General features: G+C 67.6%; 61 protein-coding genes, 3 tRNA genes and 1 riboswitch (1 of these 65 running past the window's edge). Of the genes, 35 read left to right on the top strand and 29 right to left on the bottom strand.

Annotation, left to right across the window (positions count from 1 at the left end):
* A protein-coding gene (locus tag EV652_RS42320; RefSeq protein WP_132216687.1) for a hypothetical protein crosses the window boundary here: on the bottom strand, positions 1-826 show its 5' portion. Its footprint begins 359 nt before the window's first position; only the first 826 of its 1,185 coding nucleotides appear in the window; the start codon lies at positions 824-826; its stop codon lies beyond the left edge, outside the window.
* A 207-nt stretch (positions 827-1,033) separates the two neighbouring features.
* Between EV652_RS42320 and EV652_RS42315 the strand changes: the two genes are divergently transcribed.
* The gene (locus EV652_RS42315; RefSeq protein WP_132216684.1) at positions 1,034-2,473 is read left to right on the top strand and encodes a serine/threonine-protein kinase; all 1,440 of its coding nucleotides are present in this window, start codon (positions 1,034-1,036) and stop codon (positions 2,471-2,473) included.
* Here the strand turns inward: EV652_RS42315 and EV652_RS42310 are convergent.
* The gene (locus tag EV652_RS42310) at positions 2,470-3,411 is read right to left on the bottom strand and encodes a hypothetical protein (protein WP_132216681.1); all 942 of its coding nucleotides are present in this window, start codon (positions 3,409-3,411) and stop codon (positions 2,470-2,472) included. The genes EV652_RS42315 and EV652_RS42310 overlap by 4 nt on opposite strands.
* A 121-nt stretch (positions 3,412-3,532) precedes the next feature.
* Between EV652_RS42310 and EV652_RS42305 the strand changes: the two genes are divergently transcribed.
* From EV652_RS42305 to EV652_RS42290, 4 genes are all read left to right on the top strand, one after another.
* Positions 3,533-4,867, top strand: a complete 1,335-nt coding sequence (locus EV652_RS42305; protein ID WP_132216678.1) for a dipeptidase — start codon at positions 3,533-3,535, stop codon at positions 4,865-4,867.
* Between the two features lie 43 nt (positions 4,868-4,910).
* Positions 4,911-6,035, top strand: coding sequence for an NAD(P) transhydrogenase subunit alpha (locus tag EV652_RS42300; protein WP_132216675.1), 1,125 nt, complete (start codon positions 4,911-4,913; stop codon positions 6,033-6,035).
* Positions 6,036-6,150: 115 nt separating this feature from the next.
* Positions 6,151-6,456 carry an NAD(P) transhydrogenase subunit alpha part 2 gene (locus EV652_RS42295; protein ID WP_132216672.1) on the top strand — a complete coding sequence of 102 codons (306 nt, stop codon included), beginning with the start codon at positions 6,151-6,153 and terminating at the stop codon, positions 6,454-6,456.
* Positions 6,453-7,823, top strand: coding sequence for an NAD(P)(+) transhydrogenase (Re/Si-specific) subunit beta (locus EV652_RS42290; protein WP_132216669.1), 1,371 nt, complete (start codon positions 6,453-6,455; stop codon positions 7,821-7,823). Before EV652_RS42295 ends, EV652_RS42290 begins: the two co-directional genes overlap by 4 nt.
* A 217-nt stretch (positions 7,824-8,040) precedes the next feature.
* Here the strand turns inward: EV652_RS42290 and EV652_RS42285 are convergent, their stop codons facing one another.
* Positions 8,041-9,024 (bottom strand): helix-turn-helix transcriptional regulator, encoded by a 984-nt coding sequence (locus EV652_RS42285; RefSeq protein ID WP_242002333.1) that lies wholly within the window; start codon positions 9,022-9,024, stop codon positions 8,041-8,043.
* 278 nt (positions 9,025-9,302) lie between these two features.
* Between EV652_RS42285 and purF the strand changes: the two genes are divergently transcribed.
* Together purF and purM are read left to right on the top strand one after the other, a co-directional pair.
* Positions 9,303-10,865, top strand: coding sequence for an amidophosphoribosyltransferase (gene purF, locus EV652_RS42280; RefSeq protein ID WP_132216666.1), 1,563 nt, complete (start codon positions 9,303-9,305; stop codon positions 10,863-10,865).
* Between the two features lie 42 nt (positions 10,866-10,907).
* Positions 10,908-11,990 (top strand): phosphoribosylformylglycinamidine cyclo-ligase, encoded by a 1,083-nt coding sequence (purM, locus tag EV652_RS42275; RefSeq protein ID WP_132216663.1) that lies wholly within the window; start codon positions 10,908-10,910, stop codon positions 11,988-11,990.
* A gap of 188 nt (positions 11,991-12,178) precedes the next feature.
* On the opposite strand, the gene EV652_RS42270 is transcribed toward purM, so the two are convergent.
* From EV652_RS42270 to EV652_RS42260, 3 genes are all read right to left on the bottom strand, one after another.
* Positions 12,179-12,364 (bottom strand): DUF3073 domain-containing protein, encoded by a 186-nt coding sequence (locus EV652_RS42270; RefSeq protein ID WP_132216660.1) that lies wholly within the window; start codon positions 12,362-12,364, stop codon positions 12,179-12,181.
* Between the two features lie 206 nt (positions 12,365-12,570).
* On the bottom strand, positions 12,571-13,377 hold the full coding sequence (locus EV652_RS42265) for an ABC transporter permease (RefSeq protein ID WP_132216657.1): 807 nt from the start codon (positions 13,375-13,377) through the stop codon (positions 12,571-12,573).
* A gap of 29 nt (positions 13,378-13,406) precedes the next feature.
* Entirely contained in the window at positions 13,407-14,294 is an 888-nt protein-coding gene (locus tag EV652_RS42260) for an ABC transporter ATP-binding protein (protein WP_132216654.1), read from the bottom strand.
* Between the two features lie 143 nt (positions 14,295-14,437).
* On the opposite strand from EV652_RS42260, the gene EV652_RS42255 reads away from it, so the two are divergent.
* Positions 14,438-15,631 (top strand): sensor histidine kinase, encoded by a 1,194-nt coding sequence (locus EV652_RS42255; protein WP_132216651.1) that lies wholly within the window; start codon positions 14,438-14,440, stop codon positions 15,629-15,631.
* A complete protein-coding gene (locus tag EV652_RS42250; protein ID WP_132216648.1) occupies positions 15,628-16,284 on the top strand; it encodes a response regulator in 657 nt (218 codons plus the stop codon). Before EV652_RS42255 ends, EV652_RS42250 begins: the two co-directional genes overlap by 4 nt.
* A 233-nt stretch (positions 16,285-16,517) precedes the next feature.
* On the opposite strand, the gene EV652_RS42245 is transcribed toward EV652_RS42250, so the two are convergent.
* Both EV652_RS42245 and EV652_RS42240 read right to left on the bottom strand, forming a co-directional pair.
* On the bottom strand, positions 16,518-17,375 hold the full coding sequence (locus EV652_RS42245; RefSeq protein ID WP_132216645.1) for a C40 family peptidase: 858 nt from the start codon (positions 17,373-17,375) through the stop codon (positions 16,518-16,520).
* A riboswitch (cyclic di-AMP (ydaO/yuaA leader) is annotated at positions 17,375-17,542 on the bottom strand. Its footprint overlaps the gene before it by 1 nt.
* A gap of 298 nt (positions 17,543-17,840) precedes the next feature.
* On the bottom strand, positions 17,841-18,800 hold the full coding sequence (locus EV652_RS42240) for a threo-3-hydroxy-L-aspartate ammonia-lyase (RefSeq protein ID WP_132216642.1): 960 nt from the start codon (positions 18,798-18,800) through the stop codon (positions 17,841-17,843).
* 103 nt (positions 18,801-18,903) lie between these two features.
* Here EV652_RS42240 and EV652_RS42235 point away from each other — a divergent pair, with 103 nt between their 5' ends.
* On the top strand, positions 18,904-19,266 hold the full coding sequence (locus EV652_RS42235; RefSeq protein ID WP_132216639.1) for a YciI family protein: 363 nt from the start codon (positions 18,904-18,906) through the stop codon (positions 19,264-19,266).
* A gap of 51 nt (positions 19,267-19,317) precedes the next feature.
* Here the strand turns inward: EV652_RS42235 and EV652_RS42230 are convergent, their stop codons facing one another.
* From EV652_RS42230 to EV652_RS42220, 3 genes are read right to left on the bottom strand one after another with little or no spacing between them, the layout of a single operon-like run.
* Positions 19,318-19,503 carry a YegP family protein gene (locus EV652_RS42230; RefSeq protein ID WP_132216636.1) on the bottom strand — a complete coding sequence of 62 codons (186 nt, stop codon included), beginning with the start codon at positions 19,501-19,503 and terminating at the stop codon, positions 19,318-19,320.
* Between the two features lie 52 nt (positions 19,504-19,555).
* Positions 19,556-20,149 carry a GNAT family N-acetyltransferase gene (locus EV652_RS42225; protein ID WP_132216633.1) on the bottom strand — a complete coding sequence of 198 codons (594 nt, stop codon included), beginning with the start codon at positions 20,147-20,149 and terminating at the stop codon, positions 19,556-19,558.
* A 1-nt stretch (position 20,150) separates the two neighbouring features.
* Entirely contained in the window at positions 20,151-20,822 is a 672-nt protein-coding gene (locus tag EV652_RS42220) for a TetR/AcrR family transcriptional regulator (RefSeq protein WP_242002332.1), read from the bottom strand.
* 90 nt (positions 20,823-20,912) lie between these two features.
* On the opposite strand from EV652_RS42220, the gene EV652_RS42215 reads away from it, so the two are divergent.
* From EV652_RS42215 to EV652_RS42190, 6 genes are all read left to right on the top strand, one after another.
* Positions 20,913-22,337: an MFS transporter gene (locus EV652_RS42215; protein WP_132216627.1), complete on the top strand. Its 1,425-nt coding sequence runs from the start codon at positions 20,913-20,915 to the stop codon at positions 22,335-22,337.
* Positions 22,338-22,347: 10 nt separating this feature from the next.
* Positions 22,348-23,106 carry a phosphotransferase enzyme family protein gene (locus EV652_RS42210; RefSeq protein ID WP_132216624.1) on the top strand — a complete coding sequence of 253 codons (759 nt, stop codon included), beginning with the start codon at positions 22,348-22,350 and terminating at the stop codon, positions 23,104-23,106.
* A 46-nt stretch (positions 23,107-23,152) separates the two neighbouring features.
* Positions 23,153-23,758: a TetR/AcrR family transcriptional regulator gene (locus EV652_RS42205; RefSeq protein WP_132216621.1), complete on the top strand. Its 606-nt coding sequence runs from the start codon at positions 23,153-23,155 to the stop codon at positions 23,756-23,758.
* On the top strand, positions 23,755-25,128 hold the full coding sequence (locus EV652_RS42200; RefSeq protein ID WP_132216618.1) for a phenylacetate--CoA ligase family protein: 1,374 nt from the start codon (positions 23,755-23,757) through the stop codon (positions 25,126-25,128). The genes EV652_RS42205 and EV652_RS42200 overlap by 4 nt, the downstream gene beginning before the upstream one ends.
* Positions 25,125-25,649 carry a nitroreductase/quinone reductase family protein gene (locus EV652_RS42195; RefSeq protein WP_132216615.1) on the top strand — a complete coding sequence of 175 codons (525 nt, stop codon included), beginning with the start codon at positions 25,125-25,127 and terminating at the stop codon, positions 25,647-25,649. The genes EV652_RS42200 and EV652_RS42195 overlap by 4 nt, the downstream gene beginning before the upstream one ends.
* Before the next feature lie 220 nt (positions 25,650-25,869).
* Positions 25,870-26,364 carry a GNAT family N-acetyltransferase gene (locus EV652_RS42190; protein WP_158441546.1) on the top strand — a complete coding sequence of 165 codons (495 nt, stop codon included), beginning with the start codon at positions 25,870-25,872 and terminating at the stop codon, positions 26,362-26,364.
* On the opposite strand, the gene EV652_RS42185 is transcribed toward EV652_RS42190, so the two are convergent.
* Both EV652_RS42185 and EV652_RS42180 read right to left on the bottom strand, forming a co-directional pair.
* The gene (locus tag EV652_RS42185; protein WP_132216609.1) at positions 26,250-27,476 is read right to left on the bottom strand and encodes a hypothetical protein; all 1,227 of its coding nucleotides are present in this window, start codon (positions 27,474-27,476) and stop codon (positions 26,250-26,252) included. The genes EV652_RS42190 and EV652_RS42185 overlap by 115 nt on opposite strands.
* A gap of 47 nt (positions 27,477-27,523) precedes the next feature.
* Positions 27,524-28,486 carry an XRE family transcriptional regulator gene (locus EV652_RS42180; RefSeq protein WP_132216606.1) on the bottom strand — a complete coding sequence of 321 codons (963 nt, stop codon included), beginning with the start codon at positions 28,484-28,486 and terminating at the stop codon, positions 27,524-27,526.
* 501 nt (positions 28,487-28,987) lie between these two features.
* On the opposite strand from EV652_RS42180, the gene EV652_RS42175 reads away from it, so the two are divergent.
* From EV652_RS42175 to EV652_RS42160, 4 genes are all read left to right on the top strand, one after another.
* A complete protein-coding gene (locus EV652_RS42175; RefSeq protein ID WP_132216603.1) occupies positions 28,988-29,557 on the top strand; it encodes a hypothetical protein in 570 nt (189 codons plus the stop codon).
* A gap of 24 nt (positions 29,558-29,581) precedes the next feature.
* The gene (locus EV652_RS42170) at positions 29,582-30,142 is read left to right on the top strand and encodes a hypothetical protein (RefSeq protein WP_132216600.1); all 561 of its coding nucleotides are present in this window, start codon (positions 29,582-29,584) and stop codon (positions 30,140-30,142) included.
* A gap of 35 nt (positions 30,143-30,177) precedes the next feature.
* Entirely contained in the window at positions 30,178-30,528 is a 351-nt protein-coding gene (locus EV652_RS42165; protein ID WP_132216597.1) for a hypothetical protein, read from the top strand.
* 166 nt (positions 30,529-30,694) lie between these two features.
* Positions 30,695-31,777 (top strand): serine hydrolase domain-containing protein, encoded by a 1,083-nt coding sequence (locus EV652_RS42160; RefSeq protein WP_242002331.1) that lies wholly within the window; start codon positions 30,695-30,697, stop codon positions 31,775-31,777.
* Positions 31,778-31,808: 31 nt separating this feature from the next.
* On the opposite strand, the gene EV652_RS42155 is transcribed toward EV652_RS42160, so the two are convergent.
* On the bottom strand, positions 31,809-32,279 hold the full coding sequence (locus EV652_RS42155; RefSeq protein WP_132216594.1) for an NUDIX hydrolase: 471 nt from the start codon (positions 32,277-32,279) through the stop codon (positions 31,809-31,811).
* Positions 32,280-32,708: 429 nt separating this feature from the next.
* Here EV652_RS42155 and EV652_RS42150 point away from each other — a divergent pair, with 429 nt between their 5' ends.
* The gene (locus tag EV652_RS42150; RefSeq protein ID WP_132216591.1) at positions 32,709-33,215 is read left to right on the top strand and encodes a hypothetical protein; all 507 of its coding nucleotides are present in this window, start codon (positions 32,709-32,711) and stop codon (positions 33,213-33,215) included.
* 121 nt (positions 33,216-33,336) lie between these two features.
* On the opposite strand, the gene EV652_RS42145 is transcribed toward EV652_RS42150, so the two are convergent.
* A complete protein-coding gene (locus EV652_RS42145; RefSeq protein ID WP_132216589.1) occupies positions 33,337-34,608 on the bottom strand; it encodes an RNA polymerase sigma factor in 1,272 nt (423 codons plus the stop codon).
* Positions 34,608-34,964, bottom strand: coding sequence for a YciI family protein (locus tag EV652_RS42140; protein ID WP_132216587.1), 357 nt, complete (start codon positions 34,962-34,964; stop codon positions 34,608-34,610). The genes EV652_RS42145 and EV652_RS42140 overlap by 1 nt, the downstream gene beginning before the upstream one ends.
* A 420-nt stretch (positions 34,965-35,384) precedes the next feature.
* Here EV652_RS42140 and EV652_RS42135 point away from each other — a divergent pair, with 420 nt between their 5' ends.
* Positions 35,385-36,323, top strand: coding sequence for an acyl-CoA desaturase (locus EV652_RS42135; protein WP_132216585.1), 939 nt, complete (start codon positions 35,385-35,387; stop codon positions 36,321-36,323).
* Between the two features lie 116 nt (positions 36,324-36,439).
* On the opposite strand, the gene EV652_RS44375 is transcribed toward EV652_RS42135, so the two are convergent.
* The 6 genes from EV652_RS44375 to EV652_RS42110 form a co-directional block, all read right to left on the bottom strand.
* Positions 36,440-36,913 (bottom strand): GNAT family N-acetyltransferase, encoded by a 474-nt coding sequence (locus EV652_RS44375; RefSeq protein WP_158441544.1) that lies wholly within the window; start codon positions 36,911-36,913, stop codon positions 36,440-36,442.
* A gap of 176 nt (positions 36,914-37,089) precedes the next feature.
* Positions 37,090-37,809: a hypothetical protein gene (locus tag EV652_RS44370; RefSeq protein WP_158441542.1), complete on the bottom strand. Its 720-nt coding sequence runs from the start codon at positions 37,807-37,809 to the stop codon at positions 37,090-37,092.
* Between the two features lie 356 nt (positions 37,810-38,165).
* A tRNA-Phe gene (locus tag EV652_RS42125) sits at positions 38,166-38,238 on the bottom strand.
* Positions 38,239-38,283: 45 nt separating this feature from the next.
* Positions 38,284-38,360, bottom strand: a tRNA-Asp gene (locus EV652_RS42120).
* 59 nt (positions 38,361-38,419) lie between these two features.
* Positions 38,420-38,492 (bottom strand) — tRNA-Glu (locus EV652_RS42115).
* A gap of 167 nt (positions 38,493-38,659) precedes the next feature.
* Complete coding sequence (locus EV652_RS42110; protein WP_132216579.1) at positions 38,660-39,829, bottom strand: hypothetical protein; 1,170 nt, start codon at positions 39,827-39,829, stop codon at positions 38,660-38,662.
* A 134-nt stretch (positions 39,830-39,963) separates the two neighbouring features.
* Here EV652_RS42110 and EV652_RS42105 point away from each other — a divergent pair, with 134 nt between their 5' ends.
* Both EV652_RS42105 and EV652_RS42100 read left to right on the top strand, forming a co-directional pair.
* Positions 39,964-40,914 carry a LuxR family transcriptional regulator gene (locus EV652_RS42105; protein ID WP_132216576.1) on the top strand — a complete coding sequence of 317 codons (951 nt, stop codon included), beginning with the start codon at positions 39,964-39,966 and terminating at the stop codon, positions 40,912-40,914.
* Positions 40,915-40,931: 17 nt separating this feature from the next.
* Positions 40,932-41,282, top strand: coding sequence for a metallopeptidase family protein (locus EV652_RS42100; RefSeq protein ID WP_132216573.1), 351 nt, complete (start codon positions 40,932-40,934; stop codon positions 41,280-41,282).
* Between the two features lie 13 nt (positions 41,283-41,295).
* Here EV652_RS42100 and EV652_RS42095 read toward each other — a convergent pair whose 3' ends face one another.
* From EV652_RS42095 to EV652_RS42085, 3 genes are all read right to left on the bottom strand, one after another.
* Positions 41,296-42,024 (bottom strand): polyprenol monophosphomannose synthase, encoded by a 729-nt coding sequence (locus EV652_RS42095; protein ID WP_132216570.1) that lies wholly within the window; start codon positions 42,022-42,024, stop codon positions 41,296-41,298.
* 120 nt (positions 42,025-42,144) lie between these two features.
* Entirely contained in the window at positions 42,145-42,495 is a 351-nt protein-coding gene (locus EV652_RS42090) for an STAS domain-containing protein (protein WP_242002330.1), read from the bottom strand.
* Positions 42,496-42,749: 254 nt separating this feature from the next.
* Entirely contained in the window at positions 42,750-44,105 is a 1,356-nt protein-coding gene (locus tag EV652_RS42085; RefSeq protein ID WP_132216564.1) for an LVIVD repeat-containing protein, read from the bottom strand.
* Between the two features lie 110 nt (positions 44,106-44,215).
* On the opposite strand from EV652_RS42085, the gene EV652_RS42080 reads away from it, so the two are divergent.
* The 3 genes from EV652_RS42080 (at position 44,216) to EV652_RS42065 (ending at position 46,579) form a co-directional block, all read left to right on the top strand.
* Positions 44,216-44,830: a DUF305 domain-containing protein gene (locus EV652_RS42080; protein ID WP_132216561.1), complete on the top strand. Its 615-nt coding sequence runs from the start codon at positions 44,216-44,218 to the stop codon at positions 44,828-44,830.
* Positions 44,831-44,897: 67 nt separating this feature from the next.
* Entirely contained in the window at positions 44,898-45,674 is a 777-nt protein-coding gene (locus tag EV652_RS42070) for a DNA alkylation repair protein (RefSeq protein ID WP_369410069.1), read from the top strand.
* 98 nt (positions 45,675-45,772) lie between these two features.
* Positions 45,773-46,579, top strand: a complete 807-nt coding sequence (locus EV652_RS42065) for a M23 family metallopeptidase (RefSeq protein WP_132216555.1) — start codon at positions 45,773-45,775, stop codon at positions 46,577-46,579.
* 49 nt (positions 46,580-46,628) lie between these two features.
* On the opposite strand, the gene EV652_RS42060 is transcribed toward EV652_RS42065, so the two are convergent.
* Both EV652_RS42060 and EV652_RS42055 read right to left on the bottom strand, forming a co-directional pair.
* Complete coding sequence (locus tag EV652_RS42060; RefSeq protein WP_132216552.1) at positions 46,629-48,098, bottom strand: MFS transporter; 1,470 nt, start codon at positions 48,096-48,098, stop codon at positions 46,629-46,631.
* Between the two features lie 17 nt (positions 48,099-48,115).
* Complete coding sequence (locus EV652_RS42055) at positions 48,116-48,637, bottom strand: hypothetical protein (protein WP_242002328.1); 522 nt, start codon at positions 48,635-48,637, stop codon at positions 48,116-48,118.
* Here EV652_RS42055 and EV652_RS45645 point away from each other — a divergent pair.
* The 6 genes from EV652_RS45645 to EV652_RS42025 all read left to right on the top strand — a co-directional run bounded on the left by EV652_RS45645 (position 48,618) and on the right by EV652_RS42025 (position 52,254).
* A complete protein-coding gene (locus EV652_RS45645; RefSeq protein ID WP_242002327.1) occupies positions 48,618-48,899 on the top strand; it encodes a hypothetical protein in 282 nt (93 codons plus the stop codon). The genes EV652_RS42055 and EV652_RS45645 overlap by 20 nt on opposite strands.
* A gap of 264 nt (positions 48,900-49,163) precedes the next feature.
* Entirely contained in the window at positions 49,164-49,952 is a 789-nt protein-coding gene (locus EV652_RS42050) for a DUF4397 domain-containing protein (RefSeq protein WP_242002326.1), read from the top strand.
* Positions 49,953-50,137: 185 nt separating this feature from the next.
* A complete protein-coding gene (locus tag EV652_RS42045) occupies positions 50,138-50,656 on the top strand; it encodes a class F sortase (RefSeq protein WP_242002325.1) in 519 nt (172 codons plus the stop codon).
* Between the two features lie 43 nt (positions 50,657-50,699).
* Positions 50,700-51,320 (top strand): L-threonylcarbamoyladenylate synthase, encoded by a 621-nt coding sequence (locus EV652_RS42040; RefSeq protein WP_132216540.1) that lies wholly within the window; start codon positions 50,700-50,702, stop codon positions 51,318-51,320.
* A 70-nt stretch (positions 51,321-51,390) separates the two neighbouring features.
* Positions 51,391-51,597, top strand: coding sequence for a hypothetical protein (locus EV652_RS42030; RefSeq protein WP_199238707.1), 207 nt, complete (start codon positions 51,391-51,393; stop codon positions 51,595-51,597).
* Positions 51,598-51,609: 12 nt separating this feature from the next.
* Entirely contained in the window at positions 51,610-52,254 is a 645-nt protein-coding gene (locus tag EV652_RS42025) for a nitroreductase family protein (protein WP_132216537.1), read from the top strand.
* Here EV652_RS42025 and EV652_RS42020 read toward each other — a convergent pair.
* Positions 52,241-52,738, bottom strand: a complete 498-nt coding sequence (locus EV652_RS42020; RefSeq protein ID WP_132216534.1) for a DNA polymerase ligase N-terminal domain-containing protein — start codon at positions 52,736-52,738, stop codon at positions 52,241-52,243. The genes EV652_RS42025 and EV652_RS42020 overlap by 14 nt on opposite strands.
* Positions 52,735-53,559, bottom strand: coding sequence for a SigB/SigF/SigG family RNA polymerase sigma factor (locus EV652_RS42015; RefSeq protein ID WP_132216531.1), 825 nt, complete (start codon positions 53,557-53,559; stop codon positions 52,735-52,737). The genes EV652_RS42020 and EV652_RS42015 overlap by 4 nt, the downstream gene beginning before the upstream one ends.
* 131 nt (positions 53,560-53,690) lie before the next feature.
* On the opposite strand from EV652_RS42015, the gene EV652_RS42010 reads away from it, so the two are divergent.
* Positions 53,691-54,062 carry a glyoxalase superfamily protein gene (locus EV652_RS42010; RefSeq protein WP_132216528.1) on the top strand — a complete coding sequence of 124 codons (372 nt, stop codon included), beginning with the start codon at positions 53,691-53,693 and terminating at the stop codon, positions 54,060-54,062.
* Between the two features lie 122 nt (positions 54,063-54,184).
* Complete coding sequence (locus tag EV652_RS42005; RefSeq protein WP_132216525.1) at positions 54,185-55,267, top strand: IS110 family RNA-guided transposase; 1,083 nt, start codon at positions 54,185-54,187, stop codon at positions 55,265-55,267.
* Positions 55,268-55,469 lie beyond the last annotated feature (202 nt).

Raw genomic sequence — 55,469 nt, 5'->3', positions numbered from 1 at the left:
AGCAACTGCCGCCGTCGTTGATCAGGTTGACCGAGGCGGCCACACGGCCGTCTCTCGACACCGCCGACGGTGAGGTGACCGTCTTGACCAGTGTCGGCTTCGCTTCACCGGGCACCCAGCTATAGAGCTTCCAAGCGCCCGTGTCATCGGTGTCCGCGCGGTAGTAGACCTTGCCATCGACGTACTCGAGCACCTGGACGCTCCAGGCGTCCGGCACCTTCAGTGATCTCACCGAGCCGCTCTCGCCCACAGTCTCGGCGTAGACAGTGCCCCCCTGCTTCTTGGTGCCACCGAGGTTGCTGATCCAACTGGACCCGTACGCCGCCGCGGATTGGTCAGCCGTCGTCGCCAGCGACGTCACGTCGGGAGTACGCCGGACTTCGCCGGTGCCGTCGACTTTCAGCAGTTCGGTGTCGTCCTCGCCGGTCATGACGACAGCCAGAGCCGCGATGTCCAGGCGACCGATCGCGATGATGCCTCCGGTGCCGGGGATCTTGAGTGGGCTGCCGGCGCCGCCGCGGACCTCGCGGCCGACCAGGTGCGGGATCTGGGGAGCACGGCCCTGGGAGAGCTTGTTGATGTCCACCGTGACCTTGACCGGGCCGGTGGATTTCGGTGGGGCGGTGGTCGGCTTTGTGGTAGGAGTCGGCTTGACGGGCGTGGGGGTCTTGGACGGTGTCTGTGGCGACGGGGAGCCGGTCAACGGGGCGGCCTCGGCTTGGGCGGCCTCGGGGCCCTGGCGGTAGGCGAAGGCGGCGCCGATGGCTACTGCGGCTACTGCTACTGATGCGACCAGGATGACCAGGCGCCTGTTGTTGTTCCGCATCAGCGGACTCCTCACTCACGATCCGAGCAGTAGGGACTCGGGGGACAGCAGCGACCGCAACCGCGGCCAACGGTTGTTTGCTGGTCGTCACCCGTCCCTCGTCCGTCGCCGTTTGAGACGCTCCGAAGACCCGGTTTGTTCGCTCCGAAACGCCGTACTGCTCGCTCCGGCGAACGTGTCGCAGGAGGTATCGAGCATAATTGCGCCATGGACCAGCCAGAGCGGATCGGCCGGTACGCCCTGGTCCGCCGGGTCGGTGCCGGGGGTTTCGCGACGGTGTGGCTGGCCCGGGACGAGCAACTCGACGCCGAGGTCGCGGTCAAGATCCTGTCCGACAACTGGATCGAGGACGACGACGTCCGGCGCCGGTTCCTGGCCGAGGGACGGTTCCTCCGCAAGGTCGACTCGCTGTACGTCGTGGGTGTCCACGACATCGGGGAGACCGAGGACGGGCGCCCGTACATGGTCCTCACCTATGCCGACGGCGGCACGCTGGCGGAGCGGATCAAGGCCGGTCCGCTGGAGCTCGCCGACGCGGTCCGCATCATCACCGAGGTCGGCAGGGGCCTCAAGCACCTGCACGCCCGCGGTGTCCTGCACCGCGACGTGAAGCCGGCCAATGTGCTGTTCCGGACCGAGGAGCAGGGCAACGACCGCGCGATGCTGTCCGACCTCGGGCTGGGCAAGTCCCTGGCCGAGGTCTCGCGGATCACCATGCCCGGCGGCACCCCGTCGTACGTCGCGCCGGAGCAGGTACGAGGTGAACGCCTGGACCACCGGGCGGACCTCTACTCGCTTGGGGCGGTCGCGTACGCCGCCTTCACCGGCCAGGCACCGCACGGCGTGGCCAGCCTCGGTGCGGTGATGCAGATCGAGTCACCACCGCCGTCCATGACGACTCACCGCGCGGACGTCCCGGACGCGATCGATGTCGTCGTACGACGTGCACTCGAGCCGGACCGGGACAAGCGCTGGCCGGACCTGGACAGCTTCCTCAACGCGCTGCGAGAGGCTCACACGACCGGCAAGATCCCGCCGGGCCTGGTGCCTGCCGCCGAAATGCCCACCCCCGCCACCACGACGGGTCGCGTCGACCAAGCCACCGCCCTTGCCAGCGACAACCAGTTGACAGTCACCACACCACCGCGGCGGCGTGCGCGCTCCCGGGTGATCGCCACCCTCGCCGCCATCCTCCTGGCAGCCGCCGGCGGCTACGGCGGCTACCAATTCGTGCTTACCCGGCCGGTGAAGGTGGAGTACGAGCAGCTGTCCGTCGAGGTGCCACGGGACTGGTCGCAGAAGGCCGAGCGGGCTGACGGACCTGCGCTGCTGGTGACTGAGGACACGGCAAACTGGGGCAAGTCCACGGAGGTCGATGGCGTGTACACGGGCCTCGTGAACGGAACCAACCTTCCGACCACCAGCACACCCCCGCCCGGCTGTGACACAGTCCCAGGCGAGACGCAGGATGTCGATGGCCGGAAGGCTGTCCTCTTCCGATACAGCTGCAATACGGCCCACAGCGTCTACGAGCGGTTCATCCAGTACCCCGGCGGCAAGCTGCTGCAGGTCCAGGTGCGGGACGACAACGCCGGCCAGCGACAGGACGTGCTGGACTCGGCGTCGTACCTCCCGCCAGGTGGTTAAGGCACCAGCGACGTCAGGCTGGAGATGGACGCCTTGTGGAGGCGGGGGATGACGTTGAGGGTGGCGGGGTCGGAGCCGTAGAGGTGTGAGGCGGACTCGTAGACCAGGTACGCGGTGCCGTTGTACTCCGTGATTCCCTCTGTCATGCTCGGTGCCCGGAAGCAGCTCAGCGCCGCCGCGTCCAGGTCCTTCTGACCGCGTTTGACCACGTAGAGGTTGCTGCGGTTGGTGCGCCCGTAGGACGTGCTGTAGATGAAGTGGTTGGCCGTCACCGTCAGACCCTGCGTCTTGGTCGGCACCTCCCACGCACCCGCGACAGTGGTCAACGTTCCGTCGGCCGCGATCTTGTACTCGTACATGACCCCGCGACCCGTCTCATTGAACGACCCGGAGAACAGCGAGGCGCCATAGCTACCGATGAACGACGAGGCGGCCACGTCCCTGGCTGTCCCGACCTGCGTGAGGTACGGCGTACCAGCAGCCTTCATCGCATCCCGCAACGCAGTCAGGCTGTACTTACGAATGCTGCTGCCCTGACCGGACACGAATGCCCAGCCCTGGCTGACGGTGATGCCGCCGACGTGGGACTCGGCGATGGCGACCACACCGACGGTGGAGCCGGTGGACGGGTCGATGCCGTAGATCTGTGAGTCGGCGCCGGTGCGGTACGACGCGACCAGGAGCAGGTTCTTGCCGGAGCCGTCCCAGTTGTACCAAGTGCCGGCCCCCTGCGGGGTGTGGGTGCTCAGGTTGGGGATGCTCGCGCTGTTGCTGAAGCGGGCGTCGTACTTGTAGGAGGCGGACGGGCCGTCGTAGAAGGTCGAGCCACCGCTGGTGGCGGTGTCACAAGTGATCGCAGCCCTGGCGGGCAGTGCGGCGGTAAGGGCGGCGACGGAGGTGATCAGGACGGTGAGAATGGCGAGTGGGCGTCTGGCCATGATGAGGGATCCTCTGAGGTTGGGCGGAAACCTACGAGAATTCCAGAGTAGATCGCCAATGAGTAACGCGCGAGGGTGAACTGGGCGTCGGCTCCGCGAACGGACGCCGTACGGTAGGCGCATGACCGATCTGTCCGCGGCGATCGACCGCGTTCTGCCCAGCGTCCGTGCCGACCTCGAGGACCTCATCCGGATCCCTTCGGTCAGCTACGAACCGGCCCGCGCGGCCGACGTCCAGCGCTCCGCCGACGCGACCGCGGCGCTGTTCGAGGCCGAGGGATTCACAGTGAAGATCGTCCGGGCCGGCGAGGGTGCGCCGGCAGTGATCGCGAAGAAGTCCGCGCCTCCCGGGAAGCCGACTGTGCTGCTGTACGCGCATCACGACGTCCAGCCGACCGGTCCGGTCGAGCAGTGGACGTCGGACCCGTTCGTGCCGACCGAGCGCGGCGACCGGCTGTACGGCCGGGGCGCGGCCGACGACAAGGCCGGGATCGCCGCCCACCTGGCCGCCGTACGGGCCTTCGGCAACGATCTGCCGGTGGGTGTGACGGTGTTCGTCGAGGGTGAGGAGGAGATCGGTTCGCCGACCCTGCTGCAACTGCTGGACGAGTACTCCGACGAGCTGGCCGCCGACGCGATCGTGATCGCGGACTCCGGCAACTGGGACATCGGCCAGCCGGCGCTGACCGTGTCGCTGCGCGGTCTGGTCGAGGCGTACGTCGAGGTGCGCACGCTGGACCACGCGGTCCACTCCGGTCTGTTCGGCGGACCGGTCCCGGACGCCCTGACGACGTTGTGCCGGCTGCTCGCCACCCTGCACGACGAGAAGGGTGATGTCGCGGTGGACGGGCTGCACGCTTCGCGGGCGGCGGATGTGGATTACCCGGAGGACCGGCTGCGGGCCGAGTCGAGTGTGTTGGACTCGGTCCGGCTGACCGGCTCGGGTTCGCTCGTCGACCGCCTGTGGACTCGCCCGTCGATCGCCGTACTGGGTATCGACGCGCCGTCGGTGGCGGAGGCCAGCAACACGCTGGTCCCGGTCGCGCGGGCCAAGATCAGCCTGCGGGTCGCGCCCGGCGACGATGCGATCAAGGCCAGCGCGGCGCTGCGCGAGCACCTGGAGCAGAACGCTCCGTGGGGTGCGCAGGTGACCGTGACCGAGGGCCAGACCGGCCAGCCGTGCAGCGTGAACGCGCGGGGCGCCGGGTACGAAGCGGCCCGGTCGGCCTTCCAGACCGCGTGGGGTGTCGCGCCGATCGACATGGGCATGGGCGGCTCGATCCCGTTCATCGCCGAGTTCCAGCAGACCTTCCCGCAAGCCTCGATCCTGGTCACCGGGGTGGAGGATCCGGACACCCGCGCCCACGGCATCGACGAGGGCCTGCACCTGGCCGAGTTCACCAAGGTCTGCCTCGCCGAGGCACTCCTGCTCCAGAACCTGGCCAAGTCCTCTTGACCGGGCTTTCCGGCGACCCAGTGTTTGGCATAGGTTTCGGCGAGTGAAGATCGCAGTCGTACGGGAGACCAGACCGGCCGAGCGCCGGGTCGCGCTGGTGCCGGAACAAGTCGCGAAACTCATCGAGCTCGGCTACGAGGTGGCGGTCGAGCCGGCCGCCGGCGAGCGGGCGCTGTATTCCGACGACCAGTACCGCGACGCCGGCGCCGAGGTCGCCTGGGGTGCGGACCACGCGGCCACCATCGTGGCATCGGTGCAGCCCTTGGAGCGCGAGCGTCTGCAACGGCTGCACGCCGGTACGGCGCTGATGTCGTTCCTGCCGACGAACCCGCCGGATGTGGTCCGGTCCGCTTCCCGGGCCAAGCTGACGCTGTTCGCGATGGAGCTGGTTCCGCGGATCTCCCGGGCCCAGTCGATGGACGCGCTGTCCTCCCAGGCCCTGGTCGCCGGATATCGCGCGGCGATCGTCGCGGCCGAGCGGCTGCCGCGGTTCTTCCCGCTGAACATGACCGCGGCCGGTACGGTCCCGCCGGCCCAGGTCCTCGTCCTCGGCGCCGGAGTGGCCGGCCTGCAGGCGATCGCGACGTGCAAGCGCCTCGGCGCCGTGGTCAAGGCGTACGACGTCCGGACCGCCGCCGCCGAGGAGATCGCGTCGATGGGCGCCGTACCGATCGAACTGGAACTCGGCACCCTCGACGGACCCGGTGGATACGCCCGCGAGATGACGGCGGAACGGGCCCAGTTGCAGCGTGAACTGCTCACCCCGTACGTCGCCGCCGCGGACGCCCTGATCACCACAGCCGCCGTACCCGGCCGAACCGCACCGATGCTGGTGTCGCGGTCGATGGTCGAGCAGATGAAGCCCGGCTCGGTCGTCGTCGACCTGGCCTCCGAGCAGGGCGGCAACGTCGAGGGCTCGGTCGCCGGTACCGAGTTGACCATCGGTGATGCACTGGTCTGGGGCGGTGCGAACGTCCCGAGCCAGATGGCCGGACCGGCCAGCCGGCTCTACGGTCAGAACATCACCAACCTGATCCGGTTGATGACCCGCAACGCGGCGTTCGATCCGGACTTCGACGACGAGATCGTCCGCGGCTGCTGCGTCACCCACGACGGCAGCGTGCTGCACGAGCCCACCCGCGAGCTCCTGGAAGGACAGGCCCCGTGACGGTATTGATGCCACGCCTCCGGCGTGGCGGGTCATGGGGCTTTGCCTCCCGGCCTTCCCTCGTCACTCCAGTCGCTTCGCTCCCTCCGCTCCTCAGTCCAGGCCGGGAGGCCCCATGACCGAGTCCATTGCGCTGCTGACGATCTTCGTGCTGGCCGCGTTCGTCGGCGTCGAGGTGATCAGCAAGGTCTCCTCGACCCTGCACACCCCGCTGATGTCCGGGGCGAACGCGATCCACGGCGTCATCCTGGTCGGCGCCATCATCGTCACCGGTCAGGCAGAGTCCGCGATCGTGGTGGTCGTCGGGCTGCTGGCCGTCGTACTCGCGACCGTCAACATGGTCGGCGGGTTCGTGGTCACCGACCGGATGCTGGAGATGTTCAAAGGCCCGGGGGCGCGCAAGAAGGAGCTGCACAAGTGATCCCCACCTGGGCCCAGATCGGGTATCTGGTCGCCGCGGTCTGTTTCATCGTCGCGCTGAAGGCGCTGTCGTCGCCGAAGTCCGCCCGGGCCGGTAATGCGCTCGGCGCGGCCGGCGCGGTGCTCGCGGTGGTGATCACCTTCGTCGCCTACAAGCCGGACCACCTGGCGCCGATCCTGATCGCACTGGGCGTCGGCACCGTCGGCGGTGTGGTCGGGTCGCGCCGGGTGCAGATGACCCACATGCCGCAGCTCGTTGCCCTGTTCAACGGTGTCGGCGGTGGCGCGGCCGCCCTCGTCGCGCTGATCGAGCTCGGCGAGGTGCACGACGGTCAGACCATCGCCGCGATCGCCACCGCGTTCACCGTCCTGGTCGGCGCGATCAGCTTCTCCGGTTCGATCGTGACGTTCGCCAAGCTGCAGGAGCTGATGACGACCCGGCCGGTGACCTTCCCCGGTCTGCCGGTGCTGTTCATCGCTTCGGTCCTCGGCGGGATCGCCCTGGCCGGCTGGCTGGTCTCCGAACCGCGGGTGTGGGTCGGCGTACTGCTCTGCCTGGTGGGTCTCGCGGTCGGCGTGATGCTGGTGCTGCCGGTGGGTGGCGCCGACGTACCGATCGTGATCTCGCTGCTGAACGCCTTCACCGGTCTGACCGTCGCGGCCGGCGGTTACGTGCTCGGCAACACGCTGCTGCTGGTGGCCGGCACACTGGTCGGCGCGGCCGGTACGTTGCTGACCAAGCTGATGGCCGACGCGATGGGCCGCTCGGTCTTCAACATCCTCTTCGGTGCGGTCCGGGGCGGTTCGACCCTGGGCGGCGGTACGGCGTCCGAGCGGCCGGTCATCTCCGGTGGCGCGGAGGACGTGGCCATCCTGCTCGGGTACGCGAACAAGGTCATCATCGTGCCCGGCTACGGCCTCGCGGTCGCCCAGGCGCAGCACACCCTGCGGGACCTGGTCGAGGAGCTGCAGGGCCGCGGTGTGAAGGTCGACTACGCGATCCACCCGGTCGCCGGCCGGATGCCGGGCCACATGAACGTGTTGCTGGCCGAGGCGCAGGTCCCGTACGACCAGCTGCGCGAGATGGACGACATCAACGGCGACTTCAAGTCCACCGATGTCGTCCTCGTCGTCGGCGCCAACGACGTCGTGAACCCGGCCGCCCGCACGACGCCGAGCGCCCCGATCTACGGCATGCCGATCCTGAACGCCGACGAGGCGCACCGGGTCATCTTCCTCAAACGTTCGATGCGCCCCGGATTCGCCGGTATCGAGAACGAACTCCTCTACGACCCGCGAACCACCCTGCTGTTCGGCGACGCAAGAGACTCCCTGACCAAACTCCTCGCCGCCCTCAAGACGGTCTGACCACTGATTACGATGTCATTGGCGCAGTGTCATTGGTAATGGGCGCGAACTAAAGCACGTCCAGGACCTGATGGCAAGCTGTTGGCATCTTCCTGCCGGGTACGACGGTCAGCGGTCCATACCGGATGTGGCCGGAAACCCCTGCCGGGGCAGGCTTTCCGGCCCTGGCGGCGGACCGGAGAATTCCTCGGGATTTCCGCGCCGGAAAAGGTTGTGATCAGACCCAGCCGCGTTTGGCTGCGGCCACGCCCAATTCGAATCGGCTGGCCGCGTCGAGTCGTTCGGAAAGATTCGCGGTAATTCGGCGGGCGGTGCGCAACGAAATACCGAGTAAACGGGCGACCTGTTCGTCTTTCGCGCCGCCGGCGAGCAAACGCAGAACCTCGGCCTCGTGCGGGGTGAGCGGGGCATTCTCGTCGCGGTCCTCGGGGGCGAACATCTCGGTGGCGCGCGACCAGTAGGCGTCGAACAGGGCGAGGGTGACCGAGACGACGGCCGGGGTGCGGTGGATCACCGCGCCGGCGGTCGGGTTCTCCGGGTCCATCGGCATGATCGCGATCTCCTGGTCGAAGATCAGCAGCCGCATCGGCAGGGTCGGGGTCGCGCGCACCTCGCCGCCGAGGCGGTGCATGGTCGCCGCGTACTCCAGGGCCTGTTTCGACGAGGTCATGCTCTGCAGGTAGACGGTCCGCATCTTCAGGCCGCGTTCCAGCAACGTGAAGTCCGGTGACCGGTCCACCTGGTGGATCGTGTCGTCGATATGGGCCGGCACCAGGCCCCAGAACGTGTCCCGGGCCTTCAGTGCGAGTTCCTCGATCCGGCGGGAGGCGTTCGCCCGGCCCTTCAGCAACTCCACGTCACCACTGCTGCGGGCGGTGAGGAGCTCGTTGTACTGCTCGGCGACGACCTCGGCGGACGCCTCGGCCTCCTTGAGCTCGCCGAGCATCTTGTTCAGCTCGGTCCGGCGCCGCTCGGCCAGGCCGGTCAGCCCGACCCGCGGGTGGACCGCGTGCTCCGACTCCGGGTTGGTCCAGGTGGGGACCAGCAGCTCGAGCTTGCGGAGCTGGTCCAGCAGTTCGCGGACTTCCGGCACCGGACGTTTTACTAGCGCGGCAATCTGCTCCGGCGTACTGTCTGGGTGGCTGAGAAGGGCGTGATAGACCGCAAAGGTGGCTTCGTCCACCCCCAGCGGTTCGAGCACGATCCTTCTCCTCCAGAAACTTGTCGGAACCGACCATATACAGAGTGCGTCGACAAAGAGCACTCAATAGGTGGTTTCGGATTATTTCTGAAGGGACTAGTTGTGATCAAGAAGGTGCTGACTGTAGTTGCGGTCGTCCTGCTTCTCGCGTCGGCCTCGCCGCTGACCGCATCCGCCGCCGGTGGCAGCGACGCTTGCCACCTGATCGCGGCCTGCTGGTAGTCCCACCGGGATCGGTGGTGGCCGGAAGGCCGGTCCGCGTCCCGTAGACTGCTGGTGTGGCTCGTGGCGATGGTCGGCTCACCCATGATCTTGACCCGCAGGATCTCGGACCGCAGGACGCCTGTGGCGTCTTCGGGGTCTGGGCACCGGGGGAAGAGGTCGCCAAACTCACCTATTTCGGGCTCTACGCTCTGCAACACCGCGGGCAGGAGTCGGCTGGCATAGCGGTCAGCAACGGCAGCCAGATCCTCGTCTACAAGGACATGGGGCTGGTCAGCCAGGCGTTCGACGAGGCGACCCTGGCGTCGCTGCGCGGACATATCGCGATCGGACACTGCCGGTACTCGACCACCGGGTCGAGCGTGTGGGCGAACGCCCAGCCGACCTTCCGGTCCACCGCGACCGGGTCGATCGCGCTCGGTCACAACGGCAACCTGACCAACACCGGTGAGTTGGCCGCCAGCCTGAACGGCGGCGGCGACCTCGACCTCGGGCTGGACGTCGAGGTCGAGCACGCGAAGGCGAACGCCAAGCACAGCGCCTCCTCCGACACCGACATCCTCACCTCGATGCTGGCCGGGTATCCGGACCTCACCATCGACGAGGCGGCGGCGAAGATCCTGCCGAAGGTCAAGGGCGCCTACAGCCTGATCTTCATGGACGAGAACACCCTGTACGCCGCCCGCGACCCGCAGGGCATCCGCCCGCTGGTGCTTGGCCGGCTCGAGCGCGGCTGGGTGGTCGCCAGCGAGACCGCCGCGCTCGACATCGTCGGCGCCTCGTTCATCCGGGAGATCGAGCCCGGCGAGATCGTCGCGATCGACGCCGAGGGGCTGCGCTCGACCCGGTTCGCCGAGCCGGACCCCAAGGGCTGCCTGTTCGAGTTCGTCTACCTGGCCCGCCCGGACACCCAGATCTCCGGCCAGCGGATCCATTCCACCCGGGTGGAGATCGGCCGCCGGCTGGCCCGGGAGCACCCGGCCGACGCCGACCTCGTCATCGCCACCCCGGAGTCCGGCGTACCGGGCGCGATCGGGTACGCCGAGGAATCCGGCATCCCGTACGGATCAGGCCTGGTCAAGAACGCCTACGTCGGCCGGACCTTCATCCAGCCCAGCCAGACCATCCGCCAGCTCGGTATCCGGCTCAAGCTGAACCCGCTGCGCGAGGTGATCGAGGGCAAGCGGCTGGTGGTGGTCGACGACACGATCGTCCGCGGCAACACCCAGCGTGCGGTGATCCGGATGCTCCGCGAGGCCGGCGCGAAGGAGATCCACGTACGGATCACCGCGCCGCCGGTGAAGTGGCCGTGCTTCTACGGCATCGACTTCGCCAGTCGCGCGGAGCTGATCGCGAACGGCCTGAACACCGAGGAGATCTGCCGCTCGCTCGGCGCCGACTCGCTCGGCTACATCAGCCTGGACGCCCTGGTCGAGTCCACCACGGTGCCGAAGGAACGACTCTGCCGTGCCTGCTTCGACGGGGTCTACCCGGTCGCGCTGCCGGACCCGGAGCAGCTCGGCAAGCACCTGCTGGAGCTGCCAGTGGCCACCGACATCGACGGCCTGGCGACGGTCTCCGGCGGTGCCGGTGCGGCCGACGCTCTGAGCCGTCCGTAGGCATTCGATCTGACCGGCGGACGCCGTACCGAGGAGAAGAACGTGAGTGAAGGGGCGAGCTACGCCGCCGCCGGAGTCGACATCGAGGCCGGTGACCGGGCCGTCGAGCTGATGAAGGAGTGGGTGGCGAAGGCGACCCGCCCCGAGGTGGTCGGCGGTCTCGGCGGGTTCGCCGGCCTGTTCGACGCGACCGCGCTGACGTCGTACCGGCGGCCGCTGCTGGCGACCTCGACCGACGGCATCGGGACCAAGGTCGCGATCGCGCAGAAGCTCGGCAAGCACGACACGATCGGGTTCGACCTGGTCGGGATGGTCGTCGACGACCTGGTCGTGTGCGGTGCCGAACCGCTGTTCATGACCGACTACATCTGCACCGGCAAGGTGGTCCCGGAGACGATCGCGCAGATCGTGAAGGGGATCGCCGAGGCCTGCGTGGAGGCCGGTACGGCGCTCGTCGGCGGCGAGACCGCCGAGCACCCGGGCCTGCTGGAGCCGGACGAGTACGACGTGGCCGGCGCCTCGACCGGTGTGGTCGAGGCCGACGAGGTGCTCGGCGCGGAGCGTGTGCGCGCGGGTGACGTGGTCGTCGCGATGGGCTCGTCGGGCCTGCACTCGAACGGGTACTCACTGGTCCGGCACGTGTTCTTCGAGCGGGCGAAGTGGTCGCTGGACCGCGAGGTGCCGGAGCTGGGCGCCACGCTCGGCGAGGTGCTGCTGACGCCGACCCGGGTCTACGCCAAGCACTGCCTCGAGCTGATCCAGGAGCTGAACGGCGAGTTCGACGGCGACGCGAAGCCGCTGCACGCGATGTCGCACATCACCGGCGGTGGGTTCGCGGCCAACCTGGCCCGCGTCATCCCCGCCGAGCTGTCGGTCCGGATCGACCGCTCCACCTGGACGCCGGCGCCGATCTTCGGTCTGGTCGGGCTGCTCGGCGACGTCGCGCTCCCCGAGCTGGAGAAGACGCTGAACATGGGTGCCGGCATGGTCGCCGTACTGGATCCGTCGGCTGCCGACCGGGCCGTCGCGGCGCTGGCCTCCCGGGACATCCCGGCCTGGATCTGCGGTGAGGTCAGCCAGACCCCCGGCGGCACGGTCACCCTCGAGGGCACGTACGCCAAGTAGCTCCTGGCTGTAGCTGGGTTGCGTGTACCGCCGACGCTACAGCTGAGCCAGACGACCGCGGGTGCCGCCTGATTTCGGGTAGGCGGCACCGCTACGGCTACTGCTGGTGTGGTGGACCTCGTCGGGCGCACGACTACCGCTCAGGCACCCGTGAGGGTGCTTGAGCAGTTCAGCCGGGCTGGTGTTGCCTACCGACGGGGGTGGTAGTCGTCGGCGTCGCTGTCGTCGCCGTCGTTCTCGCCGTTTGCAGAACGGTCGCCACCTTGGTCACCGGACAGCTCACGCTTGAGCTGATCCAAATCGGTGTCCCAGGTGCGGTACTTCAGGTCGCGAGCGACCTTCGTCTGCTTGGCCTTTGCACGGCCGCGCCCCATAGCGTCGACCCCCTCGCACAAGTCAACCGGGTACGCAGCGTGGCGCCCACGGATCAGTCGTCAGTAATCGTGTTTCTAGGATACCCGGAGCGCGGGATCGACACACGCACCGGCCCCCTGGCTGGACCCCGAGAGGTCCGATCACACCGCCGGTGGGGTGGGTCCGGTCCCCTCAAACCGGCCCACCCCACCGCGTCGGACCCCCGTTACTTGACCTCGCGACGTGAGCTTGCCCACAGTCCAACGATGGTCGGCAGAACGATCCAGACCCCGATCGCGGTGAGCGTCTCGGGCAGCATCCCGTGCAGGTCGCGCTCCGCGATCCGGCCGAAGGCGCCGAACACGTCCAGCCAGTTCGCGTTGTCCTTGAACAGCGCCGGCCCGGCCAGCGACCAGGCGGTCGGGGCGATGAAGTACACCAGGATCGCGACCGCGGTCTGGGCGATCACCGCACCGAAGGCGGCACCCATCACCACGTTGAGCGCGACGGTCAGGTAGGCCCCGGCCAACTGCCCGCCCACTCCGGCGTACGACGTCGTGTGGTCGGTGACCGCACCGGCGAGAGCGGTTCCGGCGAACGCGAGCACGACGACCGCGGTCATCGCCACGACGCTCAGCACGATCGCGGAGACGAACTTGGCCAGCTGGACCCGGACCCGGCGTGGCGACAGCGTGAACGTGGTCAGCGCGGTCCGCTGGGTCCACTCACTCGTCATCGCCATCACGCCGATCACCGGCAGCAACAGCATGACGCTGGTCGAGGCGGCGCCGAGGAAGCCGTCGAAGCCGGCCGGCCCCTGCGGCAGGTGGGTGAGCTGCCAGCCGATCGCGATCGCTGCGAGGAGCAGGATCGCGGCGAGCAGGACGCGGCCGCTGCGGGTGTTCACGGACTTGCGGAGTTCGAGTGTGACGAGTTTGAGGAAGGACTGGCCGCGTGCGGGCGGCAGCGCGGTCGCTACCTCGGCCCGGTGCTTGGCCGGGGCCGAGGGCGCGATGTCGGTAACGGTGGTCATAGTGATGAGCTCCAAGCGAGTAGATGTGATCAGGCGGCTTCGGCGAGCGGGGTGGTGAGCTGGAAGAACAGCTCCTCCAGGCCGGCGCCGTCGCTCTGGCGGAGTTCGAGCAGGATCTGGCCGGCGGCCGCGGCGACCCGGCCGACCTGCTCGGCGGTGGCGTCGACGCGCAGCGCGCCGTCCTGCAGCGGCTCGAGCCGCAGGCCGGCGGCGGTCAGCGCCTGGTTCAGTCCGATCGGGTCGAGACCGCGGACGAGCGTTCCGCTCCCGGCCAGCAGTTCCGCCAGGGAACCGTTGGCAACGATCCGGCCGCCGCCGATGACGACCAGCCGGTCCACGGTCGCCTGCACCTCGCCCAGCAGGTGGCTGGACAGGATCACCGTGCCGCCACGGGAGGCGAAGTCCTGCAGCAGGCCACGCATCCACCGGATGCCCTCGGGGTCCATCCCGTTGGCCGGCTCGTCCAGGATCAGTACGGCGGGATCGCCCAGCAGCGCGCTGGCGATACCGAGCCGCTGCCGCATCCCCAGCGAGTACTGCCCGACCCGGCGCTTCGCCGCGTGGCTGAGGCCGACGGCCTCGAGCATCTCGTCCACCCGGCCCTTGGGGACGCCGAGCAGGCTCGCGTTGAGCAGCAGCGTCTCCCGTCCGGTCCGGCCCGGGTGCTGGGCCGCGGCGTCGAGCATGACCCCGACCACTCGGCCCGGATTGAGCAGGTCGACGTACCGCTTGCCGGTGATGGTCGAGGTGCCGGACGTCGGCGGGGTGAGCCCGGTGAGCATCCGCAGCGTGGTGGACTTGCCGGCCCCGTTCGGGCCGAGGAAGCCGGTGATGCTGCCCGGCTGGACGGTGAAGGAGACGTCGTGGACAGCCGTGGTGCTGCCGTACCGCTTGGTCAGGTTCTCGACGGTGATCATGACATCGAGTCAACCGTTCGCGACCCCACTCCCACATCGGACGAGCGGCTGCGATCACCCCCTACGAAAGTCGTCGGGGACGACCCCTGAACCCACCCGAACGGGTGACGAGAACACCGAGGCCGCCCAACTACGCTGACAGAATGCGACGGTTGCGCCGGTGGTACGCCTGGTGGGTCAGGCATGCCGCGCGCCTGCGCGACGTCCTGTACGCCGGGTTCAGCCTGCTCACGGTCGTCCTCCAGGCTGCCTCCGACGGCGCGGGCTGGGGGATCAAGGACTGGTTCGTCCTGGGTGCGGGAGTGGTGGCGTCGGTCGCGCTGTTCTGGCGCCGGCGGTTCCCGGCGACCGTCACCATGATCACCATCGCCGCGATGCTGACGGCAGGCATCTTCGTCCCGATGGGCCTCGCCCTGCTGACCCTGGCGATCCGCCGCCGCGACCTGGTCCTGCACACCCTCGGCTTCAGCGCGTACGTCGCCTACGTCCTCAACTCCTGGTACGGCGACGGTGACTTCTGGGTCTCGGTCTTCACCGCACCGTTCCTGATCGGGACGTGGATCGCGGTCGGTGCGTACATCGGCGCGCGCCGGGACCTGATGGTGTCGCTCCGGGACCGCGCCGAGCGGGCCGAGGCGGAGCGCGAGTTGCGCGGCGAGCAGGCCCGGCTGGGCGAACGGGCCCGGATCGCCCAGGAGATGCACGACGTACTCGCGCACAAGGTGTCGCTGATCGCCCTGCACGCCGGCGGCCTCGAGGTGAACCCGGCGGTCGGCCCGGAGAAGGTAGAGGGCTCGGCCCGGCTGATCCGCGAGACCGCACGCCAGGCGATGGAGGATCTGCGCGAGGTTCTCGGCGTACTACGTTCCGACGTCAGCGTCGACGGGGCCGACTTGGCACCGGTGCCGCGAGCGGCGGATCTGGAACGGCTGGTGGAGGATTCCCGGGAAGCCGGGGTGAGTGTGACGGGCGAGTTCGCGCTGCCGGACGACGTACCGGCCTCTGTCGGGCGCACTGTCTATCGGGTGGTGCAGGAGTCGCTGACCAATGTGCACAAGCACGCCCGAGGAGCCTCGACCGACGTGGTCGTCCAGGGGGCCAGGGGAGCAGGCGTGACGGTCAGGGTGACGAACGTACGGCCGGTTGCTGCTGGTTCACTGCTGCCAGGCTCCGGTGCGGGCCTGGTCGGACTGCGTGAGCGGGTCGAGTTGGCGGGTGGCAAGCTGACGACCGGCACGACGACCGAAGGCGGCTGGCGGGTCGAGGCCTGGCTGCCCTGGTCGGATGGCCGCGAGGGCGCTGAGCCGGCTGTGATTGTGGACGAAGGGGAACGATGACGCGGCTGCTGATCGTGGACGACGAGGCGCTGGTCCGGGCCGGGCTGAAGATGATCCTCGAGTCCGACGACGACCTCGAGGTGGTCGCCGAGGCCGACGACGGCGCCGACGCGGCGGCGATGGTGGTGAAGCACCGGCCGGACGTCGTACTGATGGATATCCGGATGCCGCGGCTGGACGGGCTGGCGGCGACGCGTGAGGTGCAGGCCCTGCCGGATCCACCGAAGGTCGTCGTCCTGACGACGTTCGACCTGGACGACTATGTCTTCCGGGCGCTGCAGGCCGGGGCCAGTGGGTTCCTGCTGAAGGACACTCCGCCGCGGGAGCTGGTCCAGGCAGTGAAGGTGGTCGCGGCCGGGGACGCGATGTTGTCGCCGGCGGTGACGCGGCGGCTGATCGGGCACTTCGCGGCGGACTCACGCTCGGACCGGCAGCGGCAGGCGCGGGAGCGGCTCACGGCGCTCACCGATCGGGAGCGCGAGGTGCTGGCCGCGGTCGGGCGCGGCCTGTCGAACGCCGACATCGGCAAGACGTTGTTCATGAGCGAGGCGACGGTGAAGGCGCACGTCTCGCGGGTACTGGTGAAGCTGGACGCCACCAACCGGGTCCAGGTCGCGATCCTGGCGCACGACGCCGGGCTGCTGGACGGCTAGCTGGAAGAATAGGCAACCGGTCGGGCTGGAGAGATAGGAAACCGGTCGGGCTGAAGAGAATAGGTAACCGGTCGGGCTCAAGAAGGAAACGGTCGGGCCGGAGAGCTAGATAACCGGTCGGGCTGGAGAGATAGGAAACCGGTCGGGGGCCGTCGGAGGGGTGGGGGGACGACGGCCCCGACCGGTTTCAGCGTCAGCGATCCCTGGGGGGAGAGGATGCTGACAGGTCGGAGTCAGACGCGGCCGAAGGCCACGCTCTTGCTCCAGATCTTTGCCTTCCGCACCGGGACACCCGGCTTGGAGGAGTGCCACAGCATGTTGCCGCCGGCAAAGATGCCGACGTGGTACACGCCGCCGCCACCGCTCTTGAAGAAGACGAGATCACCCGGCTTCGCGGTCCTGCGGCTGATGTGCTTGGTCGCGCTGTACTGCGCACGCGACGTACGGGGCAGCTTCTTGCCGGCCTTCTTGTACACGTAGCCGGTGTAGCCGGAGCAGTCGAAGCCACGCGGGGTCGTGCCGCCGTAGCGGTACGGGGTGCCCTTCAGCTTCGCCGCCTCGCGCAGCACCTTGGCGCGGAAGGTCGTGGTGCCGCTGGACTTGCCGTAGGGACCGTAGAGCAGTCCGCGCTTGGCGGTCCAGGTCAGTCGGCCCCAGGTCGCCCGGGTCGTCGTACCGGTGGCCTTGAGACCCCAGGATGCCTGGTACTTCTTCAGGACCCGGATGGTGCTGGCGCCGTAGTAGCCGTCCGGGCCGAGGTGCAGGGCCTTCTGCACGTACTTGACGGTCGGGCCCTTGTCGCGGAACCGCAGCAGCGGCCGACTCGGGATGCTCCAGTAGCCACGCGGCGTGGTGGTGGCGGTGGCGGAAGTCGTCGCCGCCGAGGCGCTCGCCGGAGGGGTGGCGAGCGTGATGGCTGCTCCACCGCCGACCGTGAGGCCCACCGTGAGGACGGCGGCTGCGGCCCGGGGGGTTGCGGGCTTGGTCGGCTTGCGGTGCTTCGCGAGGGTCCGGCCGGTGGGCCGGGTACTGACCTCGCTGGTCTGGCTGACGGCGCGCGAAAGCGACGTCCGTCGGGCAGTGACGGGCATGGTGGTCTCCCGACGCCTGCGGAGTTAGCTGTCGGGTTCGGGCTGGGATTCATAGCCCGGTCCGCTCCCGCGGACTTCACCCCAGGGTTCCGACCACTCACGGTCGAGACCCAACCTCCTGGGTCCCCCACCCCTGCCTTGGTTTTCGAGGGGAGCACAGGTGTCTGGCAGGGCTCGGCGTTGACACCTGTGCGGTTCGTCGTATTTACCGAACCGCCGACGACTGTATAACAGAACGATCACGACGCAAACCCTCAGATCCACAGAGAGGCTCCGGAATGGCCCTGGAGGGCTCTCTGACGGATCAGGAACCGGTGGTGAACATCAGGTGTCCTGAGCGCATCTGAGCGGGGCGCAGACAGCAAATCAGCCGCCCATTGTGACCCCGGTCACATTTCATGGTCGCTGTCTGTGACAACGGGCACAGTGCGTACTCAGGGCATCCTCAGTTCCTTGCGAATTCAGCTATTTCCCGAGCAGTTCGAGGAACCGATCCAGGCCGACGTTCCCGCCGGACAGCACGACTCCGACGCGCTCCGGCAGCGACTGGATCCGCCCCGCCAGCAACGCCGCCAGCGCACTGGCGCCACTCGGCTCGAGGACGATCTTCAGCCGCTCGAACGCGAACGCCATCGCGGCCACGATCTCGTCGTCCGCGACCAGCTCGAAGGAATCCACCAGGCGCCGGTTCACCGCGAAGGTCAGCTCGCCCGGCGTCGAGATCGCCTGCCCGTCGGCGATCGTCCGCGGTACGTCGATCTCGACCCGCTCACCCGCCGCCAGCGATCGGGCGTGGTCGTCGCCGGCGGTCGGCTCGACCCCGATCATCCGGATCCCCGGCGCCAGCGCGGTCGCCGCCGTCGCACAGCCGGCCATCAACCCGCCGCCTCCGACCGGGACGAGCAGCGCGTCCAGCGGTCCGGTCTCCTCGATCAGCTCCAGCGCGACCGTCCCCTGCCCGGCCATCACGTCGTAGTGGTCGTACGGCGGAATGAGGGTGAGTCCACGCTCGGTCGCCAGTTCCTTGGCCAGCGCGGCCCGGTCCTGGGCATAGCGGTCGTACGTGACGACCTCAGCGCCGTACCCACGAGTGGCGGCGAGCTTCGTCGGCGGTGCGTCGGTCGGCATCAGGATGACCGCCTTCGTCCCGGCGATCCGGGCTGCCAGGGCGACGGCCTGCGCGTGATTCCCCGACGAGTACGCCGCGACGCCGTACCGGAGTTGGTCGGGGGACAACCGGCTGACCGCGTTGTACGCGCCGCGGAACTTGAACGCGCCGATCCGCTGCAGGTTCTCCGCCTTCAGGAACACCTGCGCACCGACCCGCTCGTCCAGGGTCCGTGAGGTCAGGACCGGCGTACGGTGGGCGACCCCGGCGATCCGGTCGGCGGCGGACCGGACATCTGTGAGACTCAGCTCGGCCATGGGGCGACGCTATCTGCTCAGACCCGATGTCAAACTGGCGGCGTCGGCTCCGTACTGATGGCGAGAGGCTCCCGGCCCGGGAGCCACGCGCGAAGGAGATACCGTGAAGTACCTAGTGATCATGAACATCAATCCCGACGTGCTCGCCGCTCTGACCGAGGAGGAGCAGCAGGCGATCGGCGCCGGGCACCAGAAGTTGCTGGCGACCATCAAGGAGACGGGCGAGTTCCACAGCACGGTCGCGCTCGCCGAGCCGGACAAGTCCGTGGTGGTCAAGGTCCGCGACGGCGTGCCGGCGGTGACGGACGGGCCGTTCGTGGAGGCGAAGGAGTTCCTGGGCGGCTACTACCTGATCGACGTGGCGTCGGCGGAGCGGGCGCAGGAGCTGGCCGCGATGGTCCCGGACGCAGCGATCGAGGGTCTCGGAGTCGAGATCCGGGCGGTGGTTTTCGAAGAGGGTCTGTGAGCTCAGGGGGTCTCGCCGGCTGCGGCGAGACCCCCTTGTTCTCTTGGGCTTTCAGTCCGTCTGGTCGTCGACGTTCGCCTCGGCGGCGTTCTTCTTGATCGACTCGATCCCGTTCAGCGCGCCGGCCTTGGTCCCGTAGCTCTCGCTGCTGGTCGCGATCACCTCGCCGTTGCCGGCCTTCAAGCGGAACCGGAACTCGCCCGACTTGTCCTTGTACAGCTCGAACTTCCCCGCCATCGCCATACCTCCAGCTGAATTGGTATCCACTCCGTTTCGGAGCGTAGTCGTATCAGCCTGCCGGGACCTCGCGCACCACGCCGGGCGGGCCGGACCAGCCCGGCCACGGACCGGGCGCCGCGCCGTCGGCGTCGGGGCGCTCCTCTTCCACTGTCTTGTACGGCTTCAGACCGCGCGCCTGGTAGTTCACCAGCGCGGCCGGGCCGTCGAGGGTGTTCGTGTTCACCCACACCCGGGTGATCGGGTCGACGCCGTCGTGGCGCTCGTCCAGGGTCCACGCGTTCTGCAGACCCACCGTCAGCAGGTGGCCGCCGATTCCGCGGCCGATGAAACCTTTGAGCAGACCGAAGTTCTCGATCTCGACTTCACTGCCGACGCCGCGCAGGGCGACGTACCCGGCCGGAACGCCCCCGACCCACGGGACGAATGTCTCGAACCCGGGCCGGCTCAGCCAGTCGACCCATTGGTCCCAGTTCCACCCGAGCTTCCCGATCCAGTGCCAGTGACGGCCGACTGCGGTGTAGAGGTAGCGGGCGAACTCCGGTGAGACCTCCTCGACCCGTCTGATGTCCACCGGCTGCTCCCGGGCCGGCAGGATCTCGTCCGGGCTGTGCTGCTCCAGGTAGGTCAGGACGCTGAGTGCCAAGCTATTTCTCCTCTTCCAGTACGCCGCGGATGCCGGCAACGACCAGGTCGACGCCTAATGAGTAGTAGCGGTCGGTGGACGCCGGGCAGACCAGCGTGTCCGCGGCAGCCGTGACCAGCGGGTACTTCCGCGGCGACAGGGCGGCCAGGGACGCGCGCTTCATCCGTAGTGAATCCTCGCGCGCGATCGGGTCGCTCGCCTCCCGGGCGATCGGGTCGTTGGTCACCAGGGTGATCAGGGAGCAGATCGACTGCCGTCCGACTTCGGCCGCGTCGTCGACCGAGAACCCACCCTGGGTGAGCAGCTCCATCGTCCGCTCAGCCATCGCCAAACCCGGCTCGGCCACCAGGATGCGGGTCAGCGTGAGATCCGCCAGCCGCGGGTGCCCCCGGAGTGCGGTCACGAACGCCGTCAGCACCTTGTCCAGCTGACGGTCCCACGGCTCATCGGTCGGCTCCGGCAGTACGACGTCCGCCAGTAGCCGGTCGCCGAGAGCGGCGAGCAGGTCGTCCTTGTCCTTGAAGTGCCGGTACAGCGCCATCGGCGTGACCTCGTGCTGACCGGCCAGCCGGCGGAGGGTGACGGCGGCCGGTCCCTCGTCGTCCGCGATCGCGAGCGCGCTGTCGACGACCTTGTCCGGATCCAGCCGGCGGGCAGGTTCTTTGCTGATCACGTTGACAAGTTTACACCGTAGACTTAGCGTGTACTGCGTACGCATACAGCGTATACATACAGCGTAGACTCTCTTCGTAGTGAGGTAGGCATGCGACGTAGTCCCTGGGCCACCCTGGCGGTGCTGGCTCTCGCGCAATTCATCGTGGTGCTCGACGTGACGATCGTGAACGTCGCGCTGCCGCACATCCAGGCGGACCTGAACTTCTCCGCAGACTCCCTGCAGTGGGTGATCAACGCCTACACCCTGCTCTTCGGCGGTTTCCTGCTCCTCGGTGGCCGGATGTCCGACCTGCTCGGCCCGCGCCGGGTTTTCGTGGCCGGGCTGCTCCTGTTCGGCGTCACGTCGCTATTGGCGGGGCTGTCCAGCTCACCCGAGTTCCTCATCGCTGCGCGCGCCGTACAGGGTCTAGGTGGGGCACTGCTCTCGCCGGCGGCTCTTGCGATTCTCACGATGACGTTCGCACACGGGCGGGAGCGCAACATCGCCATGGGTGTCTGGGGTGGTCTTGCGGGTCTCGGCGGCACCCTCGGTGTGGTGGCGGGCGGCGTACTGGTCGACTCGCTCAGCTGGCAGTGGATCTTCTTCGTCAACGTGCCGATCGTGATCGCTCTGGTCGCGGTGATCCCGGTGTTCGTTCCCGACGTACGGCACGCGTCCGGTCGTCGTACCTTCGACACTCTGGGCGCTGTGTTGGGTACGGCTGGGCTGATGGCCATCGTGTACGGCGTGGTGCGGTCGGAGCCGTCCGGGTGGGGTTCGTTCGAGGTGTCCGGCGTACTGACGGCCGGAGTGGTCTTGCTGGCCGCGTTCGTGGTCGTGGAGCGGCGGTCTGCTGCCCCACTGGTGCCGCTGCGGCTGTTCCGGTCGCGGGCGTTGAGTGTGTCGGGCGGGGCGCTCGCTCTGAACGGTGCTGCGTTCCTGTCCATGTTCTTCCTGACCGCTATCTACTTGCAGCAGGTGCGGGGGGACAGTGCGCTCGAGGCAGGCGTGCACTTCCTGCCTATGGGCGGTGCGGCGATTGTGGGTGCGGCCCTGGCTTCGCAGCTCGTGCAGCGGGTTGGCACTCGTACAGTGCAGCTCGCGGGTGCTGTGTTGAGTGTGATCGGCCTACTGCTTCTCTCACAGGCTGACGCGACTGGCAGCTATTCGTCTGAGTTGCTGCCTGGGTTGATCGTGTTCGGGTTCGGCATCCTCGGTGTCGGCGTACCTGGTCAGATCACTGCCGTCTCCGAGGTCCGGCCGCAGGAGGCCGGTGCTGCGTCCGGCGTGGTCAACGCGATGTACCAGGTGGGTGGCGCACTCGGTCTGGCGATCGTCACCACGCTTTCCATCACTCACACAACGCATGAGCTGACTCGTGGCGCCACGCAGCAGCACGCGTTGGAGTCGGGCTTCGAACGCGGCCTCCTGGTTGCATCGCTGTTCGCCGTAGTCAACGTCCTCCTCACCCTCGCCGCACCCCAACTCCAGCCCACCACCGAACAACTCACCGAAGCCACCGCTGCAGCGTAGGTTTCATCGTGTGCACGAAGAGATCCTGACCGGTGGGAACGTGGCAGCGGAGGTTGTCCGGATCGGATCGACGGTCCGAAAACCTGCGCTGCCACAGACCCCTGGCGTCGAGGCTGTCCTCAAACACCTTGCAGACAAGGGTTTCAAGGGTGCTCCTGGGACGATGGGCATCGACTCTCAGCGACGGCACGTTGTCGAGTACATCCCCGGCGCCCTGGCCGACACCCTGCCGTTGATGACGCTGGACGAACTCCACCGAGTCGGCCGGCTGATCCGCGCGCTCCACGACGCGATGGTGGATTTCGACGTACCGGCTGATGTCGTCTGGGATGTGGCGATCCCCGACCCGGCCGGCGGCAACCTGGTCTGCCACAACGACCTGGCCCCTTGGAACCTCGTCCGCGACGGCGACCGCTGGGTCTTCATCGACTGGGACAACGCCGGCCCGTCCTCCCGCCTCTGGGACCTCGCCTACGCCGCCCACGGCTTCGTCCAATTCCTCCCCAATGGCGACCCTTCGATGGATGCGGTGCGATTGCGCGCCCTCGTCGATGGCTATGGCCTCGGCCCGGATGACCGCCGAGCCCTGCCCGCCCAGATCGCCGCCCACACCCAAGGCATGTACGACCTCTTGGTCCGCGGCCACCAGACCGGCGAACAACCCTGGGCCCGCCTCTACGCGGAAGGCCACGCCGACCACTGGGGCCCAACCGCCACCTACCTAACCCAACACCACAACCACTGGGTCACCACCCTGCTCTCTCCTTAGCTTGATGCCGTTGACATAATGACGTTCTCTGAATAACGTCATTATCATGAAGGCACGTCTCACCCGGGCGGAGAGCAAGGCTCGGACGCGCGCCGACCTGGTCGACGCGGCCCGGCGGGTGTTCCTCGAGCGTGGCTATCACGCGGCCTCGGTCGCCGATGTCGCCGCGGAGGCCGGCTTCTCCACCGGCGCTGTCTACTCGGCGTTTCGAGGCAAGGCCGACCTCTTCCTCGCCGTGCTCGACGCACACCTGGCCGAGCGGATACGCCGGATGGAGGCCGTGGCTGCCTCGGCGACGACCGCGGCCGAGCATGCCGAACAACTCGCCCGGCAGTTCGCGACGGTCAGTGGCAACGACCGCGGCTGGTCGCCGCTGGTCATCGAGTTCTGGGCGCATGCAGCCCGCGACCCGGAACTCCGTCAGCAGTTCGCCGAGCGCCACGATTCGCTGAAGCAGGCTATCGCCCGGATGCTCGACGAGATGCTCGCGCGCACCGGGGAGCGTCTGGTGCTAGGGACCGATCAGGTCGCCATGGCCGCCGCCGCGCTCGCCAACGGCTTGACGCTCGAGCGTCTCGCGCATCCCGACGGGGTGCCCGACGAACGGTTCGCCGAGCTGGCCGCATTCATCATGAAGGGTCTGTCCCGATGAGCACACTGAGGCAGTTGGCCGACGTGGCCGTCGCGTTTCCCCGCTCCCGCAAGCTGCTCAGCCACGACGGCTGGAGCCGTGAGCAACTACGGGAGCATCAGCGCGCCCGGCTGGCCGAGCTCGTTCGTCATGCGAAGGCGCACTCGCCCTTCTACCGCAAGCTGTACGCCGACCTCGACGGCGAGGTCACGCTGGACCAGTTGCCGGTGATCGACAAGGCAACGCTGATGGATCACTTCGATGAGATCGTCACCGACCAGCGCTTGCGGCTGGCCGACCTCGAGACCCACCTGGCCGGACTCACCACAGACGCCTTGTACCTCGGGGTCTACCGGGTCGTCGCGACCGCCGGCAGCACCGGTCGCAGGGGTGTCTTCGTCGCCGATCGCGAGGAGTGGCGGACGTTCCTCGCCGGGCTGCTGCGCGTCAACGAGTACATGGGGTTGCGCCCGCACCTCCCGCGAAGGCGGGTGGCCACGGTCGCCGCGGCGAGCTCGGTGCACGTGACCTACCGCATGTCGCGCAGTCTCGACTTCGGTGCACACCGCGTCCTCCGACTCGACGCGACAGCACCGATCGAAGATCTGGTCGGGCGACTCAACGCGTTTCGGCCTGAGTTCCTCTACAGCTACCCGTCGGTGCTCGGGTTGCTGGCGACGGAACGTGCCGCCGGTCGCCTGCGGATCGATCCGACCACGATCGTCTCCTCGGGTGAGACACACACCGACGAGACGGTCCGCGCGGTCCGCGCCGTGTGGGACGTGCCGTGGTACCAGATCTACGGCACGACGGAGGTGCCGATGCTCGGTGCGCACTGCTCCGAGCACACGGGGGTGCACCTGTTCGAGGATCTGGCGATCGTGGAGGTTGTCGACGGCAACAACCGCCCGGTGCCGGCCGGACAGCGCGGCCAACGAGTGCTCGTCACCAACCTCGTCAACCGGACGCAGCCGCTGATCCGGTACGTCGTCACCGACCTCGCGACTGCGGCTGCGCAGCCCTGCCCCTGCGGGCGGCCGTTCGCCGTGCTGAGTTCGCTCGACGGGCGCAGCGATGACGTTCTCCACCTCCCAACCGCCGGCGGTGGCGATGTGGCTGTCCACCCACTCGCGCTGCGCAGCGCGATGGCCACGGTCGCCGACCTGTCGCAGTACCGGATCCTCCACGAGCGGACGAGGCTGACCGTCTCGGCGACACTGCGCGCGGATGCCGCGCCCGAGCTCGCCGTCGCGGCCATCACCGACCGGCTCAGCGCGAAGCTCGCCGCGCTCGGTGTCGAGGGCATCAAGCTCGATGTCCGGTTGGTGCCCCGAATCGAGGACGGCCGCGACGCCGCCGGCAAGTTCCGCATCATCGAGTCGAGGCCGTGACGGTGGACGGCAATCGCGATGCGGGCCTTCTGCGGCGGGTGGTCCGGCAGGTGGCCGCAACCCGCGCGGGAGCCTGGGTCTGTGCACGATTGCTGCATCGCATCGACCATGTCGTGTTCCGCGCCAGTGGCGGTCGGACGACGTTCTCCGCCATCGTCTCCGGGTTTCCAGTGGTGATGCTGACGACGACCGGAGCGCGGACCGGCCGGCCACGCACCATACCGGTGCTCGCCCTCCCCGACGGCGAGCGGTTGGTGGTGATCGCATCCAACTACGGTCAGCGGCACAACCCGGCCTGGTACTACAACCTGCGCGCGCACGAACGCACCGACGTACGAATCGGCCCCCGGAGGCTCGCGATGACTGCACGCGAATTGGCGGGTGCCGAGCGGGAGCACTACTTCCAGTACGCCATTGACGTCTATCCGGGCTGGGCGCGATACCGCAGCCGCGCGTCCCACCGCGTCATCCCGGTGATCATGCTCGAGCCAAGCAGTTGCGAGAAGGACGAAGCGAAATGACGACGACCTGGCAACTATCTACCGACGGTCCTGCCGCGTCGGCCCGAAAGCCGAGCTGACCGACCACCTCCACCAGACGACACCGCCTGGTGACAACCTCCTGATCGTCGCCGCCCAGGACGTCCTGGATGGCACACCGCACCGCTTTGCATCCGGACCTGGCTCGATGCCCCGATGTCTGTGTTGTCATTGCAGAGACGTCGGGAGGAGGACCCGGGTATTGATTGTTGAGGCGCTCGCGGTCGACGACTGGGAGATCCTGAGGGACGTCCGCCTCCGAGCCCTCAAGGATTCGCCGGCCGCGTACATCTCCACCTACGAGGAGGTTGCGTCCTGGACCGAGTCGCAGTGGCGAGACTGCTTTGCGACGGCCGTCTGGGTCGTGCCGCGGATCGGGCGTCGGATCATCGGCGTGGCTTGCTCGTTGCGGGATGACGAGCGACCGGTGAATGAGCGGTATCTCGAGTCGGTGTGGGTCGAGCGCGGGCATCGCCGGACCGGTGTTCTGCGGGCGATCCTGCGGTACCTGGCCGAACTGGAACCCGACGTCGAGGACTGGTTTCTGTGGGTTCTGGACGGCAACGCCGAGGCGCGCGCGGTCTACGAGCGATTAGGTTTCGAGCCCACCGGCGAGAGCCAGCCCCTCGCGGACGCCTCAGGTCGGGCAGAGGTCCGGTTCAGACTCAAGACCTTGTACCCCGGGGAGTCCGACTGAGGGCCGGCGCTGCCGTAACCGCACGAGATCCACGTCTTCAGCCCGAGTTCGGCGAGGGCGTCACGCTCGCCGAGGGTCGTAGGGAGGTCCGACATCATCTTCTGCCAACAGCGTTCGTCCTCCCGCCAGCCATCAATGAATTCGACGCATACGTCGGGGTCAATGGCCGACAAGTGCTTCTCGGCGAACCGTAGCGACTCGAGCGCTCGCAACATCGTCGGGTAGTCGACTGAGCCAGTGGCGGTCTGGGCGTGCTCGAGTGCCTTCTTGGTCGCGTCGATCATGCGCAGGCGGTCTTCCTTGAAGTCCCGCCAATGGCCCGTGCCGGCTGCCGCCAATTGCTCGCTGAACTTCCATCCGGGCGTGCTCTCGAACATCGCGTAGAGGCCCTCGGCAAGGAGGTCACCCAACTCCTCGCGCCCGGCGCGCTCCGGGTCGGCGAACGGTTCGTACGCGTCTTGTCGGACCTCGCCGATCTTGGGCAGCGAGCGTCCGGCCGCGTGCCGCGCGAAGAAGAACCAGTCCTCGTTGTAGATGTCAGGAAAGAAGGACAGCGCCGGGTGCTGCGTGTTGACTCCCAGCACAGCACCGCTGACAAAGACGTCTTGGCGGTACCCCGCGAGACGGCGCGCGTGACAAACCACCGAGTTGTCGGGGAAGTACCGGCTGGTCATCGCCGCGACGGGATGACGATCGAGGTGGCCGGTGAGCCGTGCGATGTCCTGCCCGCGGATCTGCGAGATGTCGTCGTCGATGAAAAGAATCTTGGTCCACCCGCGGAGGCGGGCGAGGAGGAGGCCGATGTTGCGCTTGACGCTGAGGTCGCTCGAACGATCTGCGCTCAGGGAGCGGAATTTCCGATCGGAGGTTCGTTGGGCGTCGTACGGCTGTGGATAGTCATCTGGTACCTCGACGATCAGCGCGCGGGCTCCGAAGGTTGCTCCCACGCGCTCGGCAACCTTGTCGATCCTTGCTTGCCGGCTGCACAGCAGAACCAGCGGTACGGACAGCTCCGCAGAAAGCGAAATGACGCGCTGCAGCGAGGCTCGTGCGGCCGGAACCACGATCGCGTCGAGGCGACTGCGAGTCGGCGGAACGGACGCGGCCGACACGTCTCGCAGAAGCGATGCATGCGACTGTGTGTGCCTGATGTGACGACTCACCCGGCGGCCGCCTGCTGACTGGGCGACCACTGGTACAGCCGATTCTCGGGAATCGCCAGCTCGGGCGAGATCGCTTCACCGTGCACCACCGGCACACGTAGGAGCAACGCGAACGATCCGTCGGGGAACTGGTTGGCGAGATATGCCTCGTTGCGCTCGCGGACGTTGACATCGGTGAGAGTCCGCACAGCTCCCAGCACTCCACGGCTGTGGACACCGTTGCAAAAGGTGAGCGTGCGGCTGTGATTGAAGGGGTTACGCAGCCGCGTCAGGAGGGCGACGTCCTCGACCAGTACGGGACCGTCTTCGGTCTCCTCGAACTGCGGGCGGAACTCCTGGCCGCCCGGCCCGCTGGCCTTGAAGATCTCCCCGGTCGTCAGGTCGGAGACCTCGACCTGGGAGATGGGCAGCTGGCGCAGAGTCTTCAGCAGGCGAGTGGTCACATCGTTCCAGCCGACACCACCGAGCACGATCAGATGGCCGGACAGGTGGTCCGCGGTGACCTCCGACGGCAGCACGTGCACGACGTGCAGGTCTGGGTTGGAGGCGCGGATGTGACCCCACAACTCGATCAGCGCGTCCAGGTCGGCGTACCGATACATCCGGGTGTAGTTGGGGTCTCGTTCGCTGGCCAGCGCGGGACGCTCGTCCAGGGGGGCCTCCGGGCAGACGATCGTGATGGGATCACTCTCGAAGACCCAGGTCTGCGAATCGCCGGCCGGCGAGCCGAGCGCGGCGCCGTGGCTACGGACGGCGTCGCGGAGCTCCACCAGTTCCTGGTGGAGTGCCTCGAAGCGTTCTCGTTCCTCCGTCGACAGGTCCTGCTCGGGCACGAGATGGGGGTCCCCGTCGGTCGCTCGGTCCGTGCAGAAGAACTGTGCGTAGGAACGCAACCGTGGCGCCGGGGGCAGCTTGGGGTTGGTCAGGGATTCCCACGAACTGATCGTCGCGACCGCCACCCGGGAATCTTGGCTCAGCGCTTGCGCCAGCCCAGCCTGAGTCAGCGCAGGCTCACGGGATTCGCGCAGAGTCCGAAGCCTCTGGGCGAGTCGTACGGCCGCTTGTGAAGAGGCCAATCTCACTCCCGAATGTCGGCGCCTGCGTACGTCGCTGGCGCAGCCAGGGCGATGCTACACCCATCTCCACCCGAAAATACCCATACTACTCCCGACCACTTAAAGCGCGTGTTGGACGCCTCTGGGATTCCTCGTTCTCAGCAGGCCGGCCGCTGTGGATCAGGCTCCCCGGCTGGCAGCGCGCCGCGAGCGCCCTTGTCAGCGACACGCATTTACCGCGACAGGCGAGTTCTACTGCTCTACCGTAGGTATTGGTAGTTCTGCGTGTAGCCAACCGAAGCCACCCTGTAGGCACTTTAAAGGGATGGCGTGGGGGTGCTGAATCGCCTGCTCAAGGCGCGTGGCGGCCCCTCCCAGGGTTCGTTTGACGAGAGCAGGTCACAAATGAAGAGGTCAGCCGCCGGCAGGCACATGACCGAGATCCAGCGGCACGAACCGCTGGCCGGCCAACTCGCTCACACAAAGATGCTGCCGCCGCATGCGCCCGCATCGCCGTCGTCCGAGGGCCATCGGCTCAAGGACGCCCTGTCCGACTTCGTCTCGTCCAGCCGATCGTGGCGACAAGGCCGCCTCGCCTTTGCCCGGCGTACGACGGTCGCCCTGTGGATCCTCGTGGCCATAGGTGCCGGCAGTTGCGTCGGGCTCGTCCTGGTCCTCCGCGATCCGGAGGCGTGCCGTGGTCTCCCGTGCTCGGTGGCCACATTCGGCGGGCAGCCGCAGCTGACACTCGCGCTCGTCGCGGCAGGCACCGCAGCCCTGCTCACGACGGCCGTGTTCACGCGCGGCCTCACCCGCGCGGGCGCGAACGGCCTGTGGCTGGTGATACCAGCGGCCGGCCTGACCCTCGCATCGGTGAGCGGCATCCTCCTCGTCGTCCTCGCGGCGGTCGTCATCATGTTCGCCGCGATGCTCGTGCTTGTCCTGGTCTTTGCCTTCTTTGCCGATCACACCTGATCGACCCGACCTCAGGAGGTAACCATGCCCACGACCTTCGAGTTGTTCCCGGTCCGGCGCGTCTCCGATCGGGACGACGTACCTCAGCTCCCCGTCCTGCGAGCCGTCTGGCACGACGACCCCCTGATTGTGTTGGACGGCACCGTGCCATACCTCGTCACGCCGGCTGCTCGCGATCCACACCGCGGCGCGGATGGCCGTCATCTTGTTCCCACTGCGCAGCTCGCGCAGCTCCGGCGATTGGTCGATGCCGGCCTGCAGTTCGACGAGATTGCCATTGCCCACGAACTCGACCCTGACGGCCCGGTCTCCACCCTTCTGCCCGTACTTCGCAGCGGTCCGATGACCTGCTCGGACGAGGTCGCTCGGACGGTAGTGGGTCCCGTACCGGAGCACCCAGGCGTGGCCAAAGTCGTCCGCGCGTTGGACCGGGTCGCCGGCGGCTTCTCGGCTGCCGGCTCACTCGTTCGCGCCGGTGCGGAAGCTGTCCTCGACCCGATCGTCTTCGGCGTGATCGGTCTGGATCCAGCCCTGCGCGACGGCACCCCGGCGCTCTGGTATCCATTGGCGGCCTGGAGATGGTGACGACGGTGCACCGCTCGGGTCGAGTGGATGCGGCGATGCGCACCAGGTCTCGTTCCGTCCTGGGCCTGTGGGTCCTGATGGGGGCGGACCTGGCGGCTGTGGTCTGGATGTACACCTTCGGTTCATGGCTCGACCACTCGTCGAGGCTCACTGCCACGGCGACGCTCGGTGGGCATCACCTCGTGGTGCTGGCGCTCGCTGCCACTGGGTTCGCGCTGTTGGCAACGATCGCTCTGGTGTCGGAAGGCTTCACCAGATGGAGCCCACGACTGGTGCTGGCCAAGAACGCGGCCTGTGTTGTCTCCGTCATGGCCCTCGCAGGTCTGTTCGCCTTCATCCTCACAGCGCTGCTGAGCCGCGTGCTCTTCGGGCGACTACGCCCCTAGGAGGCTGATCGGGGTTGAAACGGCTCACCAGGCGACGCCGCCTGGTGAGCCGGCTTGTTCGTCCCCCAGGTGGCTTTCGGGGAGAAGGGAGGGCGTTCCCGGATCTGTTGTCGGGCTGATTTCGCGAGGCTTGCTCTGGACGAAGTTCTGACAGAGAGGGCTGGGGATGAAGCGAGTGCTACAGGTGCTGGTGGCTGCGACGACTGTGTCGGCGGTGATTGCGGCGCCGGCCGCGGCTGCTGCCGGACCGGATCGCTCCGGCCTGCAGCGAGAGTTGGACAACGTCGTGTCCGCCAGTGCGGTGGGTGCGCTCGCGGAGGTGCGCGACGGGCATCGCCTGTGGCGCGGCACGAGTGGTGTCGCTGAATTCGGTACGACGCGAGATGTCCCGGTCAACGGGCGGTTCCGGGCCGGCAGTGTCACGAAGACGTTTGTCGCGACCGTCGTACTGCAACTCGTCGACGAGGGCGAGCTGCGACTGGACGACACAGTGGAGAAATGGCTGCCCGGAGTCGTTCCGAACGGTGACAACATCACTGTGCGCCATCTGCTCAACCACACCAGCGGCTTGTACGACTTCAAGGACACGTTGACGCCGCCGGAGATCCTGGCCGGCCGCTGGAAAACCTGGACCGCGACGGAAGTGATTCAACGCGCCCTGGCCGAACCTCCGACGTTCGAACCGCCGGGCAAGGCCTTCGACTATTCGAACACCAACTACACCCTCCTCGGCGAGATCATCGAGAAGGCGACAGGCGAGTCGTACGGCGACGAGGTCAAGCGCCGGCTGATCGAACCGCTGCACTTGAAGGGCACCGAGATGCCCGGGACCTCGACCCGGATCCCCGGTCCGCACCCGCACGGCTACGTGCCGACGGATGACGGTCTGCTCGACTTCACCGAGATGAACCCTTCGATCTTCGGCGCCGGCGGCGAACTGATCTCCACAACGGCGGACCTCAACCGCTTCTTCACCGCACTCCTCGATGGCGAGCTCCTACCGGCCCATCTCCTCGACGAGATGAAGAAGCCGGCCGTCGAGGGTCGTGCGTACGGGCTGGGCCTGGCTTGGCGAGACACCCCTTGCGGAATCGTCTACGGCAACGACGGCGATTCGCTCACCTACCAGACCTGGTCCTTCTCCACCCCGGATGGCGACCACCAGGTCACTGTCGCCCTGACCCCCGACTTCACCGGCGACTCCGACGACGTCATCGACGCCTTCCTCAACAAGGCCATCTGCGGCTGAGGTTGTCTCAGGCAACCAGATGAGCGAGGGCTCAGTGTTGGATCAGGCCGCCGACCGGAACGGGAGGGACGTGGCCGGTCGGGGGAGCGGTCTGGGCAAGGGCGAGGCCGATGTCGACCAACGATGACCGGCGCAAGTGGGCGACCTCGGGAATCGGGGTCCAGACCGACTCGGCGATTTCGCCGTTCGGCTCGGGCCGGAGCTCGCCGCTGGTGATGCGGACCGCATAGAAGATGCCGACGTTCTGGTGATCGGGTCCGCCGGCCGCGCGTTCGGCCGCGGGGATCAGCCTCGAGTCCACGCCCAGCAGCCGCTCGACCACCGCGTCACATCCGGTCTCCTCACTGACCTCCCGAATCACCGCATCAAACGGATCCTCCCCATGCTCAACCCGACCACCCGGCAGAGTCCAAGTACTCTCGCCCCGCGCCGACACATGACGCGCCACCAACACCCGCCCACCCTCAACACACACCGCATAAGCAGCCAACCGAAAACTCATCCCCGCACCCTAATTCCACCGCCGCCACCCCGCGATCCGGCCAGCCGGCGGCGGCCGTCGTACGCGCGAAGCTCTCGCCGATCGTTCACCCGAACGCCTCGTCACCCACGACGTGGTTACGCTTTGCAACAAACATTTGATCGTGGTCAGTGTGAGGTGTTCCAGCAATGTGGCCGAATGTCGCCACCCAAACGCGCACCGCAAAGTCGCGCTTATCTCTCTCGAGACATTCTGTGAAGTATTACTTGGTGAGGTGAGCGTGAATCGACTGTCCGTAGCTTGCGGGCTGGTGGAAACGAAGTGGCGGTGCAAGACTTGTAGTAACGAATGAGCCTCATCGCCGGCTCTGCGACTGTTGCACGACCTGGCACCCATACGCCGGCCGCCTTGATCGCGGACCTGGTAGGTCGGGGTAGGCAGGGGGACAGGATGCCTGATGATCCTAAGGTCCGTGCGGAGTTACGCGCGCAGATCGAAACTCGGCGGGCGGGTATCGCTGCCTTTCTGCACGAAGCCCGGCCGCGCCGCAATCGGCTGACCAATATCAGCATCATCAGTAGCGCGATGGCGGCCGTTTTCGTGGCTGGTCCAGCCCTGGCGGGCCAGCCATTCACCGACAGCGTCAAGCGAGAATTGTCACTCGGCAGCGGTGCGGATGTTTGGCGGCCGCTCTGTCTGGCCGCGTTGATCGTCTCCTTGGTGTCGGTCATTTCCAGCAACCTGAGCAAATCTCAGGACCTCGCCGCCCGCGTCACCGCCGCGGAGGTTTGCACCACGGAACTCGAAGGTGTGTTGACGTCCCTCCAGTTCGGACGCCTCTCCGTGAAGGATGCCGTCGAGCAATATCACCAAAGCGTCAGCAAGGTCCCGTTCGTCGAGGAGTTGCCGGACACGTCGCGTGCGCTCGGAGAGTCTTGGCGTCGATCTCTCAGCTAACCCCCTCCAGAACCCGTTGACCCGTGGGCGCACGGGCCGAGGCCTGCCTGTGGTCGTTGGAGAGCCACCACTGGTGTGAGCTTGGCCCCTCGCACAGCATCCCGCCGGTAGCGGGACGGTGCTACGGCCGATTGAGATTTGCGAGGCGGTCGGCCAGGAATGCTCGCTCGGCCTCGTTGCTGGTCAGCTCAAGAGCGTGACGGTAGGCGATCGCGGCCTCGTCGTTGCGACCCAGTCGCTGGAGAAGGTCTGCCTTGATCGAGGGAAGGTACTGGTACCTCGCGAGCCGGCCGTCCTTCTCCAACTCGTCGATCTCCGCCAACGATCGGGCCGGCCCGGAGACCATCGCGACCGCCACGGCGCGGTTCAACGCCACCACCGGAGACGGCCACACCAACAACAGTTCGTCGTACAGGGTCACGATCTGCGGCCAGTCCGTTTCGTCGTACGTCGATGCCTCGGCGTACAGGGATGCGATCGCCGCCTGCAGGACGTAGCGTCCGGGTCGCCCGCCACGCAGGCCGTCCACGATCAAGTCGTGCGCCTCGGCGATCGCTGCTCGGTCCCACAGCGATCGATCCTGGTCCTCCAGCCGCAGCAGCCGGCCGTCGGAGTCGACGCGGCCGGCACGCCGGGCGTCTGTGACCAGCAGCAAGGCGAGGAGCCCCCACACCTCCCGCTCGTCGGGCATCAGATCCCGTAGCATCCGGGCCAGATGCAGCGACTGGTCCACCAGGTCCGTGCGCACCAGCGACGTGCCCGATGGCGCGGTGTGCCCGGCGGTGAACAGCAGATGGATCACGGCGAGCACCGCGCGCAGTCGATCCGGCAATTCGGCCGCGCCCGGCATCCGGTAGGGAATCCTGGCGGTCGAGATCTTCTTCTTGGCCCGCGTGATCCGGGCGGCCATCGTCGGCTCCGACACCAGCAACGCCTTGGCGGTGTCACCGGTCGACACTCCGCACACCAGCCTCAGTGTGAGAGCCAGCTGCGCATCCTGCGCCAACGCCGGGTGGCAGCACAGGAAGATCAGCCGCAGCCGTTCATCCGGTACGACGTCCTCCAGCTCAACCTGCTCGACGGGTTCGTCCATGGCGATCTCGTCCACCACTTCCTCGGGCTCCACCAGTAACGGCAGCTTCGAGCGGAACACCTGCTCGCGCCGTACCGCGTCCATCGCGCGGCGCTTGGACGTGGTGGTCAGCCACGCTGCTGGGTTGTCCGGGATCCCGTCGCGGGCCCAGCTCACCAGCGCCGCGGCGTACGCCTCCTGCACGCACTCCTCGGCCAGGTCCAGGTCCCGGACGACACGCGCCGTCGCGGCGAGCACCAAGGCCCACGCGCGACGGTGCGCATCGACGACCGCAGTTTCGACGTCTGCGGGGTCCGTCATCACTCGACGGGCGGGGCCGTGACTCCGCCGCTGTGCACAGGTCGCACCTCCACACCGCCACCCTCCTGGGTGGCAGGGTTGCGCCGAGCGATCTCCACGGCGGCATCCAGGTCGGGCGCCTCGATCACATAGAAGCCCGCCACCACTTCCTTGGCCTCCAGGAACGGGCCGTCCGTGACGACGTCACCACGAATCGAGGTCGCCATGTCCCTGGGCGTCAACGCGAACGCGGCGACCATGGCGCCCTCCTGCTCAACCTCGTCGGCGTGCCCGTCGCACGTCTCGAGCTCTTCCGGGGTGGCGTCCAGCGCGTGGGCAGAGTCTTCCGCGTAGATCAAGATCGCGTACTGAGCCATCGTGTCTCTCCTCCGGTGATTGATTGTCGCCCTACACCCCTACGTCGCACGCCCGGCCCGGAATCGACAACACTCGACAAATCCCGTGCCGATCAGATCCTGCCGCACGGACGACGTAGCCGTCCCACGTGGCTCAGACCGGGATCCGCCCGGCAGCGCGCGCTTGCCACGCAGCACCTCCTCCGACAGGGCCAGCGCGAGGTTCCCCGTTCCCGAGGCGCCGGTGAATCACCCGCGCAAGCGCGAGTAAATGCTCATGCATCGGGGAACCTGATGGATACGCCTCGGTCCGCCGGGGCCTATCGGGACGTCGGGGCTTGTGCGTTCAGAAGCGCGCCGGAGTCCGCCCACGAGGCTGCTCACCATGCCCAGCCGTGCTCAAGTGTCGGTCTACGGGGACCAGCATCCTAGGAGTGGACAGTGAGTTCAGCAGCAGGTTCTGATGACGCGCCTCCGGGCGAGTTCCAAGCCGTTGGCGGCAAGCTCGAACGTGGGCTCATCTGGGTTTTCATCGTCGTGCCTACTCTCGCGCTACTGCCAGGGATCTTCTTCGCCTGGGGCGGCTGGATCGGCTGGCGCGACATCGTGCTGCTGGTCGTGTTCTACGTGATCACCACCACGGGCATCGGCGTCGGCTACCACCGAGGCTTCACCCACGGCTCGTTCAAGAGCAAGCGCGGCCTCAAGATCGCCCTTGCCATCGCCGGCAGTATGGCTCTCGAAGGTCCCGTCATCCGCTGGGTCGCCGACCACCGTAAACACCACAAGTTCTCCGACAGAGACGGCGACCCACATTCGCCGTGGCGCTACGGCACCACCGCTTGGGCGGTGACCAAGGGATTCATCTTCGCCCATGTCGGGTGGGTGCTGTGGGGTGAGGATCGCGCTGACCCGAAGCACTATGCACCAGACCTCCTGAACGACCCTGACCTGGCGTCGATTTCGCGGCATTTCCGTGGGTTGGCGGTGATCTCTCTGCTGGCACCTGCATTCATCGGTGGTCTTTGGGACAGGTCATGGCACGGGGCCGCTACCGGGTTCTTCTGGGGCACACTGGTCCGTATCGCCCTGATGCACCACGTCACGTTCTCGATCAACTCGATCTGTCATGTCACCGGCGACAAACCCTTCGCCTCCCGCGACCGGTCAGGAAATGTGTGGTGGCTCGCGATCCTGAGTCAGGGCGAGTCATGGCACAACCTCCACCACGCCGACCCCACCTGCGCACGCCACGGTGTACTCATTGGACAGGTCGACATCAACGCCCTGCTCATCAAACGCTTCGAGCGGCTTGGCTGGGCATACGACGTCAAATGGCCAAACCAGGAACGCCTCGAGAAGAAGCGCGCGCCCGCTTGACCTGATGAGCTCCAGCCACCCGCGACCCGACCGCCGGGCTCCACAGGCTAGATACACCGGACCATGGCTCTGGCGAATGTGCCGCCCGCGCTGGCCGGCTATTCCTGATGGGCGACCTAGTCGAACTTCAGGTGCATGTCGTAGTTGGGTAGGTTCTCGCCGCGGATCCAGTTGTGAGCGTTGGCCCGCTCCACTTCGAAGCCGAAACGCTCGAACGCGGGCCGGGCCGTTCGACTCGCGTGAGTGTGAAGCTCGGACAGACCCAACTCGCGGGCCTTGACAATGACGGCCTCGACGAGGGCCCGTGCAGCGCCGCGGCCGCTGGCATCCGGGTGCACGAAGAGCATGTCGAGCAGGCCGTCATCGGTGACGTCGCTGAATCCCACGACTCGTTCGTCGATCACCGCAACGAAGGTATGAGCGGCCGACCGGCGTTCATTCCACTCCACAAGATCGACCGATTCCGGCGCCCATGCGGCGACCTGCTCCGACGAGTAGTCCTTCGACGCTGTGTCGCGAATCGCCCGGAAGTACGCCTCCCAGGTCGGCTCAGCATCTTCAGGTTCGTAGGTACGCACCGTCACACTCACAGGTGAGCACGATACCCATGACGTCGGCCAAGTCCTGTCCCAGTTCCAGACGGGTAGAGGTTTGCGGCGGGACCCTCCAACCGTCGGGAGACGATGCCGCGCGCAACCGTTCCGCGGCGCGTGCGGAGGCCAGGTGTGGACGCCGGCCGGGCTGTGTACAACCGTCGGCTGGGGCGTCAGCCGCTGGCGTCGGTCGGGGGCGTGCGGGCCGCCTCCGGAGCCGGTGCGCCCTGTGCCGGGTCGGCCGGCGCCGGCGGTGTCCTCCGCGCCGCGCGCAGCACCCCGATGACGGCGCCGATGAGCCACAACGCGAAGGCCACGGACGCCATGCCCCCGCTCCAGAAGCCGGACAGGCACAGCATGGCGACGGCGTAGGACACCCAGACGGCCCACGTCGGCAGGGCGCGCGCCTGCTGGGCGATCCGCGTCGTGACGGCGACCAGCACACCGCAGCCGATCAGCCCGGTGAGTGCGAGGACCTGCCCTGCCATGCCGAGCGCACGGACGGTGTCCGGGTCGGCGGTGAACTCGTCCGACCATGCCGCGAACGCGCTCGCCACATCGAGTGAGACACCGGTGATCATCAGCCCGCCGAACAGCGCCGCGGCCGGCACGATCGCGTGCGCGAGCGGGTCGCCGCCGGACAGTCGGTCCAGCACTCGCCGCAGACCGGTGGCGAACCAGAGCAGCAGCGCGACCCCCGCAGCGAGCACGGGCAGCCCGATGCCGGCGGCGGTCTGCCGCGCGTCGTCGTTGAGCCTCTCGAGGATGTCCGAGTCCGACATACCTGGGTCGTCGACGCCGACCAGGTAGCCCAGCGCCACCCCGACGACGAGCAGCACGACCGAAGCGGCGCCCGCCCATCCCGCGCGCTGAAGAGCTCGTGACTCGTCCATGCCGCCTCCCACGGTCGCGGCCACGGGTGGGTCGGACGTGGTGCAGGCACCAGGATCCGGCCCGCGGCGCGAAGTACCGCCAGTCCGAGTGTGCACGCGTACCAGGCCGCCAGCAAGGAGCCGCGACAGACCTCAACGCCCGGCCTCGGCGTGCTCGGCCGGCGCCACCGCACATCGTGCAGGCGATCGTCGAGCACGCGGACACACAGGTGACGATAGCGATCTACGCGCGCGCATCGCTGGAGGATCCAGCGGAAGGCGCTGAACCAGCTCGCCGAGGCGGCCGCCGGGTAGACGTTGCTGGACTAGCGGGAGGATCGGCGGTTCTCAGATTGAGAATCCGAAGGTGAGAGAGGTGGTCAGGGGCGGTCTCGAACCGCCGACCTTCCGCTTTTCAGGCGGACGCTCTACCAGCTGAGCTACCTGACCGGAGGAGAAAATATGGCGGCGGTGTTTGACACCGCCGCCTTCTCCTGGCGACCCAGACGGGACTCGAACCCGCGACCTCCGCCGTGACAGGGCGGCACGCTAACCAACTGCGCCACTGGGCCAGATTTCTCGATGATCCTACAGCATCTCCGAGGTGGTTCTGACACCGGTCTTTCGACCGTATCCCCAACGGGATTCGAACCCGCGTTACCGCCTTGAAAGGGCAGCGTCCTAGGCCACTAGACGATGGGGACTCGGACCCGCGGGAGCCGAAGCTCCAGGGACAGCCGTAAGCATAGAGGAGTTGGGCGCCGGCGCCAAAACGAGTTCCTGAACGACTGATGAGACGGGCGCCGTACGCCGGGGGGACGGTCGGCGTACGGCGCCCTGGGGGAGGGCTAGCTGGTGGCGTCGGGGGCGATCAGCTGCGGGTACTGCGCCGCGAACAGGTCGAAGAAGGTGAGCGCCGGCAGGATGGTGCCCTGCGGGCGGGCACTGTTCGCGACGCCGTAGGCCCACAGCGCGGACCGCATCCGCTGGTTCGGCGTGCCGTGGTGACCCGCGGCGGTGAAGCCGCAGTCGCCTGGTAGAACATCTGGCCGAACGACGCGACCCGGTTCCACTGCATCGACGCGCCGCGGGCGTGGGTGAGGAAGTACGAGCTGTACGCGTCGGCCATCAGTTCGGCCCAGCGCGACGCCTCGGGCGCGGGCAGGTCGTCGCGCATCAGGCCGTCGGCGTACTGCACCTGGTGACCGAACTCATGCGCCAGGATCGCCTGCGGCGCCACGTCGCCGAGTCCGACTCGGGCGAAGCCCTCGAGCACACCGTCGCCGAACGCGATCCGCTTCGGCGAGACGCCGTACCCCGGAATGACCTCGCCACCCGGTGCGGCATAGGCGTTGAAGGTGAAGAGCGGCAGGTCGCCGTACCCGAGTACCGGGCTGTTGAGCTCGCGTGCGACAAGGTCGGCGGACACCCGCGACGCTGCCGGGTCGAGGCCGTAGACGGCGGTGAAGACGCGGTAGTTCACCTCCGGGTCGAGCATCGACCGGCCGTGGGCGGGGACGAGTTCGATGTCGCCGGACGGGATGTCCCAGAACCCCCGCAGGTCGCGGATCGTGCGATTGACCACATTCGTGAATTCGCCCTGTGCGCCGTACGTGTACGGACCGGGCTGCGGCAGGTACGCCGCGTCGACCAGCGCCATCTGGAACAGCAGCACATGGAGGACGGCCAACTGCTGCTCGAACGTCCAGCTGGACGCATCCGGTATGACCGCGGCCACCACCGGCGGTGTGGCGGCGGAGCACTCGTACTGCGTCGGGTCGATGGCAGCCAGTACGGCGTCCTGCACCGGAGTGTCGGGCAGCCCGAGCTCGGCCTTGACCGCGGCCGCGCGCTCCCGCATGGCCGGCAGATTGTCGACGATCTGCTGGATCTCGGGTGACAGTTGCTGCGGTACGGCGCTCTGACTCGGAGCAAGCGGAGCAGTCGGAGCAAGCGGAGCCGCAGTAGCCGCAGGTGGTGCTGCGAGACCGAAGACCAGGGCGACGGCGGCGACAGCCGGCCAGGCCAGACGCATTCTCATCAGGAACTCCTAGGGGACGGGGGATTCGGCATCAGTATCTGCAGTTGGTAGCGCCCGCTACGAGGGTCTGTGCTGTCAGAAACCGGCATGTCACGAACCTGTCGCCGCCAGGGCCGCCGGTGGTACACAAAGGCATGGAACCGCTCCGGGCACTGGGTCTCTCGGCGCCGGCCGAAGCCCTCCTGCTCGACCTGCTGCAGCACCCCGATGCCACGCCGGCGGAGCTGGCCGCGCAGCACGACGACGTGGACGCGAGCCTCGAGGAGCTGGCCGGCCTCGGTCTGGTCGAGCGCACCGGTGACGCTCTGACGGTCCGCCCACCGCGGCTGGCGATGGAGGCACTGGCGGAGCGCCACACCCAGCAGGCCGCGCTCGCTCGCGACAGTGCGGAGACGCTCAGCGAGCTCTGGAAGGCGGCCGCCGGCAAGCAGGACTATCTGGAGGTCCTGCCCACGTACGCCGCCTCACAGGCCGTCCTGAACTCGGTCCAGACCGACGCCCACGAGCAGGTCCGGGCCATGACGACGGGCAACCTCGCGGCCCGGGAGTTGCGGATCGTCGACGGGATGTTCGAGGCGCTCGAGCGAGGCGCCAGGTACGACGTGATCTACGGAGCGCACGTCCTCCAGGACGCCAACGCGCTGCACCTCGTGCAGGCCTGCATCGATGCCGGCGAGACGGCCCGGGTCTTCCCGCACGTACCGCTCAACATCACCATTGTCGACAATCGCTGGGCGTTGGTGGGTGCGCGGTCCGAGGTACGACGTGGGCCGGAGTTCACGGCGGTCGTCGTCCATGACTCCCCGCTGCTCGCCGGACTGGCCAGGATCTTCGAGGCGCTGTGGCGGATCGCCGTACCGATCACCGGCGGCACCGAGCTGAACGACGTGACCGCCGGGCCGAGCCTGGATGCGAAACGGCTGCTGACGTACCTGAGTGCCGGCCTGACGGACGAGTCGATCGCCCGGGAGTTCGGTGTCAGCGAACGCACCATTGCTCGCCGGATCGGCCGCCTGCAGGAGGCCCTCGGAGCGCAGACCAGATTCCAGCTCGGCGTGCAGGCGTCGCGGCAGGGTTGGCTCTGAGTGCCTAGGCTGGCGGGGTGATCGAGATGAGCCGGGCGGACTTCGAGGTGCTGGTGTCCGAGGCGCTGGACGAGGTGCCGCCGGAGCTGGCGGCGCTGATCGACAACGTCGCGATCTTCGTCGAGGACGAGCCGCCGGCCGGCGATCCGCAGCTGCTCGGGATCTACGAGGGCATCCCGCTGACCGAGCGCGGGCACTACTACGGCGGTGTCCTGCCGGACCGGATCACGATCTATCGCAATCCGACGCTGGCGATCTGCGACACCGTCGAGGACGTCGTCGATGAGGTGAACATCACGGTCGTGCACGAGATCGCCCACCACTTCGGCATCGACGACGCCCGGCTGCACGAACTCGGGTACGGCTAACCCGCAAGAAGCCTCAGGAGCGCCGGAACAGCAGCTTCCAAGGCATCAGCGCGGACTCGAGCTGGACCTTGAGGCTCATCTTCGAGGCGCCCGCCGTACGCTCCTCGAACCGGATCGGGACCTCCGCGATCCGCAGCCCGCGGCGGACCGTGCGGTAGTTCATCTCGACCTGGAACGAGTACCCGTTGCTCTCGATCGTGGTGACGTCGATCCACCGCAGCGTGTCGGCCTTCCAGGCCTTGAACCCGGCGGTGGCGTCCTTCACGTGCAGGCGCAGGATCGCGTTCACGTAGAAGTTGGCCCAGGCGGACAGCGCCCGGCGGTGCCAGCCCCATTCCGCGGCCGCAGAACCGCCCTCGACGTACCGTGAGCCGATCACGACGCCGGCGTCCGTGGTCCGCAGGGTCTCGACCATGATCGGGACCACCGAGGCGGGGTGGGACAGGTCCGCGTCCATCTGGATGACGATGTCCGCGCCCTCGTCCAGCGCGCGGCTGATCCCGGCGATGTATGCGCGGCCGAGGCCGTTCTTCTCGGTCCGGTGCAGTACGCCGACCTGCTCGGGCGACGCCTTCGCCAGTTCGTCGGCCACGTCGCCGGTGCCGTCGGGGGAGTTGTCGTCGACCACGAGCATCTGCAGGCCCGGCAGGTTCAGGTCGGACAGCAGCCCGGCCAGCACGGGAAGGTTCTCCCGCTCGTTGTAGGTCGGTACGACGACGACGATCTTGCTCAGCTCACCCATGACTTTCCTTCTTCGGGGACCCCCGGACGCTATCGCATGCACCGGCCGAGAACCGAAAGGTGTACGCCGAACGGGCGCGCAGAGCCGGCCGGGAAGAGTCCGGCGAGCAAGGTGAAAAGGTCAGAGCGAGGAGAGCGCCTCGGCGACGGTGGAGAAGATCCGGAACTGGCCGCCCAGCCCGGTGACGGCCAGCGGCCGGTCCACGGGCCGGCCGACGCCGACCAGAGCCAGCGTGATGTTGTGCTGGCCGGCCAGGTTGCGGGCCTCGACCAGATTGCCGAGACCGGCGGAGCTACAGAAGGTGACGGCAGAGACGTCGATCAGGACCAGCCGGGCCGGCGGTGCCACCGCCGCACGGATCGACTCGGCGGCGAACTCGGTCGTCGCGATATCGATTTCACCGGACAGCCGGACCAGCAGTACGCCAGCTTCCAGCTCTTCGGTCACTGCGTCGAATGTTGTTTTGATCATCTCGCCGTCCCGCGGCTCAGGCTGGCTTCTCACGCCGGTCTCTCCCCCGGGTGGTTCCGCGAACGCCGGTCGGTCCTGGCGAAGTGGAACTGCCCTGCTCTCACCGTATGCCCCAACGCGCAAGCGTCACAACGGGTCTGAGCGGGATGACCTCGGAGCGTGATCTAACCAGGGATGTAAGCGCTACCAGCTATTGCATCTGCCTGTGCAGATGCCTCGATCACCTGCCTGTGCAATCGCCTCGAACCAACGCATCACCCCCAGAAGGCCGGTTGAGTCTGGACGTTGAGCTCGGACAGTTTGACCCGGCCGGCCGAGTCGGTCCGTTTGTCGGAGATCTTGAAGGTGTCGAACGCGGTCACCGACTCGGTGCCGTAGATCGTGCCGTTGTAGTAATAGACGGACCAGTAGCCGCCGAACGAGGACGGCTGGCGCGGCGGCCGGTCGAAGTACCCGATCTCGTAGGGGTGCGCCGAGTCGGTGAAGTCCCAGACCGAGAAGCCGCCCTGGTACCACGCCTGCACCATGATGTCGCGGCCGCGGACGGGGATCAGCGAACCGTTGTGCGAGACGCAGTTCTCCCCCTCGGCCTGGTGCCGCGGGATCTTGTAGTAGCTGCGGAAGTTCAGCTTCTGGTGCTTGATGTCGAAGACCGCGGTCGCGCCCTTGTCCGGCCCGACCACCTCGTTGCACTCGGCTCCGCCACCGCCACCGAGCTCGTCCATGAAGACGACCTTGGTGCCGTCGCCGTTGAACGTCGCGCCGTGCCAGAAGGAGAAGTTCGTCGCGTCCTGGACCCGGTCGATCACTCGCGGTGCGGCCGGCCGGGAGATGTCCAGCAGTACGCCGTCACCCATGCAGGCAGCGGCCGCGATCTTGCGGGCCGGGAAGGCGGTGATGTCGTGGCAACCGCTCGTCTCGTAACCCGTCTCGCTGCCCGGGAACCCGCCGTCCGGGAACAGCACCGGCGACGCCACCACGGCGGCCTTGGCCGGGTCCCGCAGCGGCACCTTGATGATGTCGATCCGGTCGTTCGGCGGCAGGCAGTCCGGGTAGGTGGCGTCCGGGAAGTACGACGAGTTGTAGATGTAGACCGAACGCTTCGTCGGCTCCGGGATCAGGGTGTGGGTGTGCGACCCGCACTTCGTCTCGACGGCGGCGACGTACCGGGGGTTCGCCGGGTCGCGGACGTCGAAGATCTTGATGCCCTCCCACGACTCCTTGATCTTCGGCGACTGCGGCACGCTCTGGCACGAGCTGTCGCTGCGGGACTGGTCGGTGCTCAGGAACAGCAGGCCGCCGTACACGCTGATGTCGTTCTGGCTGCCCGGGCAGGACACCTGGCTGATCATCCGCGGATTCGCGGGATCGCCGACGTCGTAGATCGCGAAGCCGGCGTAGTTGCCGACGTACGCCTTCTTGCCGGCGAACGCGATGTCGGTGTTCACACCACCGGTCAGCGGACCGGTCATCGGCACACTGGCCAGATGCGTGATGTTGTCGCTCTTCGACGCACCCGTGTCGGGTGGGGCGGCCGAGGCCGTACCGGCGAGACCGGTGAGCAGAGCAACAGTCAGGGCAAGACGGACGAGCGTGCGGGGGCGGCGCATGCCTGGGTCCCTTCTTCGGTTTTTCTTCGGTCCCCAGACTAGGCGTGATACACACGTTATGGAAGCGATCTGACACAAGGAGTGAGGCCGTGGGGATCTGCCGCTCAGGCGTGACCGTTGTGCTTGTCGCCGTACTCGCCGGATGCAGTACGACGAAACCCGCGGCCGAACCGCCCGCCTCCCAGCCGCCGGTGATCGTCCCCGGTACGCCGGGCGGCCCGAACCAGACCTTGTCCGCGCTGCCCAGCCCAACGAACGGGGTCGACCCCGACGACGTCGCGTTCCTGGCCGACATGATGGTCCACCACACCCAGGCGCTCCGAATGGCCGGCTACGCCGCGACGTCGGCAGAGAATGCGAAGGTCAAGGCGCTCGCCGAGCGGATCCGGGTCGGCCAGCAGCCGGAGATCGAGGCGATGCGGCAGATGCTCGTTGCCCGCGGTCAGACCCCACCTGACCTGACCCACGTCGACCACACGGACCACAGCGACATGCCCGGCATGGCGAGCCAGGACGAGCTGATCACCTTGGAGAAGGCGCGCGGCAAGGCGTTCGACCAGCTCTTCCTGAGTCTGATGATCAAGCACCACCAAGGTGCGGTCACGATGAGCGGCACGGTGGTAGACAAGGGAACGGACCCTCAGATAGGGGAGCTGGCCCAGGAGGTCGGCGTCACCCAGACGAAGGAGATCGCGACGATGCGGCAACTGCAGAAGGGGCTGTGATGGGCGTACTCGACGGCGAGCCGGCCGACGTCGCCGACGTGGTGGCCTTCCTGGCCGGGCCCGACAGCTGCTGGCTGACCGGCCAGAACCTGCGCGCCACCGGAGGGCTGCTGATCTGAGCACGGCCGACCTCCTCGCCGACATCGACGCCGCCGCGGACCCCGCGGTGGCGGAGTTCCTCGCGGGCTACTTCAAGCTGGGGCCGGGTGATTACGGTCACGGCGACCAGATGATCGGCGTGAAACTGTCGACCATCCGCGGCCTGATCAAGCCCTACCAGCGTGCGGATCTGCCGCTGGCCGAGCTCGAGCAGGCGCTGAAGAGCCCGATCCACGAGCACCGGTTGGCCGTCCTCTGTCTGCTCGCCGATCGCGCGGCTCGCAGTCTCAAGCCGCGTACGGCGAATCCGGCCGAGGTCACCGCGATCTACGAGCTGTATCTGCGCAGTACGGCGTACATCAACAACTGGGACCTGGTCGACTGCAGCACCTCGGAGATCGTCGGCGGGTACCTGCTCGACAAGCCGCGGGACGTTCTCTACACGCTGGTCCGATCGTCGTCGCTGTGGGAACGGCGGATCGCGCTGGTCGCGACCCATCTGTTCATCATGCGTGGAGAGAGCGCGGACACGTATGCGCTGGCCGCCCTGGTGCTCGATGATCGGGAGGACCTGATCCACAAGGCGTCCGGGTGGATGCTGCGCGAGGCCGGTAAGCGGGTCTCGGAGGACGAACTGCTGGCGTTCCTCGACCAGCACGCGACGGTGATGCCGCGGACGATGCTCCGGTACGCGATCGAGCGGCTCGCGCCGGATGTGCGAAAGCACTATCTCAAGGCACGGTGAGTTTTCGCCCAGGTCGAAAGGCTTGTTGATCGCCTGGCGGAGCGTCACCCTGAGCCGCAACTGATCGCGCTGTGCCCTCTTGATAGGGAGCCGCCCCCATGAACCTGAAGCGCATCGTCCACCTGTTGCTGCTCGCAACACTCGTCTCCGCCGGCCTGATCGGCGGACAAACCTCGGCCCTGGCCGCGCCCGGCTTCCAGATGCCGATCCCGTGCGGTCTTCGCTGGACCACCGCGACCCACAGCGGCCACGCCAGCCAGTGGATGCTCGACATGGTCTCGCCGAGCGGAGCCACCCGCGGTACGCCGGTCCTCGCATCGGCCGGTGGCACCGTCAGTGCCTCGCTGCTGTCGTCCAGCGGCGGTCACATGGTGGTCATCGACCACGGTGGCGGCTGGCAGACCCGGTACCTGCACATGGATCGCCGTGATGTTGCCGTCGGCAACACAGTGAGCCAGGGAAGACAGATCGGCATCGTCGGCAACACCGGCGACAGCACCGGTCCGCACCTGCACTACGAGCAGAAGCTCAACGGCAGCGTCCAACAGTCGTGGTTCAACGGGCACGCGGTGCCGCTCACCTGGTCGTACAACCAGCACTTCGAAACCAGCGCCAACTGCGGCGCCGGCGACGGCAAGTTCTGGGTCGACACCTTCGCGAACGCACCCGGTCACAGCACGCCCGGCGGAACGCAGACCGGCACGCTCTACGCGGGCACCAACTACGTCTACTGCAAGGTCTGGGGACCCGAGGTCAGGGTCGGTACGGCGTACAACCACTGGTGGATGAAGACGGACCTCGACGTAGGCCCGGCGAACCAGTGGGTGTCGGCGTACTACCTCTCCCGCTGGGGCAACGACGAGGCCAAGGACAACACCGGCCGAGACCTCCCGAACTGCACCTGACAGCTCAGTTCCGCCAGCGGATTTGTCGACATGTCGCTGCCGTACGCGCTCAGGACTCGCGACTGTGCGCGTACGGCGGTGCTTCCAGAGCGCAGTGCGGGTGGTGATGGACGTCCACCGGCGTCGCGTCGCGGTCGCCCACGGTGACCCAGGCCACCACCGCGCCCGCCGCGGTCAGTGCGGCCGAGATCCACAGTGCGTTGCCAAATCCATTGCTGAAGGCAACTGGATCGCGATAGCTGTCACCGGTGATGCCGGCCGCGATCGGGATCGCGGCGACCGCCATCAGCTGCGCCGACCGGGCGACCGCGTTGTTCACGCCCGACGCGATCCCGGCGTGGTGATCCTCGACCGACGACAGGACGGTCGCTGTCAGCGGCGCGACCGTCGCGACGAGGCCGAGTCCGAGTACGACGACCGCCGGCAGAACCGCGTTGACGTAGCTGACGCCCGGCTCGATCCGGAGCATCAGCAGGAAGCCCGCGGCCATCAGCAGCGGTCCGACCGTCATCGGGATCCGAGCGCCGATCGTGTCCGCGAGTCCACCGGCGTACCCGGACAGAGCGAGCATCAGCACGGTCATCGGCAGCAGGGCGGCGCCGGCCCAGAGGGCGGAGTACCCGAGCACCGTCTGGAGGTACACGACCAGCAGGAAGGTCGCCGTACCGAGACCGCCGTACACGACGACCGTGACCAGGTTCGCCCCGGTGAAGCGGCGGTTGGCGAAGATGCCTGGCGGCAGCATCGGGTGCGAGCTGCGCCGCTCGACCTCCACGAACACCGCGAGCGCGATCACCCCGATGGCCAGCGAGACCAGCACCACGGGATCGTCGAAGCCCCGGTCGCCGGCCCTGATCAGGCCGAAGGTGAGGCCGCCCAGTCCGGTGGTCACGACCACGGCGCCGGTGATGTCGAGCTTGCCGGCCGCGGTCTCGTCGCGGGACTCCGGCACGTGTCGCAGAGTGATGAGGACGGTCACCAGCGCGATCGGGAGGTTGAGCAGGAAGATCAGCCGCCAGGAACCGCTGTCGACCAGGCCGCCGCCGACGAACGGCCCGACCGCCGCGGCGACCGAGGTGAGACCGGACCATGCGCCGACCGCCTTGCCGCGATCCGACTGCGCGAACGACGTCTGCAGGATGGCCAGGCTGCCCGGGGTGAGTAGCGCACCGCCGATGCCCTGCAGGACCCGCCCCGCGATCATCACCTCGATGCTCGGGGCCACCATGCAGATCACCGACGCGATCGCGAACCAGACCACCCCGACCACGAACACCTTCCGCCGGCCGAGCCGGTCGCCGAGCGAACCGCTGAGCAGGATCAGGGCCGCGAGCGGCAACATGTACGCGTTGATGATCCACTGCAGGCCGGCCACCTCGGCGTCGAATTCCTCGCCCATCGCCGGTAACGCGACATTGACCACCGTGCCGTCGAGGAACGCCATCCCCGATCCGAGGGCCGTGGCCGCGAGGACCCACCTGGCCCGGCTGGTCCCGAACGCGATCCGCTCGTCCGTCATGGACTCACAGTAGGCGGTTACTGCGGCTGCGGAAGGTCCAATTGAAGGACGACGAGTGCCTTGTCGGCAGGGATCCCTTGCAGGACCGAGAGGTTGGGCGGATCGCCGACCGCACAGCGGGTCTCGGTCAGCAGAGGGCAGACCGCGTTGAGCAGTTCGCCGCCGGTGATGGTGAAGGTGGTCGGCAGCCCGCCCTCGGAGATCGCGGTGAGCGGCCGGAGGGCCGACGAGGCCCGCTCCGGTTTCGACTCCGTACGCCGGACCGTCGAACCGGACAGGCGGTAGGTCAGGCGCAGGTTCGTGGCGGCGGTGGTCAGCGGCACGTCCGTTGTATTGGTGACACTGGAGCTGGCCAACGGGATGGTCACTCCGTTCGCCTGTATGCGGAGGTTGGTCGCTATCGGCAACGTCTTGGTCATCATCCCGGGTAGCTCTGCACCGGACGCGGGGAGCTGTACCTGCAGAATGTTCGTCGCTCTCGGCAGCATCACCTCCTCGGTGATGTCGAACGATCCGTCCTTGAGCGCGACGACATTCATCCGGATCCCGGGCACGGTCGCGCCGGGACCGGGGCTGGTGGAGGCCGTCTGGCCCGGCTGCGAGACCTGCGTGGTGGGGCTCCGGCCCGGCGCCGGACTGGGTGCGACCGGACCGGCGGTATCGGGTGAGCAGGCCGCGGCCGCGCTGAGCCCCAGAGTCAGCGCGGCCGTAGCCAGCCACCGCACCCCCGAAGTCCGCCGCGGCCTGAGTTCCTCCACCCCCGATAGCTCGATCGGGAGGAACTCCGGGCTCGCCGCATGAGCTCTGGTCGGAGAACCGCGTTCCGACATGAGTCATCGCCCCCCAACGGATCCGGCCGCTCCTCTGGCGGTCGGATCGGACTTGCGCATACGATACGCCGCAATTAGTGGGGTACGGCAATTACTGCCGTTTTAATTCATGGGGACATCGAGGGGGCACAAAATGGTGAGACGCAGCGTGTCCGGATCATTCCGGGCAGTATTGGATGGAATTTCGAGAATTCCCGGTCCGGCAATTCGAAGAGTAGTTCCGCTGACCCTGGCGGTGACGGTAGCGGCGGCGCCGGTGATGCTCGCGGTGCCGGCCGACGGGGCCGCGGGCGCGAACCTGTACGTCGTCCAGGGCCTGCCCGGGCGGACGCTCGACATCACTATCGACGGCCGCACGGTGGCCACCGGGCTCGCGACGACGAAGATCGCCGGGCCGTTCGGGGTTGCCGCGGGCAAGCGAATGCTCACCGCCAAACAGGGCGGAACAGTAGTGATCCAGCGGGAAGTCTCGGTCGGATCCGGAGCCAGCGTCGACGCCGTCATCCATCTGCCGGTCTCGCCCACGGGTGCGCCCGTGCTGACGTCGTACGTGAACAAGCTGAGCGCCATCCCGACGGACAAGGCAGCCCTGCGGGTCGCGCACGACGCGGCCGTCGGGCCGGCCGACATCCGGGTGAACGGAAAGGTCGCGTTCGCGAATGTGGCGAACGGAGAATCGCTCGAGGCGGTTGTGCCTGCGGCCACCTACAAGGTGGACATCGTGCCGGCCGGCGCGAGTTCACCTGTTGTTCTCGGTCCGTTGGACCTGCCGGCCCAGGCCGGATATCTGACCCGGGTGTTCGCGGTCGGAAATCCGAATGCGAAGACGATGAATGTCGCGCTCGGGACGATCAAGCTGCCGGCGACGGGTTCGGGGACGCCGGGGCTGGTGGACACCGGGTCCGGTGGTCAGGCGGCGGAGCTGAACCAGGCGCACAGCTCCACCTCCGGCCTCTGGGTCGTGGTGGTCCTGGCCGGCTTGATGGCAGCAGTGGTGACGGTCCGGAAGGTGGTCCGTCGCTGAGGAACCTCCTGCTCGTACTGGTGCTGTGCTGCGCGGGCCTGGAGGGGTGCGCTGCGCAGACGGCTTCGTCCATGCCGGACCCCGGGACGGACGGTGGCACCCCAACGCCGTCGTCCGTTCCGGCTACTCGTGGTGGTGTCCCTGGGTTCGTTCCACTGATCGAGCCCAGGGCCACGCCGTCTCCGGTGGAGACTGATCCGACGTCCGCACCGCCGGCCCGGATCGGTACGCCGGCGCCGAGTCAGCGGATCTGGTTCGTGCCTGCCCAGGTGGTGCTTCCGGGTGGCGCGAAGGCCCCGGTGGAGCGAGCCAGCACGGTCGACGCCGAACTGAAGGTCCCAGAGCAAGGCGATCGCGTCGGTTGGTGGGACGGTGGCGCTCAGGCCGGCGACCCGTTCGGGTCGGTGGTTCTGGCCGGCCATGTCGATACCAAGACCGATGGGATCGGGTACTTCGCCCGCCTGCTCCGCATCAAGCCGGGCGAGCTCGTCGTACTGCACGGCTCCGGCCACACTGCGACCTACCGGGTCAGCTCGGTCGTCTCGGTGCCGAAGAACGCTCTCGCTACCCGCAGTGGCGCCTTTGATCAGAAAGTCGACCATCGTCTGGTCCTCATCACCTGCACCGGCGCATACGACGCATCGGGCGGCGGATACGAGGACAACCTGGTCGTGACGGCGACGGCGGTCGGCCCGGCGCGTTGAGTCGGCGCGGTGAGTCGGACGCCGGGCACTAGGCTCGGCGGTTATGGCGAGGTATTTCGACGTACATCCGGAGAATCCGCAGCGGCGCGCGGTCGGCCAGGTGGTGGAGCTGGTGCGCGAGGGCGGCCTGATCGCGTACCCGACCGACTCCTGCTTCGCGCTCGGCTGTCAGCTCGGGAACCGGGAGGGCATCGACCGGATCCGCGCCATTCGGCAGCTGGATGATCGGCACCACTTCACGCTGGTGTGTCAGGACTTCGCCCAGTTGGGGCAGTTCGTGCACATCAGTAACGCGGTCTTCCGGTCGATCAAGGCGGCCACGCCGGGGAGCTACACCTTCATCCTGCCGGCCACGAAGGAAGTCCCACGCCGCCTGCTCCACCCGAAGAAGAAGACCGTCGGTGTCCGTATCCCCGACCACATCGTCACCCAGGCCCTCCTCGAGGAACTCGGCGAACCCTTGCTCTCCAGCACCCTCCTCCTCCCCGAGGAGGAAGAACCGATGACCCAGGGCTGGGAGATCAAAGAACTCCTCGACCACCAGCTCGACGCCGTCGTCGACTCCGGCGACTGCGGCACCGAGCCCACGACCGTCATCGACTTCTCCGACGACGTCCCCGAGGTCGTCCGAGTCGGCGCCGGGGACCCCACGCCTTTCCAGTAGGGATTACCACTGGTTCCAGTGCAGGACCTGGTCGCGAGGGATGCGCTTGGCCGGCTGGAAAGTGGTGCCGATGGTGAAGGCGAGCGAGATGAAGGCCGCCACTCGCCAACTGGTACAGGCGATCCGGGCCGCTGCGCCGGGTCATGTCCGGATCATCTTCTTCAACGACCCGGTGCTGATCAGCGAGGGCCTGACCTCCCAATGGGACGCGCACGACAACCACCTGCACGTCCGCTTCTGTGAGAAGGTGCACCCCAATTCGCTCTACACCTGCTGAGATAGTGGAGCGGTGACCACACTCGATCTCTCGCCTGACGAACTGCTCACCACCACTCGCACCGTCCGCAAGCGGCTGGACCTGGACAAGCCGATCCCGCTCGAGCTGATCCGCGAGTGCATCGAGATCGCCTTGCAGGCTCCCTCCGGGAGTAACCGGCAGTCGTGGCACTGGCTGGTGATCACGGACGCGGAGAAGCGGGCGGCGATCGGGGAGTACTACCGGCTCGCGGTGGAGAAGTACCTGGCCGGGTCCGGCGCGGCCGGGAAGCTGTTCTCCGACGACCCGGTGCGCGGGCCGGTGCAGCGCCGGATCGGTGACAGCGTGGCCTACCTGGGCGAGCGGATGGGCCAGGTCCCGGTGCTCGTGATCCCGTGCCTCGAGGCGCGGTCGCTGCCGGCCGGGAACCAGGCCGGGTTGTGGGGCTCGATCTTGCCGTCCGCCTGGAGCTACATGCTGGCCGCGCGCGCCCGTGGCCTCGGTACGGCGTGGACCACGCTGCACATGAGGTACGAGCAGGAGGTCGGCGAGCTGCTCGACCTGCCCGAGGAAATGCGGCAGACGGTGCTGATCCCGACCGCGTACACGATCGGGACCGACTTCAAGCCGGCTCCTCGTCAGCCGTTGGACGAGGTCCTTCACCTCAACTCTTGGTAGCCATGTCCTCGATGGTCAGGCCACTGAGCACTGACCGCGGCTCTGTGACGGTCAGGTCGAGGTCTGGATCGGCGGCGGCGTCGCGGACCTTCACCAGCAACCAGTCCTCACCGGTCCTGGTGAAGGCCCACGCGCCGTTCAGCTTCACGCCGTGCAATTGCACCTTGAAATGCCCGCGCTCGATCGCCTCGGCCGGATCCACCAACTGGTGGCGATCGTCGCGGGTGAGGTTGGTGTAGATGCCGGCATCCCACACGATCACGGCACCGCTGCCGTACTGACTGTCCGCGATCACGCCCTCGTAGGAGGCGTACTCCAGGTCGTGATCGGTGGTGAAGACCGCAAGTCGCTTCACGATCGGGTCCAGGGACGGTCCACGCGGGACCGCCCAGGATTTCAGGACCCCGTCCACCTCCAGCCGAACGTCGTAGTGCAGCCGCCGGGCATCATGCAGCTGCACCACGAAGATCGGCTTGGACGTCAAGCGGCAGCTGCCGCGGGCGGTTCGATGCGATCGCGCAGCCGGTCGAGGATGCCGCGGAGCAGCCGCGAGACCTGCATCTGGCTCACTCCGATCTCGGCGCCGATATCGGCCTGGGTGTGTCCTTCGATGAAGCGTAGTTCCAGAATCCTACGCTCGCGCGGCGCCAGCTCACTGAGCACCGGTTCGAGGACGGCGACCGCCTCGGTCCGCTCGAAGGCGGAGTCGTCGGAGTCCGCGATCGTGTCGGCCAGATTGGCGCCTGAGTCGTCGTCGACCGGGCGGTCCAGCGACAGCACGGAGAAGCAGCCGTCGGCGGCCAGCGCGGCCTCCACTTCGTTGACTTCGGCCCCTATTTCGGCGGCGAGCTCCTCCAGGGTGGGCTCGCGGCGCAGGTCCTGGACCAGCTGGGGACGGACCGACGCGATCGATCCCTGCAGCTCCTGCAGGCGACGGGGGATCCGGACGGTCCACGAGCAGTCGCGGAAGTACCGTTTCACCTCGCCCCTGATCGTCGGTACGGCGTACGCCAGGAACGGGGTGTCCGTGTCCGGGTCGTAGCTGCGGGCGGCCTTGACCAGACCGAGGTACGCGACCTGGTCCAGGTCGTCGGCTTCGACGCCTCGGCCGCGGAACCGGGTGGCGATGCTGTGAGCGATGCTCAGGTTGAGCTCGATCGCCTCGTCCAGGAGGGACTGCCGGAGATTTTCGTCCGTCGTGGCGGCCCGCCGGCTCAGAAGGGTCCGGGTCGTCTTGTCTCTGCGCTGCTTCGGATCGGTGCTGCGCGGTTCGTCGACGGCACTACGAGTAACTACGGTGACCATTTTTGCTGACCTCGCGACGTTGAGTCACGGCGCGGCACATGTCTGGACCGCGGTCAGAGCTTCTGCTCACATTTCTACCCCACGATGCGCGGCTTAAGCATCCGGGTCGGCCCAGGCAGTAGGTTGCTGCCATGGACTGGAAGCTGGAGCTGGTGTCGGTACCGGTGTCGGATGTGGACCGGGCGAAGGCGTTCTACACCGAGAAGGTCGGCTTCAACGCCGACCATGATCACCGGGTCACCGAAGAACTGAGATTCGTTCAGCTGACGCCGCCCGGATCGGCGTGCTCGATCGCGATCGGCAGCGGGATGGACCAGGCCGAACCCGGGTCGGTCCGAGGGCTGCAGGTCGTCGTCCCCGACGTCGCCGCAGCCCGCGCCGAACTGGCCGGCCGCGGGGTCGAGGTGTCGGACCTGCAGGAGTTCCCGTGGGGAACTTTCGCCTTCTTCAGCGACCCCGACGGGAACTCCTGGGCCCTCCAGCAGTTGCCCCCGCGGGACTAGACGGTATGACGTGACGCCGTCGTGGTGGCGGGGTTGCGGGCCGGGGCCTCACTCACACAGATTCGTGGGTTGCCGAGTAGGGGCTGCCTGCTCGGCCTATCCGACATGTGTGGGAGGCCCCGGTGTTTATCGAGCGTACGAGTGTTGGGCTGGATGTGCACGCCCGTTCGGTGGTCGCGGCGGCGATCGATGGTGTGACGGGTGAGCTGGTGCAGGCGAGGCTGGCGCCTTCTCACGAGCACATTAGGTCGTGGTTGAGGGATCTGCCGGCGCCGGTCGCGGTGGCCTATGAGGCTGGTCCGACCGGGTTCGGGCTGTCGCGTGCGTTGACCACGGCCGGGATCAGGTGTGAGGTCGTCGCGCCAAGCAAGTTGCAGCGGCCGTCGGGTGATCGGGTCAAGACCGACGCCAAGGACGCGATCCACCTGGCCCGGCTGCTGAGACTGGACGAGTTCGTCTCGGTGTCGGTCCCGGGCGTCGAGCAGGAGGCAGCCCGTGACCTGGTTCGCGCGCGGGAAGACTGCCGTGGCGATCTGATGCGGGCCCGGCACCGGTTGTCCAAGCTGTTGTTGCGCCAGGGAATCGTCTATTCCGGTGGCCAGGCCTGGACCGGTGCTCACGACGCGTGGCTGCGCCGGCAGCGGTTCGACTCCCCGGCGGTGCAGCTGACCTTCGAGTCTGACTACGACGCCGTGCTGACCGTCCAGGCCCGCCGCGACCGCCTCGATCAGGCGATCACCATGATGGCCGCCGACTCGGAGTTCACCCCGTCGGTGCGCCGGCTTGGCTGCCTGCGCGGTGTCTCCACGCTGACCGGGTTCGCGCTCGCGGTCGAGATCGGCGACTGGCACCGGTTCACCGGCAACACGATCGGCTCGTTCGTCGGGCTGGTCCCCACCGAGTACTCCTCGGGCCAGTCACGGGTGCAGGGCTCGATCACCAAGACCGGCAACACCCACGTCCGCCGGCTCTTGATCGAGGCCGCCTGGCACCACCGGGCCCGCTACCGGCCCGGCAAAACGATGCGTGACCGCTGGGATCTCGCATCACCCGCGGCACGGGCCAGGGGCGACGCCGGCAACCGGCGGCTGCACGCCCGCTGGGCCCGGTTCATCGAGCGCCGCAAACGGCCCGTGATCGCCAACGTCGCCATCGCCCGCGAGCTGGCCGGCTGGTGCTGGTCCCTGGCCGTCATGGACGACTAACACCCCTCGAGTTGGCCTCGTCGACCAACGTGGTGGCAGCAGCGCGTGGAGCGACCCGCGATTCAACTATGAGCAGCCCCGGCCCCAGGCCCGGGCGACGCTCGACGCTAGACACGCGGACCCGCTCCTGTGCCGAACACCCCGTCCTGCGGTAACCAACCCGACTCTTCTATGTCTGGTCAAGTGGTCTGCGGGCCGGTTT

The sequence above is a fragment of the Kribbella steppae genome (assembly GCF_004342025.1).
GTDB classification, from domain to species: domain Bacteria; phylum Actinomycetota; class Actinomycetes; order Propionibacteriales; family Kribbellaceae; genus Kribbella; species Kribbella steppae.
This window is presented reverse-complemented; position numbering and strand designations above follow the sequence as displayed.

Coding starts and splice junctions, on each gene's coding strand:
- EV652_RS42040 (WP_132216540.1), top strand. CDS start 50,700: ATGGCGAGGTATTTCGACGTACATCCGGAGAATCCGCAGCGGCGCGCG.
- EV652_RS42140 (WP_132216587.1), bottom strand. CDS start 34,964: ATGGCTCAGTACGCGATCTTGATCTACGCGGAAGACTCTGCCCACGCG.
- EV652_RS42295 (WP_132216672.1), top strand. CDS start 6,151: ATGACCGAGTCCATTGCGCTGCTGACGATCTTCGTGCTGGCCGCGTTC.
- EV652_RS42265 (WP_132216657.1), bottom strand. CDS start 13,377: ATGACCACCGTTACCGACATCGCGCCCTCGGCCCCGGCCAAGCACCGG.
- EV652_RS42065 (WP_132216555.1), top strand. CDS start 45,773: ATGAACCTGAAGCGCATCGTCCACCTGTTGCTGCTCGCAACACTCGTC.
- EV652_RS44370 (WP_158441542.1), bottom strand. CDS start 37,809: ATGGACGAGTCACGAGCTCTTCAGCGCGCGGGATGGGCGGGCGCCGCT.
- EV652_RS42240 (WP_132216642.1), bottom strand. CDS start 18,800: ATGGCCGAGCTGAGTCTCACAGATGTCCGGTCCGCCGCCGACCGGATC.
- EV652_RS42015 (WP_132216531.1), bottom strand. CDS start 53,559: ATGGTCACCGTAGTTACTCGTAGTGCCGTCGACGAACCGCGCAGCACC.
- EV652_RS42215 (WP_132216627.1), top strand. CDS start 20,913: ATGCGACGTAGTCCCTGGGCCACCCTGGCGGTGCTGGCTCTCGCGCAA.
- EV652_RS42230 (WP_132216636.1), bottom strand. CDS start 19,503: ATGGCGGGGAAGTTCGAGCTGTACAAGGACAAGTCGGGCGAGTTCCGG.
- EV652_RS42150 (WP_132216591.1), top strand. CDS start 32,709: ATGCCTGATGATCCTAAGGTCCGTGCGGAGTTACGCGCGCAGATCGAA.
- EV652_RS42095 (WP_132216570.1), bottom strand. CDS start 42,024: ATGGGTGAGCTGAGCAAGATCGTCGTCGTCGTACCGACCTACAACGAG.
- EV652_RS42110 (WP_132216579.1), bottom strand. CDS start 39,829: ATGAGAATGCGTCTGGCCTGGCCGGCTGTCGCCGCCGTCGCCCTGGTC.
- EV652_RS42170 (WP_132216600.1), top strand. CDS start 29,582: ATGCCCACGACCTTCGAGTTGTTCCCGGTCCGGCGCGTCTCCGATCGG.
- EV652_RS42310 (WP_132216681.1), bottom strand. CDS start 3,411: ATGGCCAGACGCCCACTCGCCATTCTCACCGTCCTGATCACCTCCGTC.
- EV652_RS42055 (WP_242002328.1), bottom strand. CDS start 48,637: ATGAATGTCGTCGCGCTCAAGGACGGATCGTTCGACATCACCGAGGAG.
- EV652_RS42250 (WP_132216648.1), top strand. CDS start 15,628: ATGACGCGGCTGCTGATCGTGGACGACGAGGCGCTGGTCCGGGCCGGG.
- EV652_RS42255 (WP_132216651.1), top strand. CDS start 14,438: ATGCGACGGTTGCGCCGGTGGTACGCCTGGTGGGTCAGGCATGCCGCG.
- EV652_RS42105 (WP_132216576.1), top strand. CDS start 39,964: ATGGAACCGCTCCGGGCACTGGGTCTCTCGGCGCCGGCCGAAGCCCTC.
- EV652_RS42165 (WP_132216597.1), top strand. CDS start 30,178: ATGCGCACCAGGTCTCGTTCCGTCCTGGGCCTGTGGGTCCTGATGGGG.
- EV652_RS42030 (WP_199238707.1), top strand. CDS start 51,391: ATGGTGAAGGCGAGCGAGATGAAGGCCGCCACTCGCCAACTGGTACAG.
- EV652_RS42315 (WP_132216684.1), top strand. CDS start 1,034: ATGGACCAGCCAGAGCGGATCGGCCGGTACGCCCTGGTCCGCCGGGTC.
- EV652_RS42145 (WP_132216589.1), bottom strand. CDS start 34,608: ATGACGGACCCCGCAGACGTCGAAACTGCGGTCGTCGATGCGCACCGT.
- EV652_RS42200 (WP_132216618.1), top strand. CDS start 23,755: ATGAGCACACTGAGGCAGTTGGCCGACGTGGCCGTCGCGTTTCCCCGC.
- EV652_RS42245 (WP_132216645.1), bottom strand. CDS start 17,375: ATGCCCGTCACTGCCCGACGGACGTCGCTTTCGCGCGCCGTCAGCCAG.
- EV652_RS42260 (WP_132216654.1), bottom strand. CDS start 14,294: ATGATCACCGTCGAGAACCTGACCAAGCGGTACGGCAGCACCACGGCT.
- EV652_RS42090 (WP_242002330.1), bottom strand. CDS start 42,495: ATGATCAAAACAACATTCGACGCAGTGACCGAAGAGCTGGAAGCTGGC.
- EV652_RS42205 (WP_132216621.1), top strand. CDS start 23,153: ATGAAGGCACGTCTCACCCGGGCGGAGAGCAAGGCTCGGACGCGCGCC.
- EV652_RS42085 (WP_132216564.1), bottom strand. CDS start 44,105: ATGCGCCGCCCCCGCACGCTCGTCCGTCTTGCCCTGACTGTTGCTCTG.
- EV652_RS42010 (WP_132216528.1), top strand. CDS start 53,691: ATGGACTGGAAGCTGGAGCTGGTGTCGGTACCGGTGTCGGATGTGGAC.
- EV652_RS42270 (WP_132216660.1), bottom strand. CDS start 12,364: ATGGGGCGCGGCCGTGCAAAGGCCAAGCAGACGAAGGTCGCTCGCGAC.
- EV652_RS42305 (WP_132216678.1), top strand. CDS start 3,533: ATGACCGATCTGTCCGCGGCGATCGACCGCGTTCTGCCCAGCGTCCGT.
- EV652_RS42155 (WP_132216594.1), bottom strand. CDS start 32,279: ATGAGTTTTCGGTTGGCTGCTTATGCGGTGTGTGTTGAGGGTGGGCGG.
- EV652_RS42175 (WP_132216603.1), top strand. CDS start 28,988: ATGAAGAGGTCAGCCGCCGGCAGGCACATGACCGAGATCCAGCGGCAC.
- EV652_RS42160 (WP_242002331.1), top strand. CDS start 30,695: ATGAAGCGAGTGCTACAGGTGCTGGTGGCTGCGACGACTGTGTCGGCG.
- EV652_RS42060 (WP_132216552.1), bottom strand. CDS start 48,098: ATGACGGACGAGCGGATCGCGTTCGGGACCAGCCGGGCCAGGTGGGTC.